Genomic DNA, 57,671 nt, shown 5'->3' with positions numbered 1-57,671 from the left:
ACTTGTGTTTCCATTATTTTTTGCCGTTCATCCTCCGAGGACGTAACTCCTAGAATATCGAGAAGGAACATGAATAATGGAATACCGATAATTAATCCCCATACACCAAGGAAATGCTCTGAGAAGAGGATGACGATGAATGTATAGAAAATTGGAAGATTTGTCTTGGCAGACATCAGCTTTGGATTTAAGAAGTATGCCTCCATAGCATGTAGTACCATAACGATCACCAAAATATAAACAATGTACATTGGTCCACCGATACTATATGCAATTATAGTGAGAGGAATCAAGGACATGATAACCCCTGCAACTGGCACTAATCCTAGTATAAAGAGCATAATTCCCAGTGCAATTAAATGCGGGAAGCCCATAATGTATAAAGCAATAACAGATAAAACACAGTTAACAGCGGCAATAATGAACTGCGCCTCAATAACTTTACCGAAAGAACGAATGAAGATCTTCGAGAAATAATGTAGTTCATCGTACAGGTAGCTCATTTTACTATCTTTAAATTTCGCTGTAAAATCTATAATCCGCTTCTTCTCAAGTAAAATAAACAAGCTTAAAATTAGTGCGATGAATATGTGCAAAATAATTTTACCAATATTCGTGAGATTTTTTAGTGTGAGGTCTACACCCTGCTCTAAATATTTACCTAGTTCAATCTTCTCGAAGGTTGGAGCTAAATACCTTGCAATCTCGTTATCATCTGGATCGAGACTAAAGCTAGCAATGAGGTCAAAGAGCTGTGTAATTTGTTGGGTTACGACAGGCAAATACTTGTAGATAATTGCAACAATACCTGCGACAAGTAAAAGATAAAGGGTAACTGTCACAGCCTTTTCGTTCATTGGTGTGTATTTTCTAATCTTTTTTGTTGTCTTCGTAGTCAGTTGATTCATCAAGTAAGTAATAATGAACGTGAGAAGAATAAGATTGATCATACTTCGCATCAAATATAGTGCAATAGCGATCCCAACAAGAATTATAAAACGTTTAAATCCGTGGCTTCGAAAGAAATTACTCATGTATTCACTCCTTCTACAAAACGGCTTCGCTGCCTTTACTGCCTGGGTTTCGCTATCAAATGAACATAAGCAATTAATAAATTGATGTAAAACATTACGTATCATTCTTATGTATATGCCCCCTTCTTTGGATTATTATTCCCATCATCACTTAGAAAAAGACTTACTGCATGCTGCTTTATAAGTCTTATAAGAAATAACTAAATCCATGGAGCGAAAAGAATTATATGTCTTATCAAATTGTAAATTAATGACCATACTTTTGTACTTTATTGAAAGCTGTATCAGCGTTATAAGCCTTAATTCTATTATTCTATTATAACCCTTTGAACACCATCATAGCCAATGTAACTTCTTTTATGAAGGGAATCAATTATGCTCTGGCATAATAGCATTCATTCCTATTAATCAAGAACAGATTTTAGTATTGCTCCTTAGTTTCAGTATGATATTCTTATTAAAATTTTAAACTGAAAATAATAGAAAAGATGGATTTTGTGAAAGTTCCATAAACATCGAAGGATATTCATAACCAATTGCTCCTTATGAACATCAAGTTGCAGTAACGAGTCCTTAAAATCTCTGGACAAGATGGGATTGTACCGGAAGAGTCTTGAAAGTGCACATATGGAACTTCAAGATATAACGAAGATAGTCTTTTTATTTGTTTGGGGAAATTAATACGGCACAAGAAAAGCAAAAAATTATAAACGACTTTCTTGGCTATGCCTTCTGCGAAATCGACGCATGGGCATATAAGGGAGTTTAACTTATACTATGTTGTTATTCACAAGGATGTGCGCCAGATCCTGCATTAAATTTAGTTAAAAAAACACCTCTTTAGAGCTAAAGAGGTGTTTATCTCATTTATAGATTTTCATTATCAGAGCCCATTTTAGCGTGCTTATATCCATAGCCTATGTAAATGACTAAACCTATCGCTAACCAAATCATAAAGCGTACTATAGTAAATAGTGGCAGACTAAATATTAATACAATACATCCTCCAACCCCTACAGTTGCTACAAGCCATAACGCAGGTACTTTGAATATACGCGGTTGATCTGGTCGTGTATAACGAAGAACAACGACACTAACTGTTGTTAAAGCAAAAGCAGTTAAACCTCCGATGTTAGCAAATTCCGCTAATTCCCCGATTGATAAAAATCCTGATAAGAGAATACCTGTTCCAACTACAATTAAAGTTGATAATACAGGTACCCCTGTTTTTTTATTTGTTTGTGCAATACGTTCTGGCAGAAGCCCATCACGACTCATTGCAAACAACACGCGCGTCGCACTAGTTGTATTTGCAATCATCGTAGCAAGCAATCCAAAAATAACTGATACTGCGATGATAGCACCGCCCCATTGAATACCAACAGATTGTAGTGCAAACACTGTAGGATTTGGGACATCCAATTGAGGGAATGGTACAATACCTGTTAATACTAGCGCAACTAATGCATAAATAAGCGTTAATACACTCAGACCACCAATTAAAGCTTTTGGTATTGTTTTTTGTGGATTTTTTACTTCTTCCATAACAGTTGTTACACCATCAAATCCAGTAAAGGCGAAGAACACTAATGCCGCCCCTGCCATTACACCTGACCAGCCAAACGGTGTAAATGGTGTCCAGTTTATAGGGTTAATGTGAAAAGCCCCGATAGCAAGGAATAAAACAATCGCGCCGACTTTTGCCATTGTAAATAACATATTTGATCGACCAACATTTTTAATCCCGCTCATAGCAATCCAAGCTACAATAAACCAACCAACCACAGCAGGTAGATTGACAACCCCACCATGAGCAATATCTTTTGTTAAAGCTCCCGGTAAGTGAATACCGACAGATTGTAAAAATGAATCGACGTAACCACTCCAACCGACTGCGACCGTGCTAGAAATAACGATGAATTCCAGTAATAGGTCCCAACCGATCATCCAGGCAATAATTTCACCTAGCGCTATATAAGAATAGGTGTAAGCGCTACCTGCGACGGGCGCCATCGCTGCGAATTCGACATAGGCTAATCCGACTGCGATTGTTACAAGACCCCCAATTAAGAAAGAAACAACGACACCTGGGCCTGCATGAAGAGCAGCTGTAGTTCCTGGCAGTACAAAAATTCCAGCTCCTATTGTAGCCCCTAGTACATACAGCAATAACTGCAACGACCCTAATTCACGCTTTAGTTTAAAACGTTCGACTTCAGTTATTTTATTGGCTTGCTCAATTGACTTCCTTCGAAAAAAATTCGCCATAATAACCACTCCATTTCCAATAAACAGCTAATAAATATCATTTTTATGCATTTTTACTAATAATCAGTATATTATATATATTTTTAAATCGAGTCAACAATTAGATTATTATAGCAATTTATCTTTTACTAGAAAACGAGTTAATCGATGCATTCTTTTATATCAAACTTTGTAATACTATTTTACTGGAATGAATGAACGATCCAACCTAGTAAATAAATAGTAAAGATGATATTGTACAAGCTATCTAGAAGCAAGGAGAGGACAAAATGGATTCCTATGAAGTATCGACATTAAAAAAGGGCCTTTTGATTTTAGATATATTACGTCAGAAGCATTCTCTTACATTAACTGAAATTATGGAAGAATTATCAATGAATAAGACGTCCGTTTTTCGCATGCTTTATACGCTAGAAAAAATGAATTATGTTCTTAAATATAATAAGTATTATCAATTAAACCCTCATATTTTTAGGGATGAGCACTTATATTGGCACAAAGATATCCAATGGGCGTCTCTCGTAGCGCCATACCATTTAGCCCGCCAAGAAGAAATAACTACTTATATTGGTATTTTGGAAGATTGTGAGATGGTAATAAAAAATGTGATTAGTGAGCCTTTTGAACAGCCTACTTTTCATGCGATCGATACTCGGACACCTATGCACTCAAGCGCGCTAGGAAAAGTAGTATTAGCTCATCTGTCACCTAAAAAACAACGTGAACTATTAAATAGTATTGAACTTAATACCTTTACAACAAAAACCTTCTATGATTATGGTTTATTGATTCCTCATTTACAGGTCATTAGAGCTCAAGGATATGCTGTTGATAATGAAGAAACGAATGAAGGTAAATGTTGTATTGCCGTTCCTATTTATGTGAATGAAGAAGTCATCGGGGCAATTGCTGTCCACGGTTCGACGAATCAAATTAAGAAAACTGCCATTCGGTCGTTGGCAAAAAAGTTAAGCGAGGCAAGTCAGCAGTTGACGGAAGAAATACATTATCTTTTAGCATAATGTTAAGACCTTTGATTGGTCCTTTTTTGCAATTAAAATGCACTTATTTCTATATATGAAACGATAACGATGAATATTGGTAAAATATTCTTTTTTACTCTATTCTGATTACAGAACAACGAGGAGGTAGGAATATGAAATTTCATACTTTGAAAAAAACGAATATCAAGATTTCCGAAATTGGTCTTGGGACGAATGCTGTAGGTGGGCATAACTTATTTGAAAACTTAAATGAACAAGATGGGCAGGAACTAGTCTCAGCTGCACTTGACTTAGGGATAACTTTTATTGATACAGCAGACATTTACGGAAAAGGGCGTTCAGAAGAACTTGTTGGCGAAGTATTAAAAAATTACTCCAGGGATGAGTTCGTTTTAGCAACAAAAGGAGGTAGACATTGGTTTGAGGATGGTTCAGTAAAAACAGATAATCATCCGCAATATCTACGTGGGGCATTTGAAAATAGCTTGAAACGGCTACAAATGGATTACGTAGATCTTTACTACCTACACTTCCCGGATAACGAAACTCCTCTTGCGGAGTCGATTGGTGAATTGTCACGCTTAAAAGAAGAAGGAAAGATCCGAGCAATAGGCATTTCAAACGTAACATTAGAACAGCTTATAGAGGCAAATGTGCATAATGATATTTCTGTCCTACAATCCCCTTACAATATGTTAAATCGTTCAGGAGAACAGGATTTATTGCCATACTGTATAAAAAATGAAATTTCATTTATTCCTTACGGTCCACTTGCATATGGCCTACTTGGCGGAAAGTATACAAAAGACTTTAAGCTAGGTAAAGGTGACTGGCGAACTTCAGACCCTTTATTCCAAGGCGAATCATTTGAACAAACATTAGTAAAAGTAGAAGCATTAAAAGGAATTGCAGAGGAAAAGCAAACGACATTACCAAATTTAGCGCTTGCTTGGTTATTAGCTCAAGATGGCGTTGATGCAGTTATCCCGGGCGGGAAACATAAAAACCAAGTGGCTAACAATGTGAAGGCAACGGATGTCCTATTAACAAACGAAGATTTAGTGAATATAGGAAAAGTTTTAATATAAACAAAAAAATGCGAGAATGCTGTTATACCAACATTTTCGCATTTTATTTTAATCAGGACGTTCTATCTCAAATATATCTCCAATTTTTGCGTAATTTGAGCCGGCAAGTCTGCTAACTGCTTTTAGTTTTCTTGGATCAATTCGCCCTTCATTATAAATGGTCTCATCTATATGATATTGTACGACTTCACCAATAAACAAATCACCTGTCTGTTCGTCACCATTCATTAAAGGAATCGACTGTACTAAACGGCATTCCATTCGAACTTTCGCCTCTTGAATGCCTGGTATAGATATCAATTGGCTATCGATTAATGTAAATTGTGCTCGATCAATTTCACTTTCAGTCACAGGTAAGGACGCGGCTGTTTCATTCACCTGCTTCACATTATCCTCATCTACAATATGCACAACAAATTGTTGCTGATGATGAATATGGCGAGAGGTATCTTTTAAACGCCCATTTGGTCTTTGAACGGCTAGAGAAATCATCGGCGGATTTGAAGACACGATATTAAAAAAACTAAAAGGCGCGCCATTGATGACCCCTTGCTCTGACTTTGTCGTAACAAAGGCAATCGGTCTCGGAATAATACTGCCAATCAATAACTTATAATTCTCACGCTCTGTATTTTTCTTAGGATCAATTGAAATCAAACGTCCCATCTCCTTTAATCTAGTGCACGCACTTCGATTGGAATTAATGTTCTTTCCAATTGTTCACGATGCTGTTCGTATTGAGATGGCAACATTAATTGGCTACCTATTGTCTCAGGTGTCTCATCATGAGCGAATCCAGGTGGGTCTGTCGCAATTTCAAATAAAATCTCACCAGGTTCACGGAAATAAATCGCATTAAAATAATTACGATCTTTCACTTCGGTTACATGTTGTCCATGATTCATTACATACTCTTGCCATTCTAGGTGATCTACATTATCCTGTGCTCTCCAAGCAATATGATGAACTGTCCCAACGCCCATTTGACCACGCACACCAGGAACAACTTTTAAATCTACTGTATTGCCAATATCTGCGCTGGATTTGTAACGAGTATACTCGCCTTCTGTTGCTACTTTTTCAAGACCCATAACTTCAGTTAATACTTTTGCTGTCTCTTCTGGGTGACTTGAATACAGTGTTGCACCGCCAAATCCTTTAATGGCAACCTCCGGAGTTATTTCACCAAATGTCCATTCATTCAATTCGCCTTCTGCACGTGCCACCAATTCAATATGAAGTCCGTGTGGATCATCAAATTGCACTACTTGTTCACCGAAGCGTTCAGCTTTTTGGAATGGAATAGTGAATTTCGCAAGACGATTAATCCAAAATGGTAGTGCTCCTTCTGGTACAACATAAGTAGTTACGCCTACTTGACCATCACCAATACGTCCTTGATAAGCATTTGCCCATGGAAAGAATGTAATAATTGTACCAGGTTTACCACCTTTGTTACCGAAGTAAAGATGGTATGTGCCAGGATCATCGAAGTTTACTGTTTGTTTAACTAAACGCAAGCCTAGTACACCAGCATAAAAATCAATATTTTCTTGTGGATGCCCTACAATGGCTGTGATATGGTGAATACCCGCAGTATGTTTTTTCATGTTAACAAGCCCCTTCATGACTAAATGTATTTTCTCACCTATACTTTACCCAATACTGTTCTAACTCAATCTATCAATTATGCCTCGACATAATTGCGTCCGAAATCGGCTTTGCGCTTAGGCCTGCAGGATGCAGGTCAGTTAGCGTTATTGCATGGATGCGATGATTATAGGCTAACATCCCCTAAGAACTCCTTTCCGATTCCGTGACATCCGCCGGAGGCTTTGGGCCAACAGATGTTTTTTGTGCGAAAGCGTAGTGCTAACGTAGCGGCAGCAACAAGATGTTGGTCACTCAGTCGTGTGTTGCTGTCGCTACGCTTTCGCACAGATAAATTGCCACAGGACGTGGCGTTCTTAGACTAAGTTCCTCTATTTCAGTGGGTGTTTGGACACTCGCTGAAGTAAGTTGATCCAGATTAACGAATTGTATATAAAGCTTTTGACCAAGGAATTAATTGATCTAACATTTGGTTAACCGAATCTGATTGCACTTCTTTTGGTTTAAACTCAGTACCATTTTCAAAGTCTGTGAATAGTGACAATGCTGGATGTACACGTACATCTGCAATTAAAAGTTCACCCATAATACCACGTAAATGTTCAGCTGCTCGTGCACCACCTACAGAACCATAAGAAACAATACCTGCAGCTTTGTTGTTCCATTCTTCACGTAAATAATCTAGTGCATTTTTTAGAGCACCTGTAATAGAGTGATTGTACTCTTGTACGATGAATACAAATCCATCTTGTTTTGCAATAATTTCTGACCAAGCTTGAGCGCCTGAAGCATCTTGCCCTGGTTCACCTAGTAAAGGTAATTTGTAATCTGCAATATCAATAACTGTATAATTAGCATCGCCTCGTTGATCTGCGATTTCTTTCACCCATTGTGCTACCTGTGGACTTACACGACCTTCACGTGTTGATCCGATAATAATTCCGATATTTAATTCTGCCATTGTTTTTTCCTCCTCTTTTTTTGAAGTAAATAATTTATTTAAAAAACCCATGATCATTACCTCCTTCTGATGAAAAAAGTTAAACTTTACTTTCTATATATGGATTTAAAAGTTCGAATTCGTTTATCTTGAATTAAGTTATCTTGAATTCGAGATAATGATAACACGATGGGTTAATTTACGTCAACATGTTTGTTTATTAAAAAAATAATATGGCTCATCACTTTAGCGTGGGGTTGATTTCCGTTCCGGCTGGGCGCTTTCCTGGGGGCGTCCGATGAGCCGCTTCGCTTCGCTGCAGGGTCTCATCTGTGACGCTGATCCCCAAGGAGTCGCCCAGCCTCCACTACAATCAACATATTATACATCGCATATGCCATCTCCAACTTTTAGTGAATAGCTAAATGCAGAAATGAACAAAGTTGAATTATCATCCCTAAAAAACAATTCCGCTAAAATTCAATTATTCCTTATCACAGGATGAATCACAAAGCTGGAATCAAAAAGTACTATACCTTGCTAAAATATCAAGAAAACCAGACAAATTATCATGGAAGAAGACGAGACTTTGCAGAGGTGTTATGAAAACAACATTTCTGCCTTCAACTCCCTAGCTTTTTCTTAAATACACATAAACCTGCGATTTTAGATAGCTATATTGAATATCATTCGTATCTTGAAAAGCCTCTTCCCTGTTTGAACGAACATCATGATATTCGGGGTTGTATGTAAATTGTTCTTGTGTAAAATCCTTTCTTTCTCCATTTAGGATATTATAGAAATGCCAGCCTTCATCAAGCCATGTTTTATAAATTTTGCCTCCAAGAATATCATTTACAACTAATGTAGTGACTCCGCAATGTCCTCTTGCAGGGTTATCTTTACTCCATTTTGAGCTAGGGTGAATTGACCAGGATTTTTTTAAAGCTCTTAGCACTTCATTTTCTGTATACATTCTCATCATCCTTTTCAACCTATACTTTATTTTAAAAAGGTACATCATCCATCTTAATAGGAGTTGTTCCGCTAATGCCCAATCATCTTTTATTGCACCATATAGGATACTATCAGTTACAGTACCATCTGCATTTCCCCAGGCATTTCTTAAATAGCCCTCTTTCACAAAGCCAGCTTTCGTAAAGCATTTTCTCATACCGATATTATCGATTCTCGTATATCCTTCGATTCGAATCTTATCTTTTTCTCCAAACAGATAGTCTTGTAACCAAAGGAGTGTTTTTACTCCGTATCCATTTCCTCTATAACGTGTACTTAAACGGAGATCGAATAAAGGGATTGTATCGCTTTATTTACAAGGCAAACATTTTAACAAATATTATTCCCAACTTTTATTGATGAGTCGAAAAATGGTGTTTTTAAAGTTACAATGCCAAAGCTAGCAAAAGAGAATACAAATTTCTTTCGAATAGTATACACAACAACTATCATATACTATAAAGAAGTGTATATTTTTGCTAAATATGGATGAAAGATCTTTGCTATGAAATTATGAAGGAAAACTTTTTTGGAGGAAATAGGTGAAAACGACAATGAAAACACCCCCCATATATAAAGCTATATTAGTTTGTTTATTATTAATTCCATTTAATCTATTTCTACCAGTCTCACAAATCTCCGCAGCAGAACAAGACATTAAGAGTACTATAGATAAATATGTTGAAAACTTTTTGGAAGAGCAGCGAATTCCAGGAGCATCTATTGCTATCGTTCATAAAAATAATATCTTTTACTCTAAATCGTGGGGCGTAACAGGAGAATCCGAAGAAGAAATAACTGCTGAAACTCCATTTGTAACCGGCTCTATCAGTAAGTCGTTAACTGGCTTAGCTATCATGAGATTGGTTGATGCAGGCACCATCCAATTAGATGATCCCGTTCAAAAGTATATGTCATGGTTTACACTTAAAGATAAAAAGGCCGCTTCCCAAATAACGATTAAACATTTGCTTACCCAAACAAGTGGGATAAGCACTTATTCTGGCTTATCTATATCGGACAAAGAATCTAATGATTTGAGTGCTATAAAGGAAAATGTAGAAAGCTTATTGAATGTTAAGCTGACTGCTGCTCCTGGAGAAAAGCATCAGTATAGTAATGCTAACTTTTCAATTCTTGGCGCTCTCATCGAAGAAGTGACTAATCAAACCTTTTCTGAGTATATGGAGGAACAAGTTTTTTCTCCATTAGGGATGAAAAATGCAGCAGCTAATAGTAGCAAGGCCTATGATAATGGATACTTATCTGGTTATCAATCATGGCTCGGTCACCCTGTCAAAAGTGCAGTCACCTATGATAATGGAGGTGCACCGTATGGATATATAACGGCAAGTGCAACAGATATGGTGCAATATATTAGACTACTTAGTCAACATAAGCAAAACAATTTTTTAAGTAAAAATGCGATGAACCTTTATATTTCACCGTTTGTTCGAACTAGTAAATCTCGATATTACGGCCTTGGTGTACGAATCTCCTATCCAGAATCTAAAGAAGAAATGATATGGCATTCTGGTTCAAATCCTGACGCACGCTCAGAAGTATTTTATCTACCAGAAACCGATTGGGGCGGTGTGATTCTCACTAACAAAAGTCATATATTAGAGGAAAAGTCCCTTCTTTACTTAAAACAAGGGATTATCAATATTTTAAATGGGAAAGAGCCCGTTGAAGCGCCTAAATATATACCAACATTACAAATCATAGCAATTGCTATAATATGTTTACTTTTTGTGATGTTTATTTATCTTTTAATAAAGGTTAAAGCTAAAAAAGTAAATAAAAGAGGCGTTTTGGGTATATTCGGTTTCATACTTTTGGTTTTAGCCATGATCTCAATCCCATTATTAAGCTATAGTATAGAAACACCTTGGCATACGATTAGATATTTTGCTCCTGATATTGCATTTTTGACTATAATGATGGTTACTCTTTTAACATTGAATGGCTTATTTTCTATATATATATCATTTAAACGACGACAAAAAAGACAACTCCTTTAAATAGGAGTTGTCTTTTTTAGTTATGCTTGTATTATCGAAGAAAAAGTTACATATCTAAAATTGATTATTCATCGCCATGTCCATATCCTGCTTCCGAGGCCTCAGCGTCTGCTTTCGTAACATGTACAGTACCAAATGGATGGTTAGGAGGAGCGTATATCGAATAAAGCTTTAGTGGAACATTCCCTGTATTTGTGACATTATGCCATGTTCCAGCAGGTACTACTATGGCATAATTTTCACGGACCCTTCTTTCATAGTTTAAATTGTTTTTACTAGGGCCCATTTGAGCAAGTCCCTCACCCTGTTCAATATATAAAAATTGCTCAACATTTGGGTGTACTTCCAAACCGATACTATCACCAACATTAATACTCATTAAAGTAATCTGTAAGTTCTTTCCCGTCCACAGAGCCGTACGATACATATCGTTTTGCTTAGTCGCATTTTCAAGATCGATGACAAGTGGCTGAGCTCCATAATCTTTTAATTCAATACTTCCACCATTAGAAAAACGAGAAGGTTCAGCGCTGTTCGCATACCCTATCTGATAAGGAGGTGCCCAATAAACAAGCTGATCTCCATAGTTATACATAGGCATGTTTTCGTAATAAGGAATGTAGTACATTTTCTCAATCCCCTCACACATTATAAGAATATCCTATGCAGCTTGCTAAAAGAATGTACTTCATTTGCAAACATCATCGTCTCAGTCGGAAACTTTGTATATAGACATCGATCATTGAGACAATTCTTTTTTTATGTGCAAACGGAATTCCTCGTCTGTTAAAAATTTTAATAGAAAATTATTCATGTTTTTAGATAGTTTTGCCTGCTCTATCGTAGATAAATTATTTGCAAAGAAGGCGATTTCCGTTTGATTACCATCTTTATCTTTTGCATAGAAAGCTTGTGTCAAAACAAATGCGGTAGACCCACCCTTTTGACCAGCGTGAGTTAGCCATTCGCGATTTTTAGGGTTTTGCATTAACTGTTCCATAACTGGGTCAAGATACTTATGTACATTTTCATTAAAGTATTTTTTACTATTGAGTTTTTTCAAAATAGAAATGTAGTCCGCTGTAGTTGCTTTTACCAAACGATCAGACCATACTTTTTGCATATCCATACTTAGCGTTTTTTGTAACTGTTTTTTCTCCTCATCAGTAAGAGGGTTCTTTAACCATTTATTATGAATACTCAGCGCTCGATCCCGATATTCAGTCATATCCATACTTTGCATAGCTTTTAATGTTTCTTCTTTAGTTAATTTCTTTTCATTCATCAACTGAATAGGTATATACAATGCACTCGTGAATGGATATAAGGGTTCATGATCTAAAACATCTAAACTCTTTAGCACTTCATTAATATTATGAAGCCCTAGCACGTGCATTAAATATTCCGTATTTGCATTAGAACTATAAGCAATCATCCCATTGGCTACTTCACTTAAAGGCACACTATCAATATTTTCGCTTTGATTTAACCCAGATATCCATGCTTCATGTGCCCCACCGTCTGTTTTTGGAATATAAAACGTTTCTAATTCCTTTAAACTGACCTGTTGCTGAGGGTTTATAAGTCCGTCTGCTGCCTGTTGTGCATATTCTATTGCTACAATAATTTTAACTGTGCTTGCTAAAGGAAGTTGTTTATTCGTATTAACCTCTGACCATTTTTCGTTATTGTAATTGATTGCTAAAGATACATTTTCATTACTTATATTTCCCTTGATGAATTGTACAATATATTCAGGATTCTCTTCATTTACTTCTTTCTTAAACATCCAAACTCCAACTCCTATCACTAAAACAGCACAAACTAATAAACCTCCAATAACCCAAAGTACTATTTTCAAATTAATACCTCCATTATTAATATTCTATCTTCACTGCCGAATTTGTTATGTTGCTTTCAACACTTGTTCTCATACGATTCCCCCGATCACGCAGAGATGAAAATAGCATGTCCCTCACTAGTAGTGTAACTTATCCTCCCTTTCCAGAAAACATTTTAAAGATATACCAATATATTCAATAAAATCTAACGTTGCCGTTAACAATTCTTTCTACGCTCATATATTTTTCAATGTTCTCACCGATAAAGGACATACTATCAATTATAGATTTATCAAAAACGAACATTCCAAAAAGTATATAATTTGACTAGAACTTGATATAGTATGTATTTAGGAATAATCAATTTGTTTGGTGGTGTATATATGAAGAAGTTCAGTATGGATTTATTAATGATTACGGTCGGAGCGCTGCTTTTTGCACTAGCTGTAAACTTATTTGTTATACCTAATGATTTAGGTGAAGGTGGCGTTACAGGTGTAACAATCATTGCCTATTATTTGTTCGGATGGTCGCCTAGTATTGTGAGCCTTGTGTTAAACGCAGCTTTATTAGCAGTTGGTTATAAATTTTTAAGTAGACAAACGACTATTTATACAATTATTGCCGTGTCCCTCCATTCACTCTTTTTACATTTAACAGAATCGTGGTCAATTTCTTCAAATGAAATTATCGTGAATACTATTTTTGGCGGGGTGTTCGCTGGAGTTGGTATAGGCTTAATTATAAGAGTTGGTGGAACAACAGCAGGTTCAACAATCTTAGCTAGAATGACCAATAAATATTTAGGCTGGAGTATTAGTTACGGTTTATTGTTTTTTGATTTAATCGTTGCTTTTTCATCTTATTTTATTATTGGGGCAGAAGCATTAATGCTTACTATTATTATGCTTTATGTCGGAACAAAGGTAATGGAGTTTGTTATTGAAGGTGTGAATCCTAAAAAAGCTGTTACGATCATTTCGAAAAAACCTGAAGAGATTGCCAGTCATGTAAATGGTTTTATGAATCGAGGCGTGACGGTCCTTTCAGGTCATGGCTATTATACGAAAGAGCAAAAAGAAATTCTGTATATTGTCATTAGTAAACAAGAAGTTGTAAAGCTGAAGAAAATCGTCAAAGAAATAGACAAGGATGCCTTTATTGCCATTCATGATGTACGAGATGTCTTTGGACATGGATTTATTGAATTATCTAAGGCTTAATAAGATAACTGAGAAAACACCTTTTGTTGAAAATGGGTTTAATCCCCTCTCAACATTAAAGGTGTTTTTTAGCGCTATTCATGCTTAGCTGAACCCTTTATTCTCTTACCTGTAAGGAAGTTTCAATAATCGTATCTAAAAGTTGTGTATAAGACATTCCTGCCGAGGATGCGCTTTTTGGCAGTAAGCTGTTTTTTGTCATTCCTGGCAATGTGTTTACCTCCATGACATATGGGATTCCATCCTTGAGCATCATATCAATTCTGGCATAAACACTACATTTTAATGCGTCATAACTGGCCTTTGCAGCTTTCGCAACTCGGTCATGTATGGCAGACGGAAGTTCTACAACCTCCTCGATCGTTGCGGCATCTTCGTATTTCGCCTTGTAATCAAAAAATGTTGCTGTATGGCGAATCGAAATAATCGGTAAAAGCTTGCCATCTATAATAGAGCATGTTATTTCTTCACCCTTTATATATTTTTCAATAATGATTTCAGCATCCCATTTGAATACGTCCTCAACCGAAGTGAGTAAAGAATCTTTATCATAAACTATTTTTACCCCTACACTGGAGCCACCCGAATTAGGTTTTACTACTAACGGATAGCCCATTTTGTCTAACTCATCCCACTGAAGCTCCTCAATATTCGAAAGATGAAGCCAATTTGGAGTTTCAATTCCTTCATAACGCAAAATTTTTTTCGATATATTTTTATCCATACAAATACCGCTAGATAGCATCCCACTTCCGGTATATGGAACACCTAACGTTTCTAGCACACCTTGAATCGTTCCATCTTCTCCAAATTTCCCGTGAAGCGCTAGCAGGGCAATATCGAGATTTTTCACCTTTTCTATAAGCTCTTTTTTATCATGTAATTCAATTGCTACAACTTCATATTTACTCTTATCTAAATGAGCAATCATTTCCTCCCCTGTCATAATAGAGACCTGCTTTTCAGAGGAAACGCCTCCCATAATAACGCCAACCTTCATATTTTCAACTCCCCATTTCATTTTTCAAGGTATCTCCAATGATCTTAATACCCCGCACAATATCCTCTTCTGTTAGCCGGGAAAATCCTAAGCGAAATGTGTTACTTCCTTCGCCATTACTGTAAAAAACATCTCCAGGATAAAAAACAACTCCCCTTTGATAGCACTTTCCCAATAATGTACGAGCATTCATTCCTTCTTCAAGCTCAATAAAGAGATGCAGTCCACCATCTCCTGTCATTCTCTTAAAGGAGATGTATTGATGGCATGCTTGACGGGCTAATTCATATTTTTTCTTATACACGAACTTAGACTTTTTTAAATATTTTTCAAAATAGCCATCCTGTAAATATTGATAAAGTACAGCCTGATCTAGTGTCGATGTATGAATAGTACGGGCTCTTTTCATACTTTCCAAACAGTTGATGAGCTCCTTATCTGCTAATATCCATCCAACACGTAAGCCAGGAAAAAGAATTTTAGAAAAGCTACTGATATAAATAACATTATTGCCCTCACCGATAAAAGTCATTAACGGTGCTAAATGCGAGCCTGAATAACGTAATTCTTCATTAAAGCCATCCTCTACAATCGGAATTTGATATTGTGAAAAAAGCCTAATAATTTCAGCTCTTTTTTCAGAGGATGTAACAATGCCTGTCGGGTTATGATAAGACGGGATTAAGTAGGCAAAATCAAATTCCTTTTCCGACAAGCTTTTCTCAACTTGTTCAATATCGATACCGTCATCCTTCATGTCGATTCCGTGGATCTCAAATCCATGTAAGCGAAAAAGCTTTAATGCTGCATGATGAGTAGGATTTTCGCAAATAACACATCCAGATTTTTTCGCTAAGGAAGATATTAAAATATCCAATCCCTCGGTAAAGCCATTCGTAATCAAAATATCCTTATTGGAAATATCTACGCCCTTCATTTCCATATAGTGAAGAAGGTACTCGATTAACGGTTTATAACCCTTTGCGTACCCGTAATTCAAAACGATATCACCTTCAAGGGACATTCGAGTCAGAAAGGATCTTTTAAAATTTTCAACATCAAAAAGCTTTTCTTCGGGGGCGATGCTATTAAAGGAAATCATGCCTTTTTCCCAGTGAATATCTTGCTTCATTAAATCTAATTCATCAGCTAATAAGGTAGCTTTATTAAGCCTTTCCTTCCATTTAAGCTCGATGGAGGGTGCTTTCAATGTTGTGACCTTCCCTACAAAGTTTCCTTTTCCTTTTATCGCATAAATAATGCTCTCTTGCTCTAAATCTGCATATGCATTCAGTACCGTATTTCTACTGACCAATAATAATTTACTTAGTTCACGGGTTGATGGAAGCTTCTGATGCTCCAGCAAGTGTCCCTTCATAATCTTTTCCTTCAAATAATCTTTTAACTGAATATAAACCGGACGATCATCGATAAGCTTAAAATCATTAAACATTTCCTTGACCTCCTTGCTTTATTTTTGCATAACCGTATCTAACTCAAAAGGTCCACAGTATATGTATTTTCCCATCCGAGTGGTATGGTTCCAACCTCAAAAGAATGCAATCCTTCAACATGAAGAATTGCACCTATTATATGCTATTTATTATTTTTATTCTTGAACATGAATCGTTGTATATTTAATAAGTTCTAATTGAACACTTCGAAAATATTCATAACTTCATATAGTATCTTAAAGCACTAATCTTACTCATCTCCTGGGAATAAGTAATCATTTTGATATACAGTTCTTTTTTAACAGTCCTCTAAAGAACCCACTTCATTTCCGAAGAGGAATATTTACCCACTTTTAAATGTTATATTATATTTATGGATATTTTCTCTAAATCAATTACACTGAACATAAGATAAAGTGAAAAACAGAAAGGAGTTACAACATGGAAGAAATCTTAACGATTACAAATTTGACGAAAAGTTATGGTAGCAAGGAAATATTAAAAGGAATCGACTTGCACGTCTCGAGGGGTGAAATCATTGGCTATATCGGCCCGAACGGTGCTGGTAAAAGTACGACTGTCAAAATCATTTTAGGAATTGAAGGCGATTACGGTGGAGACATTAAGCTTTTCGGAGAGAATATCGGCAAAGACAGCCTTGAATATAAACGAAGAATTGGCTATGTACCGGAGATAGCAGACGTTTACGATAATTTAACGGGGTATGAGTATTTAACCTTCATCGGGCAGCTTTATGGTCTTGAATTAGAGGTGGCTGCTGATAAATCAAAATCCTTAATGGAATTGTTCGGTGTTGGAGAAGCGTATCATTCCAGAATATCTTCTTATTCAAAAGGGATGCGGCAAAAGCTATTAATTATCGCTAGCCTTATACATAATCCCGACTTGTTATTTTTAGATGAGCCAATCAATGGGTTAGATGCAAATAGTGTGATGATCTTCAAAGAAATTTTGACTCAACTGGCTGCCCAAGGAAAAACAATATTTTATTCCTCTCATATCATGGATGTTGTCGAAAAAATCAGTAGTCGTATCATTTTGTTGAATGATGGGAAAATTGCTGCCGACGGGACATTTGCCCAACTACAGGCAGACAATACTGAAGGAACTCTGGAAAGAATTTTCAACCAATTGACAGGCTTCCATGATCATCAGGAAATTGGCGAGAAATTCGTTTCTATTGTACAAGAGGTATGAACATGAAAGATTTTAAAATCCTACAATTGCTTGATAAAATTCAATTTATCTTTGTGAGAATGGGCATCGATTACGACATCATGAGAAAGATTCTCCATATAAAACTAACAATGGATGAGCGCAAAGTACCGACAATATTTAACCAAGCATCAAATAAAAACAAAGAAGAGCAAAAATACGGCTACATCAAATCTTTATGGATTTATGTATTATTTGGGCTTATGTTAATTCCTTTTATGGGATTTGGTCAAAACTATCTTTTCCAGATGAGTATTGCTTATGCCATGATTATTTTTATCATCATGACAACATTGATTTCTGATTTTTCTTCCGTACTTTTGGATGTACGGGACAGAAGCATTCTCTCGACCAAGCCTATCTCTGCTAGGACGGTCAATGCGGCCAAATTTATGCATATTTTCATCTACTTGACGTATTTAACGATCGCTTTTACTGCCATCTCCTTAGTCGTTGGCCTATTTAGGCAAGGAATTGTATTCTTTATTTTAACGTTGCTCTTACTAGTTTTAATTAATATTTTTATTGTCGTATTAACTGCTGTTTTATATATTGCTATTTTAAGATTCTTTGATGGAGAAAAGCTGAAAGATGTCATCAATTATGTACAAATCGGCTTATCCTTAATGCTGATGATTGGCTATCAAGTTCTTATTAGATCCTTTGAATTCGTCAATTTTGATATGGTCGTAACATTTCATTGGTGGAGTGTTTTTCTCATTCCTATGTGGTTTGCCGCTCCTTATGAATTACTGCTAAACGGTGACGTCTCTTTATTTACAGTGATCTTTAGTATTTTAGCTGTCGTCATGCCGATCATTTCAATATGGCTTTACCTAAAGCTAATTCCAACCTTTGAACGTAATCTGCAAAAACTATTAAACACTAGCAAATCGAAAAAAGAAAAGAACAATCGACTTAAAACGATTTTGTTAACAATCATTTGTAGAACAAATGAAGAAAGAGCTTTTTACCGCTTCGCCTCCCTTATGATGAAACAGGAGCGAGAGTTTAAACTGAAAGTATATCCATCTTTAGGATTTTCATTTGTCATTCCATTTATTTTTATGTTTTCTTTTTCAAGGAACGAAGCTATTGATTATTCCGTTAGCATGGGCTATTTGAACATTTATTTCAGCATGCTAATTATTCCGACAGCTGTGCTTTTGCTTGGGCATTCCGGCAAATATAAAGCCGCTTGGATCTATAAAGTCTTTCCAATGAAAGATTATACAAACTTAAAAAAAGGTAGCTTAAAAGCATTTTTGATTAAATTGTATATTCCATTGTATATTGTTCTGAGCATCATTTTCTGCTTCATTTATGGTACGAGAATTATCCCTGATTTACTGACTGTTTTAGTAGCAAGCTGCATGTACACAGTCATTTGTTACCTCGGAATGGGAAGCAAGATTCCTTTCACAAAGCCTTATAATGAAGTTGGCGATGCTCAGAGTTGGAAAACTCTTTTGTTGTTAATTCCATTAGGTATGCTGGCGGGGCTACACTATTTAATAGCTAGTCAGATTTCCTTTGGGTCAATTATTTATCTAATTGTGCTTATTATCACGAATTTAATTATATGGAAACTAGTTTTTAAACGTACACAGTAATATCTAGTGACCGTAAAAATCTAGCAAGCTATACTAACCATCCCTTTGCTTAGTGGATGCCCCTCCTAGCTACACTTCATGAACTATCATATATAAATAACTTGGTCTAATCAGATCAAGTTATTTTTCATTAGCTTTTTTAACTTTCTCACTAGCTACAACAACAATTAAATGTAATACAGAGATAATTACAGCAATACTCGCACCGATATTATAAGCTTCTAAATTGTATACATTTATAAATGAAATGCCTACATTATCTAAAGTGCTAAATAGATTGTCCGCTCCCCTTACACCAGCTTCAATTTTATCCAATAACCAAAAAACAATAAAAATTCCAAGTAAGGTCACTAATGTAGAAATAAGAGCTTTTACAATAGACTTGCCCATAATTATCCTCCTCCTTTAAAAACATTTCATTAGAAGTGTTTGCAGAACTACACTTAATTAATAGCTAACCAATTAGGATGAAGCTGTTTTTTGGTTGGAGCTTATAAGAAAACCGCTTTAAAAAGCTTTTTTCTCATATATACGAATAGATAGTAGCCATGACCCAATATACAATATAGCAATTGTAAGGATAGCTACAAGATACATTTGCGTTTCTTGTAAAGCTAGGAACTTTCGTGTCAATTCCCTTAATGTTTCATTTAAATTAGGGATTAAAAGCTTAATCGTTGCTAGATAGATGCCAAATAAAGCACCTGCAGCAAACATTAAATATTGCCTTTTAAATTTATAAAACACTGGGAGCAAGAGTGAAATAGCGACCATGACAATACCGATAATTAGCAGTATTGCTTTCCACGAAAACGGTGTTTCTTTTCCATTTAACAGGAAACTCCCTCCGTAAGTAAGCATTATAAATAGTGATGTAAATATTAATACACCTACATACCTTGAAGAAACAATTTCCCTTCTCGTATATGGAAGCGAATTGAGCAGCATATTAGCGTTATCTTTTTCATCATAAGACAAAGCCATATTAATAAAGGTTAGACTACATACAACTGCAATAGGAATTGGAGAAACATCTATCAATAAGTAAATTATTATAGTAGCAATGTAAATTAAGAATACTTTCTTTTGTATTAAAATATCCTTAAATATAAGGTTAAACATACAGTTACCACCCTTTCTTCGTATAATACATAATATCTTCAAGCGTTGGTTTTTCCACAATCACAGAATCCCCAAATATGTTTGCCACACGATTTTTATCAGCTGTTAATGCTTCAAAGCCTGCATTCGTTTTTCTAATCGAAATAAACTCTTGTTCCGTTTCTATATCCAATAAATCTAAATTCCCTTTGACAAGGGCATATTCCTCTTCAATTTTATAAAATTCTTTCGTGAAAATATGTTCTCCGTTATGAATAAAGGTAATATAATCCGCAATACGATCTAAATCTGTTGTAATATGTGTTGAAAAGAAAATTGTTTTTTCACCATCCTGCATTAACTCATGCAAAATGTTTAGTAACTCTCTTCGAAATATCGGATCGAGCCCAGCAGTTGGCTCATCCATAATAATTAATTCTGCATGATGAGCTAGAGCAATGGCTAACGAAGCTTTCATCTTCATTCCCTTCGAAAAGTTCTTCATATTTTTATTCAATGGTAGTTCGAATTTTTCAACATAATGTTGAAAAGTGTTATCATCCCAGTTTTTATAGGCGGGTTTAATAATCTTTTTCATATCCTTTAACGTTACATTTTCATAAAAGACATTTTCATCATAGACAAAACCAATACGTTCTTTTATTTCTTTCCCATGTCCCTTATATTTCATACCAAATAATGAAACAGTACCACTATCTTGCTGTAATAAGTTCATTATCAACTTGATCGTTGTTGATTTACCTGCACCATTTCCCCCAATAAATCCAGTTACATAGCCCTTTTTAACGTTAATAGAAAAATCCTTTACCTGAAATCCATTAAAGACTTTATGAATATTCTGTAATTCAATGACATTTTCCATCATTCATCCTCCGTATACAATAATGTAAGCATTTCTTTAGTGTCCGTTTCTTTCGCGAAATGAACGAACCTTTCCAACAAATAGAATCCATCCGTATTTCTCAAGATCTATAATACAATGTATATACACTTTATATACAATATATACACACTATACTAATTTTGCAAGTAAAGAATTATTATTAGCCCCAAAAAAGAACATGGGACTGTTAAATTACAATCCCATGTTTTCGATTCCGAATTATTTAGTTGATAAACCTTAGCCTAGGTAACTATTTAATTAGTGCATGATTAATTGTTGATAATGCTTCATTCACTTCGAAGATCTTCCCACGAATATCGGTAACATCAAAACTTGTTAACCGTTCTGAATGCATAATTAAATATTGTTCAGCATCTGTTTTGGTTTCAAATAAATAGATCCCACCCGCTTCTTTAGCCGCTGCATTCTCAGTCCAAATCTTCCAAATCACACCTGACTCTTCATTAATACTTTTGGCTAAATCAACGAATGCCTCGGACATTTCTTCACCGAATGGTCCATCCATTGTAAAATCGACTTGTAATAAATATTTCATGATTAAAACCCCCATTTTATAAATAGCGACTCTTTTATTTCATTACAAAATAAGTTTCACCAAGTATTTCTTTCGCATCATAAGCAGTCGTTGAAAGCTCTTTTTCAGCAAATACGTTGATATCTTTTTGCTCAATATCATACATAACTTCAATCTCTTTCGAAAAAAGAAGCTTTTCTTTCTCAAGTAAACTGAAAAGTGCTGGTTGTTGTTTTGGCTGTAGTTCATCTAAATGAAGAACTTGTTTTAGCCCAGCAATATATGATTCTAACGTTCGGCTGCCGACAATTTTCACACCTTTATTTTCTTTGTTCAACATGATAATACTTGGAAATCCTTTTACGCCTAGTTGTGAAGCTAGCGCAAAATCCTCACTTAATAATCGCTGTCCAATCGATAGCTCGGCCTCTTTTATAACCTTCTCCCCATCAAGTCCGATATTATTAACGATTTCAATTAAAACAGATTTCTCTGCAATATTTTGATTAAATACGAAAACTGCTTCTCTTGCGCGGCGTAAAAATATATTTGCTAAATCCTCATTTTGCTGTTGAATCACTTTAAAAACCTTAGATGGAGGATAGGAGGACTGAATGGGATTCTCAAGCCAAAGCGTACCATCAATCGGCATACGACTCTGCTCGCCAACCTCTCTCCAGTGTCCAGCCACATCAGATGGGCGTGATATACCATTAGATACATCAGCAAAGCCGGCCCATTTTTCTAGCAAACCGCCCATTATAGTATGGAAATTTATATAATGACCGTATTGCTCTACAAAGCGACGAAGAATCGGTTCTAATGCCCAACAATGCGAGCAGATTGGATCTGTCACATAATATAAATTAATCGATTTCCTTTTTTGATCGAAATCAATCACCTGCATTTCGTTATCTTCTGAAACACCACATACGCCAGTTTCTAAATCACAGATTAAATTATTGTTCGTCATCATACTCACCACTTTCATTTTAATTGCTTTATAAGCGTAGTTTAGTAAATAATGAAGATCATCTGTACCAATAGTTCTTTAGATTTGTCGTATATACAACACATCGAAGAAATTGTTTAAAAAGTAGGGAGTGATACAAAAATATGACTCAATCAAAGACTGACCCTCGTGTTCTTCGTACTCGCAAATTAATTATGGATTCTTTTATTGAACTTTCAGGTCAAAAAGAGTTTAAGGATATTACTGTGAAGGATATTACGATAGAAGCTATGATTAATCGCGCAACATTCTATTATCACTTTCAAGATGTATATGATTTATTGGATAAGGTATTATCCGAAGTATTATTAGTTAATTTAAATTGTAGTATCTTCGAAAAAAGTGATCTAAATGAAGAATCAATTATTCGTATTTTTATAGCCATCACGAACTTTCAAAAATCTTTATCTAATCGATGTCATAGAGGATACGAAGATACCATTTCCCGTATTATTAGGGAGCATCTCGAAATCGTTTTATACAAGATGTTATTAATACAACATAATACAAAAGAGGATGCGGCACTAAAAACTACCGCTGTCATACTAGGCTGGGGAATTTACGGTGCTTCTGTGGAATGGAGGAAAAATGGTACAGATAAATCCCCGGAGGAATTTATTAAATCGTCAATACCTTATATATTATCTGGGACTACATTAGATTCTAAAAACTAGGAGTTTCCATATCACATAAAAATAGGGCATGTTTTGAAAAGATTGTTCAAAACATGCTCTGAATATTTAACGATTTAAACTCTCTATATATTTTTCTGATTCGTCCGCTATTCGCTTAAATTCAATATCATGAATATAGTGTGAGCAATCCAATTTTATTAATTTGCTTTCTTTATGCTTACTGATGAAATCTCTTTGAAATTCATTCCACGCCTCCTCATTCCAACCTGTCCCTTGACCGTTTGAAGAGAACAAAAGCAGAGGAACATTTGGAATTCTAGCCGCTCCTACCTTTTCAGCATTTTCTTTAATATACTGAACTTCATTTATCATATTTTTAGTTGCCGTTCTGCGGTAAAAAATCACTTTATACATCTCTTTTTCCTCATCTGTTAAAGTCCCATATTTTATAGCATCACTTTCAGACAGACCCGAAATCCATCTAGTAAAACCAATATTTGCAGCAAAGGCACTTAAATGAATTAGAGGCATATTTATATCATACTCTTTATATGCGGCAGGAACGGCCATATCCAATCCTATAATTGCCTTTACTTCATTCGGGTAGACTTGTGCCCAATACAATGCTTCAATGCCAGACATAGAATGAGGAAATAAAATATATGGTCCTTCAACACCTGATTTTAATAAAGCTTCTCTTGTTTCTTGTAGAATAGTATCCATATCACGGTCAGTATCTGAAATGTCACTAAATCCATAGCCTGCCTTTTCAACGACAACAATTTTATATTTATCGCTTAATAATGAATATAATGATTTAAAATCTAAAACAGGTGAGCTTGTGCCTCCTCCAGACATAAATACAAGCGTATCTTCTCCATCTCCTTCTATGTACACATGCATCTGATGACCATTCACTTCTACCATTTTCCCTGTTGACGTAAATAATTGATCTTCCTTCGATAATTGGTTTTGATGAATAATATAACTTGTCACAATGATTAACAAAAATATCGCTGCAATAATTGAAAAAAGTATCAATATTCCTTTAAACACTGTCTTTCAACCGCCCCTCACAAGATTTTTACTATTCATCAAGAACAGATGAAAATTCCCCCAACAACATTTGTATAGCCTTTAGAGTTCCAACATGTAATCGATAAACCGCATCTTTTGGCCATTCATTTCGAACTCATCACCACTTATACACACTTGTTTAAAACCGTTTTTTTCAAGAACCTTTTGAGAGGCAATATTAGTTGTTGTTGTTTTTGCTTTAATCTTTTTTACACTTACTTCTGTTTCTAAAAGTAGTTTTAAGGCTTTTGCCCCTATTCCTTTTCCGCCATATTCTTTACCTACTCTATAACCGACTTCTGCTATATCATTCGTTATATCTATATCGACTAAATTAATTCTCCCAATAATATTGCCTGAGTTATCCCTTATTAAGTAGAATTTCGATTTCTCTTCTTCTTGTTCAGCTAAAAGTTCTCTAAGTTTTATTTTAAAAGTGTCAAACTTATAATAATCTTCCCCACGACTAGGGACCGTTTGTTCAAAAAATAGTCTATTATCCGTTTCAAACTGAAATAATTCTTCTGCGTCACGTTCTTGCAAGCTATTAATTGATATTTCCAAGCTAACTAACCCCCTTAGTTTTTAAAAAAACTACCATATAACTTATATATGCTTCTTCGAAAACTCGGTATTCAACAAGCTATAGATCAACATATCTTTGCATTCTCCTGTAACACTATGGCATTCAAACTGTCTTAAACAGCCCTCTTCCTTAAAGTTGAATTTCGACAATAACTTCTTTGATGCTATATTTTCTTCCGTCACAATTGCCTGTATTCTTACTAAACCTAACTGATTAAATCCTATTGATAATACTTCTTTAACAGCTTCAGACATAATACCACGATGCCAATATTCTTCAGATAATTCATAGCCAATTTCAGCTCGTTTGCCTGCAAATTCACTCAAGAAAATGGTACCAATAATTTCATCCGTTTCTTTGTTAGCAATAGCAAAACGAACAATCCAACCTTTATCATAGCCTTCGTTCCAAAAATGAATTACTTCATAACTTCTTTCTAAAGTCTCTGGTCCGTTCCAATCAAGATAACGATTTACATTTTCATTTGAATAATAGTTGAATAACGCAGGGGCATCCTCCAACTTCAACTTTCTTAATATAATCTGTTCAGTTTGTACTGTTGGAAAAGAGCTTCCTAATAGTTCGGTAAAGTTCATTTTTTTCTCCCCTTTGTTTGAATGACTATCAAAATAGACTAAAGATGAAAATTCAAAAGAAGCTGATTAAATTATACCCTACCTATATTGCCTGAAAAAACCTCATACATATTTCATAAAAGAAAATAAGCCAATGTGGTCAAAAACCACACTGGCTAATTCTATTCTATTCTTCTTCTTTTCTCTTTTAGTACAATTCTTTGGATGCTCTTTGAAGACAAATAATATTTTTCACCTAAAGTAACCCTGTCCGCTCCCGACAGATAATCGTTATAAAAAATCAATTATGCCTCGGCATAATTGCGTCTGGAATTGGAAGGGAATTAAAACGCTCTATAATTCTTTACTTTTTAACTAAAAAGCAACCAACGAAATAAAAGCTGGTTGCCATCTACTAATATAAATTGTAAATGAGAGAATATGTAAAACAACTAACATTGCTTTCTCTCCTAAAATAGGTATTTACGATCCGTTCTAAGTTTTATAATATTACCGAAAAATAAAAGGACTTTTATCCCTATCTTTGACACAATATAAGTAACAAGTCTTACAATATGTCATTGACATTCCTGTTCCATTGCTTAATACTATACTTAAAATTCGAGTTTTTTTAGGTATAAATTTCCAACAAAACTCAGAGGAGGAAACTATTTGAAAATTAAAAGTATGAAGCGACGTTTATTGTTCTTTACATTAAGTTTGCTGCTATTGTCATCTGTAATCAATTCTGTATTAGGTGTTTGGGTTGTTGGTAAAAATAGTAAAGAAGTTTTAATTGAGAAGGCCAATGAACAGGTCTATGAAATCGCAAAGCAAGCAGAAACTATATTAAACTCTGAGCGTGATCCCATTCCAGCTTTACAAGATTTTATGGAGTTAAAAGCACAACAAGAGAATGTGACTTATGCTGTTGTCATTGATACCAATGTAAAAGCTGTAGCGCATAGTGATAAAGATAAACTAGGAAAAACATATACGGATACATACACAATCGATGGTGCTAAACAAGGAAAAAAGCAATTTACAAGATGGTATGCCGAAGTTCAAGGTATATGGACATATGACATCATGGAGCCTATCTATAAAGATGGCGAGCTTTATGGAGTAATTGATATTGGAGTGCCTGAAAGTGGTATTCAATCTATTACAAACTCTGTACTAAGCTATCAGATTATTACAGGTGTAGTGAGCTTTATCATTATAGGTGCTTTAATGTGGTGGATTATCGGTCGCATTGTTGCCGCTATTAAGAATCTCGAAAATATTATTCATCAAACAACAAGCTTAGACTTCACCGCAAATCCAGAATTAGAAAAACTTTTAAATCATCAAGATGAAATTGGTCTTATGGCGAAAGGCATCTCTGGCATGCAATCTTCATTAAAGAATGTTACCGTCAACATACATAATACTAGCACCGAGTTATCAGATTCATCACAAATTCTTATTCAAGTAGCAGAAGATACGGTACGTACAACTGACGAAATTAGCTCAGCTATTAATGAAATAGCAAAAGCTACAGAAGAGCAGGCTCATGATACAGAAAAAAGTGCTGAACAATTAAATCAACTATCCGGAAATATTGATCGTGTTATTGTGCATACAGAAAAAATTGCTTCCATGACAGAGGATATTGAACAATTAAGTAATCAAGGTGTAGAAACGATTAACCAACTTTCTATTTGGTCAGAGAAGAATCGTGATTCTTCTCAACAAGTAAGTAACATCGTTCAAGAAGTAAATAATACTTCATCTGATATATCAAGCATTGTCAATACAATTACAGATATCGCAACTCAAACTAATTTATTGGCTCTAAATGCATCCATTGAATCAGCTCGAGTAGGTGAAGCAGGTAAAGGTTTCGCGGTTGTTGCTGATGAAATTCGAAAATTATCAGAACAGACATCCACTGCCACTGAAGATATTAAAAATAAAATCTCCGCAATTCAAAATATATCTAATAGTGCTGTGGAGGAAATTAGTACAAGCCTTAGCATTGTTGAGCAAAATGCTAAAGCTACAGAGGATACTAGTGAAATCTTCCATACAATAAAGGTAGCTCTAGACCAAACTAGTGAAGTGGCACAAGAGGTGAAACATTTATCTCATGAGATGAATAAGCGCAAAGAGCAAATCGTTAGTGCAGTTCAAAACATATCCGCTTCTGCAGTAGAAACCTCTGCTGGAGCAGAACAAGTCTCAGCATCCGCAACTGAACAGCTTAAAGGCATTGAAACTGTTTCTGAAAAAGCAAAGGATCTTACCGCTATGGTGGATGCTTTAAGAGATGAAATGAAAAAATTCACTATTTAACTGAACGAAGCAAGACTAAATAGTATTGCAAAAAAAGCTGATTCTTAATTGAATCAGCTTTTTTAACATATATTTCTATATCAATTTACTGTCTTTGAGTAAATCATAGATGATCGTGTCTTTTACTTTATGAATACCAAATTTACCTATTTGTTTTAACATAAACGGCGCATCTACATCTGTTAATTTTTTACCATCTAGTAAGCGAGCAGTTGAAGCGAGCAAAGTACGAATATCATAAGTAGATCCAAATACTTCTGGAACGCCTCGATCAATATCTAACAATTGATAAACAGCTTCCATCGCTGTTCTTACTGAATACTCAGTTGTGAATACTGTGTCTCTTTCTGTTTCACTAAAGTTACCAATGAAGGCTAAGTTAGTAGATCCTTTAGGGACAACTAAAGGACGATCTCCCATTGCTCTAGGCATGAAATAAGATGTTATATAAGGCATGTAACATGGAATTGTATTACAAGAATTTTGTGCTAAATCCGGTATTTCGTCTACAGGTACACCCATATGATACAACCACTCTTGCGCTATCTCACTTCCAGAACATTCAGTGATACTCTTTTTAATAAAATCACCAGGTTTATTAGATAGCAAACCATAAATCCAAACTACTAATTGGTCTTTTGGTTGATCTTTAAAATGAGGTTGTCGGTTTAATGTATAGCTTAGCATCCAATTAGAATCTGTAGCAGTTACGATCCCCCCCGTAACTACCTTGCCTGCATATGGATCTCTTTTACTTATCTTTTCAATATATGGAGCAACTTTAGCATCCAATGTAGTTAGTGTTGCTGAAACAAACCAACTTTCTTCTGGAAGATCATCGCAGAATTTTTCTGGTCTACCAAACTCAGAATCTTGAGAAGCGATGTTTTTCCAAAGTGACCAGCTTCCACCTAAATCAGTGCTTATAGGAGCTGGCGTATTATTGTCACCATAAGTTGTACTCTCCGTAATACTGCCATTTGTAACAAACACTAATTCATTTTCTGTTAACTCAATGTTCTTTTTCACACCATTTTGTTTTAACACTAAAGTATGAGCTACTTTTTTGTCTCCAACTTTATCAACTAAAACATTCTCTACAACAGTATTAAATTGGAAATCAACATTATGGCTTTCTAAATATTTAATCATAGGCAGTACTAACGATTCGTACTGGTTATATTTCGTAAATTTTAAAGCAGATAAATCAGGTAGACCCCCAACATGGTGAATGAAACGCATAATATAACGACGCATTTCCATTGCTGAATGCCATTTTTCAAAAGCAAACATCGTTGACCAATATAGCCAGAAGTTTGATTCAAAGAACTCTTCAGAGAAAACATCTGTAATTTTTACATCCTCTAACTTCTCTTCAGGAGTAAAGAATAATCTAATCATTTCTTCAGAAGCTTTATCAGATAATGTAAACTTGCCATCATCCTCAAGTCTTTGCCCTCTATTTTCAATCAATCTACATTTAGAATAGTTAGGATCCTCTTTGTTTAACCAATAAAATTCATCTAAAACAGAAGCGTTTTCTACTTCTAAAGATGGGATTGAACGGAATAAATCCCATAAGCACTCAAAATGATCTTCCATTTCCCGACCACCACGGATAATAAAACCTCTTGTCGGATTTAGAATACCATCAAGGCTACCTCCTGAGATATCTAGCTCTTCTAGAATATGAATATTCTCTCCCTTCATTTGACCATCACGAATTAAAAAACATGCGGCTGACAGTGAAGCTAGCCCCGAACCAACAAGATACGCTGACTTCTCATCAACACCCTCAGGTTTTTTAGGACGTGCGAAAGCCTCATAATTACCATTACTGTAATACATAATACCGCCTCCATAAACTATTATCGTGATATAGCATACCACCAATTCGCATGATAATGGTAAAATGAGAGAGAAATTAACAAAAAATTCAATTTTGAAGTTGAACATTAAATATACATATACCCTATTATTTGACATAACAATTCATTGCATTTTTATAAATTGTTTATCAATGTCTTTTATATCAACGATTTTATGCAACACCTAAAATTAGTTTGTCATTGTAGTGGTTAAACTTTAAGGAACTTGGATTTATTGAATGATCTCCTTCTATACTATTAACCATAAGACTGTCCTAAGTGGTTAAAGTACACAACCTTTCAAGTGCTGCCTCACATAATTACTATAGTAAGAAAACAAAAAAATACTAATTCAACTTTTTAAATCCGTTTTATTCAAATTTGTAAAATCTACTTTTTATAAAACTATTTAAGCTTCTATGCGAATTTATTATCCTTTGAATAATTTTACTTTCTCCACTCTTTTTGATAAACCGCTTAATGTAAGCGCTGTAAACGAATTTTTAAACGTATAAAAATAAACAAAATTAATATATTTTTAAAAATAATGTTTGACACCTAAAAGGGCGGTATGTAGAATAGGACGAGTGATTATGAGAATCATTATCAGTTAGGATGAGAATTATATTTTTTATTTCTGATTGAGAATGAATCTCATTCAAAAGAATATAAGTTGTTAGTTAGGATGGTTAACGAATGGAAGCAAGCGCAAGGAGCGTAGAACAACAAGAAGCGAATATGAAAAAGATTAAGAGCAGACCGCTTATAGCTTCTATTATTTTAATAGCAGGTACGATTTTATTAGCTTTCAGTATGAGCACGTCCATTTCATTTGGAGCAGCAGATATTAGTTTAAAGACTGTCTGGCAAGCTGTTTTTCAGTTTGATGTTTCAAATACACATCATAATGTCATTTGGGAGCTTCGCATTCCAAGAGCAATTGGAGGAGTGGTCGCTGGTGCGTTTCTAGCGGTATCTGGAGCAATTATGCAAGGTATGACACGTAACCCTCTTGCCTCACCTTCTTTAATGGGGATTACAGACGGTGCGGTATTTGGAATTGCCATTACATATGCTTTTTTCCCTAATTCCCCATACATAATGTTTGTTATTGCTTCATTTATTGGTGCTGCATTTGGCGCAAGTATTGTATATGGTGTAGGTTCGTTCTCACCAGGAGGGCTAACACCTGTTAAATTAGCGTTAGCTGGTGCAGCGATTAGTGCACTGCTTGGGGCCATTTCGTCTAGTATCGCACTTTATTTCAATCTTGCTCAAGAAGTAAGCATGTGGAATGCAGGAGGCGTTTCAGGTGTGAAATGGGTAAGTATTGAAATGTTGCTACCAATTGGACTACTTTGTCTTGTTATTGCAATTTTATTGTCAAGATACATTACTATTTTAAGTTTCGGTGAAGAAATTGCAATTGGACTTGGGCAAAATACAACCTTCATTAAATTTATTGGTACTGTACTTGTGCTTGTTTTAACTGGATCAGCTGTATCTATGGCAGGCTCTGTCGGATTTGTTGGGCTTATTATCCCACATATGACGCGTTTTCTTGTCGGATCCGATTATAGATGGGTCATTCCATGTTCAGCAGTACTAGGTGGGTTATTAATAGAATGTGCAGATATGTTATCGCGTGTGATCAATCCTCCATTTGAAACGCCAATTGGTGCAATTACAGCTTTAATTGGCGTTCCATTCTTCCTTTATTTAGCTCGTAATGAAGGGAGAGGGAAAATATGAGGCAACGTATCTTAACAACAAAGAATATTTCAGTTTTAGCTATTTTAGCTTGCCTAATTGTGGCAGTATTTTTAATTAGCTTAAATACAGGAACGTTTAAAATACCGCCAATAGAAGTATTGAAATCGTTAATTGGTTTAGGTTCTGAAGAACAATCTGTCATTTTATTCGAGTTTCGTATGCCTCGAATGGTTATTGCTATTTTAGTTGGCTCAGCGCTAGCGATATCAGGGGCTATCATGCAAGGTTTATCTCGAAATCCACTTGCTGACCCAGGAATCATCGGTATAAATGCTGGTGCCGGATTAACAGTTGTAGTTTTCGTCTATTTTTTCTTCGGGAAAGTTGGAACCGGTACGCTACTATCTGTATTCATTCTTCCGTTATTTGCGTTAGTTGGTGCCTTATTAGCAGCGGTTATTATTTATACTCTAGCTTGGAAGAACGGTGTTTCATCCACTCGTTTAATTCTTGTTGGTATTGCAGTTGCAGCAGGATTCGGTGCTGTTAGTTTAATCTTCTCGATGAAAATGACTTCAAATGATTTTCGTTTTGCAACTATTTGGTTGGCAGGGAGTTTATGGGGAACAGATTGGAAATTTGTATTAAGTGCACTTCCTTGGATGCTCATATTTATACCAATCGCATTTTGCAAGGCACATGTATTGAATGTCATGAATTTAGGAGATGCAGCGGCGGTAGGCCTTGGTCTAAATGTAGAGAAGGAAAGACGTAAGTTATTATTTATCGCCGTTTGCTTGGCCGGTGCATCGGTAGCTGTTGCTGGTGGAATTGGATTTATCGGATTAATGGCACCCCATTTGGCAAGACGCCTTGTTGGGGGGAAACATCAAATTATGTTACCGACAGCAGCATTAATCGGCACGCTTCTATTACTATTTGCAGATTTAATTTCAAGAAGTGTACTAACAACCTCAGAGATACCAGTCGGTTTTGTTATTTCTATTATTGGTGCACCCTATTTTATTTATTTACTTATGAGGACAAAATAAAAGGAGTCTTTTTTAATGGTAACTTTAGCAGTTGATTCGATATCCGTTGGCTATAATGAAGGATTAATTATAGATGGACTATCAGTGGAAATCCCGGAAGGAAAGATCACAACGATTATTGGGCCAAATGGATGTGGGAAATCTACATTGTTAAAAGCAGCTTCTCGCATCTTAAAGGCAAAACGCGGATCTGTTTATCTGGATGGAAAAGCAATTGAGAAACAGTCAACGAAAGAAATTGCAAAGAAAATGGCAATTTTACCGCAGACTGCAGAAGTGCCGACAGGTCTTACTGTGTTTGAGCTTGTTTCATATGGTCGTTTTCCACACCAAAATGGATTTGGAACGCTGAAGGAAGAAGATTATCGCTATATTCATTGGGCACTTGAAGTGACAGGGATGACAGAATTTGCAAATCGTTCAGCAGAAGCTTTATCAGGTGGCCAACGCCAACGAGTTTGGATTGCGATGGCGCTTGCTCAAGGAACGGATTTACTTGTATTAGATGAGCCGACAACTTACTTAGATATGGCTCACCAGTTAGAAATATTAAAGTTATTGAAAAAATTAAATCAGGAAGAAGGCCGTACAATCGTTATGGTCATTCATGATTTAAACCATGCTTCTCGCTTTTCTGATCATATGGTTGCTTTAAAAGCTGGTAAACTGATGCATCAAGGAACTCCAGACGAAGTAATGACAAGTGACACACTTCGAAATGTGTTTGAAATTGAAGCACTAATCGTTTCGTGTCCTGTAAACAGTAAACCTATTTGTTTAACTTACGATTTAACGTTGGTTAATAATCTAGAACAGGAAAAAGCATACTAGGAAATCCCTCTCTCTCTTTTAAATAGATAGAGATGAAGCATTCTAATGGGTGCTGAGCTCCTCACTTAGCCTGAGAGGCTGAACACCCATTAGAATGAAATGGGTCGTAGACAAATTATCCGGGAGGAACAAAAATATGAAGAAATTTAAACTATCGTTACTAGCAATGGTATTAGTTATTACATCTATACTATTTGCAGCTTGTTCTTCAGATAAGAAAGAAGAAGAAAAGACCGACACAAAAGCAGAAGAGCGTACGGTAGAACACGCTAAAGGGGAAATTAAAATCCCTGCTAATCCAAAGAAAATTGCTGACCTTAGTGGTTCAACAGAAGAATTATTAATCTTTGGCATGAAACCAATCATTACTGCAAATACGTCTCAAGAAGAGATTGATCCACATATTGCAGATAAATTAAAAGATGTAAAACCAGTCGGCTCAGCATGGGGTGACAAAATTAATATCGAAGCAGTAGCTGCTGCAAAACCGGATTTAATTCTTATCAATGATCGTCAAGAAAAAATCTATGATCAACTATCTAAGATTGCACCGACTGTTATGTTAAAAACTCCATTAGATCAATGGCGTCCAAAGTTCGAGGAATTAGGCAAAATCTTCGATAAAGAAAAAGAGACAGAAGAATGGTTCAAACAGTATGACGAAAAAGCGAGCAAGTTACACGATAAAATCGTTGCTAAAACTGGTGATGCAAAGTTCATGAAAATGGCTGCATATCCAAATGCATTCCGTGTATACGGTGACTATGGTTACGGTAGCGTACTCTTTAAAGATTTAAAATTACCAGCAGTTCCAGGTACACCATTGGATAAAGCATTAGTACAAGTACAAAAAGAAGCTTTAATTGACTACAATCCAGATTACCTATTCGTATTTACAACAGGTGACGGTTCTGAACGTTTGAAAGAATTCCAAGAAGAAACAATTTGGAAAAACATGAACGCAGTTAAGAACAACCACGTATTTATTATTAAAAATGATGCAGTCAATAAAGGATACTTCCCTCTTGGTAAAGAAATGATTTTAGATGAAATTGCTGAATTTGTTTTAGGGAAATAATAATAATGAGAAGAGGCTGGGACATAACTAATTTATCTGTATCCAAAGCCGAATGATAAATTTACTTTTTATTTATTGAAATACAAAAAGCCGAACTATTGTAGAATGCTGTGTCAGCACTGTTATAATAGTTCGGCTTTTCAAGTTACTTAAAACCTTCTGTCCCAACCTCTTTTTTTAATAAAAACCTCGCTTAAGAAGCATGATATAGTTGTTTAGTTATCGATTGCAAATAGTTCAACTTAATCCCCTATTTTATAAACCGTATAAATCTTTCCTTCCCAATTTGCAAAATCTCATCATTCATTAATATTATATCCGTATCCTCTTCTTCAAGTTTTTCCCCATTTAAAGAAACACCCTTTTGTTTAATTAAACGCATAAATTCTCTTTTACTTTTAATATATCCTTCGGTAATTAATGATGGAATAATATCTAATACAGATTCTTTTCCTATTTCAATTAACATAGTGGGGATGATATCAGGCAAAACCTCTCCCTCATTAACGGTCCTACCTATACCATTTTCAATCTCCCCTAATTGTTCTTCAAGTTTTAAAAACATACAATACAACTCCTTCAATATGAATTAATATTGCAAGTTCTATAAGAGTAAAAATCAATTTCGCCTTGGCATAATTGTAGCGGACGCCTTGCTTTCGCTACAGATAAATTATCACAAGACATAACGTAGACTGGGTTCCTCTATAAAGTTGTTTGGACACCTACTGAAAAGGAATCACATCGCATTCATCTTATCATCCACTTCTGCTGAATGAAGATAAAAAAAACGCCCTTTAGGAATAAACCTAAAGGACGTGTTATGAACGTGTTACCACCTTAATTTAAGAGCTACTCACATAACTCTTCTCAATAGGTACGGCTATATGCGATACCTTTGCATTGATTACGGATGCAAACCCGTCGTAGCCTACTAAAGTTCGGTACGCAGCTCCAAGATGAATTCATTTTAACTTTCCTTGCGCCTCTCATCGACCGGCTACTTTCTGTAAGTTCCATTAAAACTACTAGTTCTCTTCAACACTTTTACTCTTATACTCCAAATTGTTAACAACAATTTTTCGTTATGCAAATCTTGTTAATTATTATAGCGCCTTTTTTTGAATTGTCAATAAATTAAGTTGGTACTGTTTTCACAAAGACCATAGGAACACTAAATTATGTTGTTTCTATACATTACCTTACTAACATTATGCCTTACGGTCTTATGGCCGGCTTTAGTACCTTTACCAATGGCTATAAGCATAACGTCTAAATACCTTTCAGAAATATTTAAGATATCTTTTAATTCCTTAGAATCATAGCCTGACATAGTAATTGTGTCAAAAACCAGCTTCATTTGCTAAAATCGAAAACAATATGAAGTTACTAGAATATACATATAAAAAAGAGGACAAGCTTGTCCTCTTTTTTATTGCTCCCTAGTTTGTGTGTTTGGCTTTAATAAGAACCAAACAATTACTAAAGTTCCTAGTGCTAATATAAAAGTACCCATATAAATAAAATGTACACTTGAGGCTAATGCTTCTTGCGATTCGGTTACTACGTTTGCTGTAGTTCCTTCATGACCACCAGAAGTTACAAGATCAAGGTTTTTAATACCGCGTGCATGAATCATCGTGTTGAACATCGCCCCGAAAACTGCAGCTCCTAATGTTTGGCTAAACGTATTGATAAATGTGTTTAAGCCAATTGCCGTCCCGCGCGTATGATTTGGAACAGCTGCTTGAATTGTTACCATATAGATAGGTGTAATAAGCCCCATCCCTAAGCCGAATAGTCCAACTGCAACATAAATTAGGAATGCTGGTGAATCTGTCGACAATGTAAATAATGAAAAGGCAGCAACCGAAAGAACGCTAGCTCCAAGTAAAATAATTTGTCTCGTATTTAGACTACCAACTAATTTACCTGAAAAAATAGTGCCGAATGTCCACATTACAGGTAGTGGCATTAATATGAGTCCAGCGTCTGTCGCGTTTTTTCCTAATACACCTTGGCTCCAAATCGGAAGATACATTGTAATACTAATAATCATTGCACCCGACATAAGTGTTAGTATATTAATAATAGATAATGTACGGTTAGAGAAAAGTGCTAGCGGAATTAATGGTTCCGGAGATTTTTTCTCAATGAATAAGAAAATAATAAATGAAACAGCTGCAAAGATTAAGAGACCAACAATTGTCATATCACCCCAGTTTTGCTGACTGCTACCTGTTAATAATGCGTATAGTAAAGCGATTGTACTTAAAGAGAAGACTGTTGCACCAAGATAGTCGATATGATGCTTAGCAGGCTTAATAGATTCTTTATAATAAATGACAATCATTATGCAAGCGATAATTCCAAATGGAACGTTTAAGAAGAAGATATAGCGCCAAGAAAGAGAATCCACTAAAAATCCGCCAACTAATGGTCCGATCACACCAGAGATACCCCAAACAGCACTAATCCATCCCTGTGCTTTTGCACGATCCTTCACTTCGCTATATAAGTCACCAATGATTGTCATTGTTATTGGCATAATAGCGCCAGCACCTAGACCTTGAAGGGCACGAAAGACGATGAGCTGTTCCATCGATGTAACGATACCGCAAAGTGCAGAGCCAACTAAAAATATTGTAGCTCCGATCAGTAAAACTTTTTTACGACCGAATAAATCAGCCAGTTTCCCGTAGATTGGAGTCGAAACAGCTGTGGCAAGCATATAAATTGCATAAACCCAACTAACAAGTTCGACACCTGACAAATCATTCGTTATACGGGGGATTGCTGTACTAATAATTGTTCCTTCTACAGCAGATAGAAATGTCATTAACATTAATGATAAAATAACTTTTTTTCTCATATTTTTCCCTTTCACTTCCATCTAGTTAAATAACCCAATATATAGCTAAGTTTTTTTATTATATATCAATTAATAACTATGTATCTTCTAAAACGTCAATTTGAATATCTCCACCATTGAAACGGATATCAATAAAACAATTATCGTCAGTCACCATTAATTTCTGCCTCATTAACATTATGTACTTCAACTGATTTGCCTAGGTTAGCACAAAAAGCGATTGCTCTAATAGAATAATCGCTCGTTAATGGAACAAGAAAAGTTATTCATTAACCTTCTTAATAATTGCTCATTCTATAATTCACAAGACAATCATTAATTTTAACACAAATATCCATAAAAAAACCACCTCAAAGAATAGCTAAAGAGGTGATTGATGTGCAGAGATAATAAAGTTGTTAATTGAGAAAGTAGAATAAAGGAGCGTTATAGTTAATCTCATTTAAAAGAGCTTGTTACTTTAATTAAAAGGCCCAACTTCTCTGCAAATTAAATTAATATAGAGAAGCTGGGTTTTTTCGTTACTTCATTTAGTTATATGAATAGGACTATCTATAGTAGGTTAGATTTTCAATTAAAAATATATCTCTTCAAGTTCTGTTAACCCCCCACTGGGCTTTCTGACATTCATAATGCAGGTCATTTTCCAGACTTAAGTGGAATACGAAGCTCTTCGTTTGGCTTATTGATTCCATAACTATAAATGTAAATATCTAGCTCTTTCTTGTCGAAATTTTCATAAACGTCCATAGATTTATTACTTTCATCATAAGATTCCGGTTCCCCTAAGATCTGTTCTTTACCGTCCAGATAATAAGTTCTATCGACTCCCTCAAACATCGGGTCTGAGCTCAAGGTTTCCACATAGAGGTTATTGTCCTTCAAATAATAAGTCCATGAGATTGGATACCCCGCAATGCTAGACGTTGTAGTTTGATGTTTTTCTGATATGTCAGTCAAACGGATTGGTTTGTCGTTCTCGTCTCCGTAAAAACTATCGATACGGTGCTTCGCGACGAGGGTTATAGGCTTATTAGCCAGAGAAGCTGCATCTAGCCCTACCACTTCAAAGCGTAGATCTTGTCCGTTACCCATAGAATAGCCTTTTAACAGAGTTCCACCTACATCTAGTTGATACTCTCTAAAAGGAAGAGTGTAGTAGTCTTCTTGAGTAATGTTCAAACGAACTTGGGTTGGTGTAACCTTCATTTCATGGATTTTCGTGTTAGGGACATTACCCATAGGGATATCTAGCACTTGCTTGAAAGACGCATTTTCCAACTGTTTTTTGGAAAGATTCATATTTATGTTCCAAGTACTTTCTTTTGTTTCTAGTATGTGCTCATAAGAAAGCTGGAATTTAGTCCCTTCTTCACGTAAGTTGTTAGACTTGAATATTTGACTTATGTTTGCTCCTCCGTCACGGTATGAAGAAGAAGTACCTGTCACTTGTTTAACAGATTCATCCACATCATTAATTGCCTCGAATTCTACACGTTTGTACGGCATTTCAGTATCCGTAAACGTAACGTCTGATTTTAGGAGAACATTACCTTCAGCCTGTTCAAAAGACTGTAAGGTCACGCTACCCACTCCATCCTTTTGAATTGGGAACACTTGCGTAGTAGCGTCATTAGGATTATAGCTGATGGACTGCTTCTTATTGCCGATGAACTGGATATTCTCCATTATAAACTCAACATCGGTCGTCTGCCCTTCACCAACCCAGTCCGTCTCAAAATATCCCTGGAATTCACCTAGCTCCTCATTCCACTTACCCCTATAATTCCCTTCAACAAAGTTGCCCTTCGAATCTTTTAGCCCGATAAGTTTAAAATCTATATCCGTTACATCTTGGGATGTTTCAGGTTTCAAACTATACAGCAATACGGTTCTGTTCTCATCTATAAACGCCGTATGTACGGTTAACGTAACACCCTCCTTTGTAACGGATTGCTCAATCGTTTGACCTAAGCCCTGCTCTAATGCGGACTGAATACCTTCCCTATATGAAAGCATGCTGGACCAGTCATAATTCAGAGCTGCATAAACTGGTGTAGCCATCAAAGCTACAGATAGCCCTGCGACCAATGCAAAGCGCTTTCGTTTTCGAGGACGGAGCACAACTGGTTCACCCCCAGCAACCTTTAGCTCGTCCTGCTGGATACTGTTCCACATCTGATCAAAGTTAGGATAATCGATGTTATTTGATGCCTTCATTTGGTTTTTAACCTTGTTTTCAATGCGTTCCAAATTGGTTCTCTCCCTTCAACCATAAGTTGTTTTTGTGTTCAAGCTTTTTGCGCATGATTTTCAATGCCTTATGGAGTCTCGACTTCACTGTACCCACAGGAATCTGCAGAGTTTCAGCGATCTCTGCCATGGATAGCTCACCGATATAGCGGAGGGTAACAACTGCCACCAATTTGTCTGGTAGTTGCTTCAGTAGTTCCTCCCATTCTTCCTGAGCTGTTTTTTCTACTACAATGGTGTCTACGGATTTAATTGAAAATGTTTCCTGCTCATGAAGCCATTGCACCTGACCCTGTTTATCCCTCTGAGTCTGATTCCGTTTTAGCAAGTTTAAGCAATGGTTCATTGCGATGCGCATGATCCAGGCACGCGTATGCTCAACGTTTTGCCAATCCTGACGAAAAACGGTGATAAATACGTCATGGCATAGATCTTCCGCATCTTGTGCGTTTCGCAGCATGTAATAACATGTGCGGTATACATCCTTGTTATAAGAATCGAATAATTCACGCTCTGTCAATCCAAGGCACTCCTTTCTTTGCGTTATACTTTATAAACAAATGACTATTGGAAAAGGTTCATCTTTTTTAGTAAAATTATTCTTTAATTATACTTAATTACTTTTTCACACTTTATTATTCATTACTAAGATAGCTACAACAGAAATGAAAGCTTTTATCCTAAAGAAACCCCGCATTTTGAAATAATGTCAAAGCGCGGGGTTCAAATTTGAGCTATTTTAAATATGATAAATCAGATTATCGCCTTCATATATGTATTTTTTCTGCCATACTAATCCACTAACTATTTTTAGCTATTAAAAATCTAATGTGGTAATCTTCTTCCGGAATTTCCTCAGTATATTTTAGCCCATTCCTTGTATAAGCACTTTTAACTCGTAAGTCCAAATAGGAAGTCTTCCAATTTGTGTTGAAATCCACGTTCTAAAAAGAGATATAATAAGTCATTTACAATCTCATAATAAAAGCAGACGGCGATATAGAAGCTCATTATAGAACTTCTAAGCCATCTGCTTTTTTTTGGGAAATACTTTTAAGTTGGAGAAAAGGTAGTTCCTCATCCTAAGTCTCCAATTCTACACTTCTCCTTTTTTACGTGCTGCCATTTCATCTTGCATTTCTTCTTTTAATCCTTCAATTGACTTTTGACGTCGCTTATTTTTTTCTTTAATCATTTCACTTTGCATAGGGTCTGCAAATTCCAAACTAATCTCCGCTTCATGGAGTTTTTCTTCAGTATTCTTAACGATATCACGAATTCGTTCAACGTTATTGGATCTATCGTCTGGTTTTGAGTGTCTTGAATTAGCCATGGTAACCTCCTAAAATTTCGACGTTACAATTAGTTTGTATGTTTTTTATGTTTATATGTACACTAATTTTTACTAAGAAAAGTGCTTTTGCGATTTTGGCACGACAAGCACTGAAGAAAGGCTTACAGCTTTCTTGCCGCGTGAGGTGACAAAAAGCCCTTAAGGAAATAGATCCCTTAAAGGCTTTTTAACTAAATTAAGGTACAACTTACCCTTAATCCCCGTGCTCTTTGGTTTTTCTTTATTGATAAAATGGCTTCACTTTGTACCCGTCTTTCTCCAAATGATAGCGAATGCTTTTCTCACCTAAGAAGTGACCTGAACCAACAACAACAAAGTACGTACCTTTTTTCTCTTTAAGTACATTCGTGATTTTCTTTGCCATTTGTTCATCTCGTAAACCAAATAGCATTTCATTGTACTCTGACGGTCCGCCTTCCATCGATTGGAAGCTTTTTGCAAACTCTTCAACGTTCCCTTGCTTCCAGCTTGTAAACCACTCTTGAAGAATGTTAGATTGATTTTCTTCAGATGGATTGATTATGTTATCCAACACAGCGACTAAAGACTGCTCCTGTGCTTCTGGTGATAACGCGTCAAACATATCAACTTGTGCTTTCATACCTTCTAATTCAATCACTGGCTTTTTCTGCAGATCTGCATTTAATAAAAAGTACATATCAATACCGTGCTTCGCCATTTCTTGTGGCGTCATACCAAAGGAATTATCTGTTGACAGCATTGCTAAAGTGCTTGACAGCGTCCAAGGTTTTTGCAAATTCAGTTGTTCCATAGGGAGATTATATAGCTTTGCAACTTTTTCAAGCTTCGCATATGTTTCTGGCGCAACAGCATCTTTCAGTGTTGTGCCATCTGAATACATTGCCTTTTTCGCATAATAATCAAGCCCTTTCGTATCCAGAATATTTGCCTCTACTAATAGCGCATCCGCTTTATCGAACGCGTTCACTAGTTTTTGATCAAATGGGTATAAGTCAGGTGTACCTAGGTGAATGGAGCCTAATAAATACACAGTCGTATCCTCATCCTCTACTACCCAGGCTACCCCCTTCGCTCCTTGCTCTGCAAGTTCATAGGTAATCTTAATCAATCGAGAAGCTAGTAAAACAGCCTGTTGCGTCGTTGCCTTTTGCTCTAAGTGCAGTTCGTTTGAATAACCTTGTAATATGTTATGATCTTTCATAAATTTAACGGCATCCGTGCCGACAGGTAAATCATAGCGTGCGACGATATTATACAAGCGATTCACAATATCACCGCGTGTATTATCGTTCTTCACGTTCAATGGCTTATACTTTTTATTTTCCGCTAAGCCCAGTGAGGCAACTTTCTTTTCCGTTAATGCCAGCAGTTCATTTACCTTGTCCACAGAAATTTCTTTATGAAAGTCTTTATCATACCATGTAGTTGGGTAAATTCCGTATTTTTCACCTTCAACTAAGGTTTCAATAACCTGATTACTTATCGATGGTGATAGGGGCGGTGATTGCTCCTTCGCATGAATCACTGGCACAACCGATGTCAGCATCAATGAAGCGCCAAGCAACGCAGCACTCGTACGTTTCAGTATTTTTTTCATCATATTGTCTTCTCTCCCTTGATACTTATTCTATGAATATAGTACCATATAATTGTAAACTATTTTATGTTAAATATGAGAATAATTATAATTTCATATTAATCTATTTTCTAACCTCAAATACAAAAAAACCGTCCTGATTTTTAGGACGGGATTAAAATAAAGTTGTTTAATTTTTGATGTAAAATAATATAATCGTTTAATTCTAAGTGTTGCTTTACAATAGGGATCTTAGTGAAATAGATCAACATTTAAGAATGTCGATCTATTTCATCATCTGCCTTTTTCAAAGCTCTTTGAAGTTGATAAATTTTCATCATACTAATTAATCCAACTAATAGAGCTCCCAATAGGACTGACCCAATAATAACGAGGATTAATGGCCACTCAGCTTTACCAAATAAATAATTAACCGTTACCTTGTCAACATTGATAACTGAAAATACCGCGATAATTAAGACTACAATTATTGCTAATATTAAGTTCCACTGCTTTTTCATATGCCACCTCTTTCATTGTTATCTACATTCTATAATTACTATTATAAAATCTGGAATAGATTGGGACAGTCACTATTTCGCAGCAAGAGTATTACCCTAATATTATTAGTTACATAACTTTTATAAAAAAGTTTGATCCCTTTTTATTTGTGACGTTCAACAATCACGTCCATTTTTGGCAGATTGTTTCAATAGAAAACTTTTCTTATTTCTTTTTTCATAGTAGTGTTTAAAAAATGACGTTTTTTTATGTTTAGACAGCTTTTCATGCTTATGCTTGTAACGCCTCAATTGTTTGTGCTACTTGCTCTTCTGTTAAATTGTGACGCACGATGTAGCGGTTGCGCGCATGCTTTGTACATTCGATTGTACAGCCCCCTAAATGCTTTGCTTCATTTTCTTCTGATGCAATGATTTGCTTGTTACATTCAGGGTTTGCACAGTTAATGTAACGTTCACAAGGTACGCCGTCATAGTGATCACGACCAATAATAACATGCTCTACTTGATTGATCGGCACCGTTAAGCGCTCATCAAATACGTACATTTGACCGTCCCATAATTGGCCTTTCGCAACAGTGTCTTTTCCGTATGTTGCAACACCGCCGTGTAATTGACCAACATCGCCAAAGCCTTCACGTTTCATCCAGCCCGAAAACTTCTCACAACGAATCCCGCCCGTGCAGTATGTTAAAACATTTTTCCCGTCGAATAGCTCGCGGTTTGCACGTACCCATTCCGGTGTATCGCGGAAGTTTTGTACATCTGGTCGAATCGCACCACGAAAATGGCCGACATCGTATTCATACGTGTTACGCACATCTAATACTACTGTATTTTCATCTTGCATTTCAGCAAGGAATTGTTCTGGTGACAGGTATCGACCTGTTAATTCATGTGGGTTTACGTCTTCTTCTAAGCCTAGGTTTACTAACTCAGGACGTGGGCGTACATGCATTTTTTTGAATGTATGCCCATCTGCCGCATCAATTTTGAAGACAATGCCTTCAAATAATGGGTCTGCTTGCATGTTTGCCATGTATTGCTCTGCTTGCTCAATCGTACCTGAAACAGTACCGTTAATGCCCTCATTAGCTACTAAAATACGACCTTTTAAACCGATTTCTTTACACATTGCTAAGTGCGTTGCTGAAAACGCAGCTGGATCTTCGATTTTCGTATAATGGTAATATAATAAAACTTGATAATTCATTGTATCCACCTATCATTTCATATATTTGCAGGATATACCTGATAGTGTCTTTTACGACCTATTAAACATAAAGGATAATCATTTAATATGCTATCGGTAATTAGGCTGAAATGGGTATACAATAATGTTTTTAAAGAACTTGTGAAGTGGCCAACGGATTTGAACTAATAAGAAATAGCCGATCCAGTTAATGAGATCAATAAAGTAAAGGACCGTAAGTAAATAAATTAACCATCTCGTTTCAAATTCAACATCAGAAGTTTTTAACCTTATTTGTAATGTAGTTTACTCTGAAAAATAATGTGAAAAAAATATAAACCTTGATACAGCAACAACTACTCTGTACCAAGGTTTATTTTAGTGTCACATCATCCTATATTAATATGACAAATATAATTATAAAATGTGACAGTATTATTTATAACTAACAAGCCTGTAGCTACATAAAATTACTCAACCGTCACTGATTTAGCCAAGTTACGTGGTTTATCTACATCACAGCGGCGGTGTAGTGCTGCGTAATAGCTAATTAACTGTAATGGCACTACAGATACAAGTGGTGTTAGGTATTCGTGAACTTGAGGGATTACTAAACGGTCACCGTCTTCGTCTACGCCAGCCATGGCAATAATGCATGGGTATGCTCCACGTGCAGCTACCTCTTTAACATTACCACGAATATTTAATGATACTGCTTCTTGTGTGACAAGGGCAAATACTGGTGTACCTTCTTCGATTAAGGCAATTGTTCCGTGTTTTAGCTCGCCACCTGCGAAGCCTTCTGCTTGAATGTAAGAGATTTCTTTTAGCTTCAAGGCACCCTCAAGGCTCACATAGAAGTCGATGTTACGACCGATGAAGAATGCGTTGCGTGCGATTTTTAAGTAGTCCTCTGCGATATCCTCTAATACATCTTTTGAATCGATAATTGTTTGGATACCATTTGCTGCAATCGCAAGTTCTTGTTTTAAATCGAATTCTAAGCCTTTGCCATTAGCTTTCGCCGTTACATATGCTGTTACAGCAAGTACAGCTACTTGCGCTACATATGCTTTTGTAGAAGCTACTGCAATTTCTGGGCCTGCATGTAATAAAAGCGTATGATCCGCCTCACGTGATAGTGTAGAGCCAGGTACATTTGTAATTGTTAATGTTGGATAACCAAGCTCTTTAATTTTCACAAGTACTTGACGGCTATCTGCTGTTTCACCTGATTGTGTAATAAAGATAAACAATGGTTTTTCTGAAAGTAATGGCATATTGTAGCCAAATTCACTTGAAATATGAACTTCCACTGGAATGCCAGCCATTTTCTCGAAATATTGCTTACCAATTAGACCTGCATGATAGCTTGTGCCAGCTGCAATAATATATAGACGGTCTGCTGATCGTAATGCTTCTAAAATATTTGCGTCAATTGTTAAATCGCCATTCTCGCCTTCGTATGCTTGAATGATTTTACGAATAACTGTTGGCTGCTCATCCATTTCTTTTAACATATAGTGAGGGTACGTACCTTTTTCAATATCGCTCATATCAAGCTCTGCTGTGTATGGTGCACGCTCTACTAATGAACCGTCTAATTTTGTAATTTCAACGCTAGCTTTGTGTACGATTACGACTTCTTTATCGTGTAGCTCCACATATTGATCTGTTACCTGTAGCATCGCCATTGCATCTGAAGCTACTACATTGAAGCCTTCACCAACACCTACTAAAAGTGGTGATTTGTTTTTCGCAACGAAAATTGTATCAGCCGCTTCTGCATCTAAAAGAGCTAATGCGTATGAGCCGTGTAATAAAGATAAAGTTTTACGGAACGCCTCAGTTGTACTTAAACCTTCTTTTACAAATAGCTCTACTAATTGCACGATGACTTCTGTGTCTGTATCAGATTTCATCGGGATACCTTTTAAATATGTTTTTTGTAATAAATGATAGTTTTCAATAACTCCGTTGTGTACTAAAGTAAAACGTCCTGATGCACTCTGATGAGGATGTGCATTCAGACGGTTTGGCACACCGTGAGTTGCCCAACGTGTATGACCAATACCAACTTTTGCAGCAACGTCCTCGTCTACTGCATCACGTAAATCAGCAATACGTCCCTTTTCTTTGAAGACTGTTACCCCATCTTCATTACGTACTGCAATACCTGCTGAGTCATAACCACGGTACTCTAGTTTCTCTAAACCTTTTAATAAGATTTCCTTTGCATCTGTTTCACCAATATATCCTACAATTCCACACATAAATTTCTTGTCCTCCGATATCGTCAATTTGACGCAATGACAAATTAGACCCCAACCTATCGAATTTTTTTATGAATGTAAAAGCTATGCTTATTTATCAATTATGCCTCGGCATAATTGCGTCCGGAATCGGCTTTGTGCTTAGGCCTGCACGATGCAGGTCAGTTAGCCGTTATCGCATGGATGCGATGATTTTAGGCTAACATCCTATATTGAACTCCTTTCCGATCTCCGTGACATCCGCCGGAGGCTTTACCTTCTTTTAGCTGGTGTTTGGACACCTGTTGAAAGAAGGTAAATAAAATATGCATACTCATACATACATAAACTTACACTCATTCAGCCATCTGAATAGTAATTATTCGATACGTGAGATTTTCTATTTATCTATTGCTTTAACTATACCTTCTCCATTTTCTGTACATTCAATCACTCAAATGCTTTCAAAATGAAAAGTGACAATCGGGTATGTCGATCGGGAGGCATCCGCCGAATTTTCGATAAACCTCCACCTCGTCTGCTGAAGTTAGCTTCGTCCAATTTCTTCAGCTCAGGCGCTATAATTGTTTTCCGATTTTGCGCGTTCTTCCCTCCTTATGCGCTCTCGTTAAATGATAAGGTCGGACCTCATATTCAACTTCTCCATCATACTCAATCATATGCTATACGTCAAATTTTCGTTATAAAAAACACCTATTTATCCTACTTTTTAGTGACAAAGTGTAGACAAACAATCTGCTATAAAGCATTATTTTGAAATTCCTATTAAATATATGATGTTTTTTCCATGCCCGGTTGCTAGCCTAAACAAAAAGAACTCCTTTCCGATTTCGTGACATCCGCCGGAGGCTTTGGGCCAACAAATGTTTTCTGTGCGAAAGCGTAGTGCAACGTAGCGGCAGCAACATGATGTTGGTCGCTCAGTCGTGTGTTGCTATCGCTTCGCTTTCGCACAGATAAATTGCCACAGGACGTGGCGTTCTTAGACTGAGTTCCTCTATTTTAGCAGGTGTTTGGACGCCCGCTGAAGAGTAACTTTAATTCGCATTAATTCCACCACTATAGAGGTGGGAGAATTCTGTACCTGTCGCTACGCTTTCGGTACAAAAGACATTTGCTGAAAGAAATTAAAACATAAAAGGCACAAGCAGATTCACTTGTGCCTTTTAAGCTTAGCCTTCTTCACTCTCTAATAATTTCACAATTTCTCGATTAAATGCTGGTAGATCCTCCGGTGTGCGGCTTGTGACTAATTGTTTTTGGCAAACAAACACTTCCTCGTCATGGAAAATTGCACCTGCATTTTCTAAGTCTACTCGAATGGATTTGTAGCCAGTTGCGTCACGACCACTTAATGTTTTTGCTGTAATGAGTAATTGAGGTCCATGACAAATAGCAAAGGTTGGTTTCATATCGTCCATAAACTCCTTTACAAATGCCACAACACGATCATCTACACGTAATATATCAGGAGAAAATCCACCTGGAATGAACAATGCATCAAATTCAGAAGCCGTTACCTCATCGATGCCCCTATCAATTTTTACTTTCTCTCCGTGCTTACCTTCTACCTCAATGCCCGCTGTCGTATCGATCGTTATTAGTTCATGACCTGCCGCTTCTAACGCTCCTTTAGGACTCGTAAATTCGGCGTCCTCGAACATATTAGTAATTACCGTAGCAATTTTAGCCATTGCAATACAACACTCCCTGTAATTGTGACTCTGTACTACTGTTCCCATTCTTTTTGAAAACATTCATTTCGTCGGAAGGCTTTCAATACCTGAAGCACAAAATAGTTCTATCCACACCTCTTACCTTTCTATCCATCACTTCTCTGAGCCTAATAAAAAAACCCGACCTCCTTTGAAAGGAAATCGAGTTGTTGATAAATTTCGCCTTGGTGTAATTTCGTCTGGATTTTGAATTGTGCATGCACAATTCAAAATCCGTGACATCCGCCGGAGGCTTTATCTTCATTCAGTGGGTATTTACCACCTACTGAATGAAGATAAACTATTTATTCCGTTAAGCCCATTTCAGTACGTACAACATCTGCTATACGCTCTACGTAACGCTCGCAATCTTCTTCTGTCGCAGCTTCTACCATTACTCGTACAAGTGGCTCAGTACCAGAAGGACGCACTAGCACGCGACCGTTACCAGCCATATCTGCTTCTACCTCAGCGATTACTGCAGCAACTTTTGCATTTTCCGTCACAGCATGCTTGTCTGTTACACGTACGTTGACTAAACGCTGTGGAAAAATTTTCATTTCAGAAGCAAGCTCTGATAGTTTTTTACCTGTAGATTTCATAATGTTAACAAGCTGAATACCCGTTAATAAGCCATCACCAGTTGTATTATAGTCTAGGAAAACAATATGACCAGATTGCTCGCCACCTAAATTATAATCATTAGCGCGCATTTCTTCTACGACATAACGATCACCTACAGCTGTTTGTACACTGTGCATATCGTTATCTTCAACAGCTTTGTAGAAGCCCATGTTACTCATAACCGTTGACACGATTGTTTGCTTTTTCAAGCGACCAACTGTATTTAAATGCTTACCAATGATGAACATAATTTGATCACCATCAACAATTTTACCGTTTTCATCTACTGCGATTAAACGGTCACCATCGCCATCGAATGCTAAACCAACGTCAGCATTTTTTTCTGTGACAAATTTAGCTAATCCTTCTGGATGTGTTGAACCGACACCTTCATTAATATTTAAGCCTGTTGGTGAGGCACCCATTGTTGAGATATCCGCTTCTAAATCTGCAAATAGGTGTGTAGCTAGTGAAGACGTAGCGCCATGTGCACAATCTAATGCTACATGGATGCCCTCAAATTCTTCAGTCACTGTTTGCTTTAAATATTGAATATATTTTTGTCCACCCTCGAAGTAGTCACTTACTGAACCTAAATCTGCCCCGATCGGACGTGGCAATGTATCTTCTTGTGCATCTAATATTGCTTCGATTTCGGCCTCTTGCGCATCTGTTAGTTTAAAACCATCAGGACCGAAAAATTTAATACCATTATCAGCAACTGGGTTATGTGAAGCTGAAATCATAACGCCTGCATTTGCGCTCATAATTCGAGTAAGGTAAGCCACACCTGGTGTTGAAATAACACCAAGACGCATTACCTCCACGCCGATTGATAAAAGACCAGCTACAAGTGCACCTTCAAGCATTTCACCTGAAATACGCGTGTCACGACCGATTAAAACCTTTGGACGGTCCGTTGCATCCTTCGTTAAAACGTAGCCACCTACGCGGCCAAGCTTAAATGCAAACTCCGGTGTTAATTCACTATTCGCGACGCCACGGACGCCATCTGTTCCAAAATATTTACCCATTTTGATTATTCTCTCCTTCAATGCAAGACGGTGGTCACGCTTGTCTACACTGACAACTAGATCACTCGTCTGCTTACTTTTGGAAAAGTCTATTTTCGTTCATTTTCTGGTAACTATTCATTTTACCCCTATGCCCATTTATTCGGACTTGTAAATCAGCGAAGATAAATTGAGCATAAAGTATTTTGATTTTAGCCCGAGTAACTTTTTTCGTTAATGTTTCAAAACCGAAAATGACACCCTACCGATAGAGAACGAAATCTCTACTGAATCAAAATAAAATTATAGTCAGTTATTGTTTAAGAATCAACATCTTCTGTTTTTTCTGTTGGTGGCGTTTTGTCCTCAGAAGGAGTGTCCGGTTCCTCCTTATTAGGTGGAGGAGTAGGTGTAGGTGTAGGCGGTGGAGTAGGTGTAGGAGCAGGAGGGTTAGTAGTTGTTGTTGTCGTAGTTGTTGTTTTCTCCTGCTCTACCTTCGTAACGTCCGCTTTCACTTTAATCCTTGATTCAGATATTTTTGTCACACCTTCTGGTAATTTCACATCAAATTCATAAGTTTTTGATTCTGTAATTTTTGATAAGTCCACCTCTATTGGTATGACAGTTAAACTATCTAGGATAGATTTTCTACCGTATACCCTCACCATTGTAGGGTTAAATGTTAATTGGTTAACGGAAATACCGTTTGCCACTTTCCCTATTTCCTTAAGCACTACAGGCAACTCCCTGCTGTATGCCCCAATATCTACTTGTACCTTCACAGTTTCTGGTTCAATCGTAACGTCTAGCTTATTTAAATCACGATCTAGCACTTGAACTGCCGCTACCTGTGAGAACGATTCTTTCAAGCCTTGTTCACCCGTTACAGTAGCTTTTACATAGCTAATGCTTTCAATTGCACTTTTGGCACCTGTTACATACACCGTAGCTGGATTAGCAGTCATGCCATTTAAAATATACCCTTCTTCAAGTAAACGATTACTCATCTCAGGGTCAACACGAAACTCCTGTGTTACTTTTTCCTCAATGTTTACCTTTACAGTCTCAGGGTCAAATGTAACTTGCAACTTATCAGAAATGTTTTCGTATTGTAGGTTAACATTATGTTCACCTATAAGTAATTTACTTAAATCCACAAAAACAGAAAAATCCTTCGTTGTCTTTGTTTTCATTACAAGTGGCATTGGGCCTTTTATCGTAACATCCACCGTCTTAGGTATACCTGTTACAATGAGGTTCTTATCATCATAAAAAACATCTACAGGTACATCTCGAATTACCTCTGTTTGCTCACTACTCGAAATTGTTTTATTTTTAGGAGATAATTCGGCACGAACGGAGAAAAATAACAAAAAGGCTAAAAATAGTGCGACGATTCGTAATACCCAAGGGCTATCCATCATTTTATCCATTCTTTTTCCCCCTCCAAGTTAACTTAGAGGCTGCATTTGACTCCTGTGCTAATCCGAACCACATTTTACGTAACAGTCCTTCGAATTCCTCTAGAGAAAGATTTCGATGTAGATTACCATTCATTGTAAGACTAATGGCACCGGTTTCTTCTGATACGACAATAGTAATGGCATCTGTCACTTCACTTAAGCCAAGTGCAGCTCGGTGGCGTGTCCCAAGCTCTTTAGAGATAAATGGACTCTCAGAAAGCGGTAAATAACAAGCTGCTGCCGATATTTTATCTTTCTGCATAATCACTGCTCCATCATGAAGCGGTGTATTAGGTATAAAAATGTTAATAAGTAACTCCGATGAAATTTCGGAATTTAGTCCTATGCCCGTTTCTATATATTCATTTAGACCAGTTTCTTTTTCAATAGAAATTAACGCCCCTATACGACGTTTGGCCATATAACTAACAGATTTCTTCATCGCCTCAATAAGCCTAGTTTGTTCTTCTTCAACTTGACTAATTGAACGTTGAAATAGCTTCCCTCTACCAATTTGTTCAAGACCACGTCTTATTTCAGGTTGGAAAATGATAATAATCGCCAAGAAACCGAACTCGATAACTTGTTGTAACATCCATCCTAACGTTTCTAACCCAAAAAAGTCTGTAGCAAGGCGCGCAATAATAATTACGAATATCCCTTTTAATAATTGGACAGCCTTCGTACCTTTAATGAGGGTTAAAATTTTATAAATAACGTACCATACGAGCAGTACATCTAATAAGTTAATAACAATATTCACAGGTGTTAAATTAGCGAAATGTTCGATAATTTGCACGTGGCATCCCCCACTTTTCATTGCGAATCCATACACATTTAAGTATAGCACACTCTTAACAAATGTAACTTTTTTCAAATAAAAAGTCTACTCAAAAGAGTAGACCTTTCAGCCTCTCACGTGCACTATCTATTAGGACGTATAGAGTGTTATTTAGTTGCTTGGTTCCCCTCGAATGTTACAGCAGACTTTACTGAATTTTTAATCGTATACCAAAGCCATTCAAATACTTCGTCGATTTCTTCTATTTTTCCTGAAACAACTGCCGAAGATGCCATATACTGTCCGTTAATAACGGTAACATTGCCATCCACTTCACCTTCAACAATTAAATCACCATTTTTAACAACAATGTCGCCTCTTACAACTTCTCCCTCCGGTACAATAACCGTTTGACCATCAACAACAAGGTTTGGCTGTTTAGTCACAGAGAAATGTTGGTCATCCATGAAACTACCTAGTAAAGTTGCACTCATGAATAAACAAAAAACTGCTGCTGCCACAAAGAATGGATGCCGGCGAATCCATTTTTGCATGCCTACACGACTTTTGGGTTTCGGTAAACGAGCCATAACGGCTTCTTCAAAATGCGGAGGTGCTGTAATATGGGAAGCACTCTTCACAAAGGCGATTGTTTCACTTAATTCCTGCATCAATAGTTTACAATCATTGCATGTATGCAAATGGCGTTTCAACTCTTGCTCATGCTCACGACTAATGTCACCATCTAAATAATCATGGATATAGTCTATAATATGCTCTGGACAAGTATTCATGACGCTCCCCCTCCTACAGATTGTTTAATTGCTTACGTAATGCTTCACGTCCGCGGTGAATCCTCGTTTTCACCGTTCCAAGAGGCATATCTAAAATCTCGCTAATTTCCTGTAATGATAATTCTTCAATATATTTCAATACTATAACTGAACGGTATTTATCCGGCAAACGTCCAATCTCATATTGAATACGATCTTGCAGTTCCATTTGCTCGATCTGTTCCTCTGGTAGCTGGTCACCTGCTGCGATCTGCGAATACATATCAAGCCCTTCTGTACCAGCTACTTCCGCATCTAAATAGTAATCCGGTTTTTTCTTCCGGATTCGGTCTATACAAAGGTTTGTCGCTATGCGATAAAGCCACGTTGAAAATTTTCTTTTCTGATCAAAAGTATGCAAATTCATATAAGCACGAACAAACGCTTCTTGTGTAATATCCTCAGATTCTTGCTTGTTCCCTAACATCCTATAGCATACTTGATACAGTTTGTGCTGATAGAGACTCACAATATCTGCAAATGCGTTTTGATCACCTTTAAGCACTTGTTTTATTCTCTTGTTTACTAACGCATCCATTGTGTTGATTTCTCCACCTTTACAACTGTCTTATACTATACGACCCATCGATAAGAAAAGTTTCATTTTATTATTAATTATAGCAAAAGATTTTTATACATTGTGGCAATAGGCAATTTTTTGTCAAATATCTTTAAACTAAGGTTTCACCAAATAAGGAACCCATCAATGCTACTGCAACATCAGCTGTTCTGTTCTTTTCATCTAGTATCGGATTAACCTCAACAAATTCAGCAGATGTTAACATACCTGATTCCTGAAGCATTTCCATCGCCAAATGGCTTTCTCGATACGTAATCCCACCAGGTACAGGCGTCCCAACCCCAGGAGTATAAAGTGGATCTAACCCATCTAAATCAAGTGATAAATGCAAGCCATCTATATCACGCGCTCTTAAATAGGCAAGCGCATCTTCCATTACACGCGTCATTCCAAGACGGTCTACCTCATGCATTGTATACACCTTGATTCCTTGCTGACTAATTAATTCACGTTCTCCTGGATCTACGGAACGTGCTCCAATAATAATGACATTTTCAGGTTTAATTTTTGGTATATTATTACGAATTTTCACTAAGCGTTCATGACCAAGCCCTATGCTAACAGCTAACGGCATGCCATGTATATTACCAGAAGGTGTCGTTTCAGGCGTGTTAAGGTCAGCATGCGCATCAAACCAAATAACACCTAAATTTTTATAATGCTCACCAAGCCCAGCGAGTGTACCTATAGCAATGCTATGATCACCACCAAGTACAAGTGGAAACTCCTTTTGTTCCAATGCCCTACTCACACTATTTGCCAAAGATGTACTCACATCGATAACTTCCTCTAAATTTAATAGCTGTTTATCAACAATTGTACCTTCTTGTTTTTGACTAACACGTATATCCCCTTGATCATGTACTTCATGCCCAACCGCTTCTAAGCGCTCTACAACACCTGCGTAACGGATGGCACTCGGCCCCATATCTACTCCTCTACGAGTTTGTCCATAATCTGTCGGCACTCCAATAATAGAAATATTTAGTTTATTCATTTTTTTATACCCCCTTTAACTTGTAAGTCTATTGTATAGCCTATATCCTACATGGCTCAACCTAACAATTGTATGAATATTTATACAACTAATTATACTTCGGCGCCTGGAATCGGTAAGGAGTTAAAAAGAGCATAAAAAAATCTCCTGCTGTTTTCAGCAAGAGATTAGTATCTGTAGTCAATGTTACACTTTTGAATATGTTTTATTCTATAAAAGTGAGCCATGAAGGACTCGAACCTTCGACCCTCTGATTAAAAGTCAGATGCTCTACCAACTGAGCTAATGGCTCAAAAGAATATAAATGGCTGGGGTACTAGGATTCGAACCTAGGCATGACGGAATCAAAATCCGTTGCCTTACCGCTTGGCTATACCCCAATCATATATAAAAAAACTGGTGGAGGGGGACGGATTCGAACCGCCGAACCCTAAGGAGCGGATTTACAGTCCGCCGCGTTTAGCCACTTCGCTACCCCTCCGAAATAACACATTATGGTGGAGGATGACGGGCTCGAACCGCCGACCCTCTGCTTGTAAGGCAGATGCTCTCCCAGCTGAGCTAATCCTCCATAGAATCAGGTGTTTATTTCTTCACAGTTAATTTTCTTTTTAAGCCTTCGCATTACTACAAAGCTTTAAAAATGGTGACCCCTACGGGATTCGAACCCGTGTTACCGCCGTGAAAGGGCGGTGTCTTAACCACTTGACCAAGGGGCCATTTCAGATGTCTCAAACAAGACAAGAATTATGATAACATTTTTTTACGTTCGATGCAATACTTTTAAAAACTTTTTTTACTTTTTTTATGTATAACATCATCATTATAAATGGGCAAAAAAATGGCTCCGAAGGCAGGACTCGAACCTGCGACAACCTGATTAACAGTCAGGTGCTACTACCAACTGAGCTACTTCGGAACAATACTATTCAATTCGGTTTTTAAAAACCTCTCAAGTACATTTATTATTATATCAGGCATTATAAATTATGCAATACATATTGTGAAAATTTTTATATTTTTTGTCGAAGTATTCCTGTACCTTAACTAAAAACCTAATAGTTCTCTATTAAATCTAATATTTCTATTTTATGTATAGAATATTCTTGCTGTATATTATTGTAATTGATAAAATAAAGATAGTTTTAAGAATTTTCTATTAAATTTGTTTGGGGGAGGAATGTTCACATGGTAACAAACGATTTAATTGCACCAGAATTCTATAATATTACAGAGGAATTGGAGAAATTTTCTCAAGATAGTGATCGTCAAGCAATACGATGGCTAAATACTCAACAGGAGCGACGAACGGTTTCCTATGTCGAACTTGTTCAAAAAATGAATCAATACGCGAATGTCTTAACGAAGAAGGGGCTTCAAAAAGGCGATCGCGTATTAGTCATTATTCCACGTCTGCCTGAAGCTTATTTTGTCTTTCTTGGATGTCTAAAGGCTGGAATTGTTCCTATTTCATGCTCAGAAATGTTACGTGCAAGTGATTTAGAGTATCGTATGGAGCACTCTTCTGCAAAGGCAGTAATTGCCTATGAAGTGTTTACTAGTGAAGTAGATCGTATTACTTCTTCAGTAGAGGCTTTAAATAATAAATTAGTTATAGGTTCTGCTACAGGTAATTGGACGTCTTTAAATGAATTGGCTAGTACACAGCCAGATACATTTAAAGCAGCTGCGACGAAAAGAGATGATATGGCATTTCTTTCTTATACATCAGGCACGACTGGTAAACCAAAAGGAGCTGTTCATTCGCACGGTTGGGGATATGCCCATATTAGAACAGCGGCTTCGGGGTGGCTTGGTGTACGTGAAGGTGATCTAGTTTGGGCTACAGCAGCACCAGGGTGGCAAAAATGGATTTGGAGTCCATTTTTATCGACTATTATGCTGGGCGCAACTGCATTTGTATACCATGGAGGATTTGATGCAAAAACATACCTTCAACTGCTTCAGGATGAAAAAGTCAATGTATTATGCTGTACTCCAACAGAATATCGCATTATGGCGAAGCTTGATAATTTAAAAGACTACAATCTATCTTCACTACGTAGCGCTGTTTCTGCTGGTGAACCGTTAAATCGACCAGTCATCGAAACATTTATGAACAACTTTGATCTTAAAGTGCGCGATGGCTATGGCCAAACGGAAAATACTTTATTAATCGGCACACTCGAAAATTCTGAATTACGTCCTGGTTCAATGGGTGTTCCTACTCCAGGCAATATTGTTCGTATCATTGATCATGAGGGTAACGAGGTACCAATTGGCGAAGTTGGAGATATTGCGGTACATAAATCATCTCCTGCTCTATTTAAAGAGTACTATCGTGAGCCTGAACGTACACAAGCTGCCTTCCGTGGAGATTGGTATATTACTGGTGACCAAGCTAAATGCGATGAAGACGGCTACTTCTGGTTTGAAGGCCGAGGAGATGACATCATTATTTCATCAGGCTATACAATTGGGCCATTTGAGGTAGAGGATGCTTTAAATAAACATGAAGCTGTACAAGAATGTGCTGTAGTCGCAGCACCAGATGAAATTAGAGGACATATTGTTAAAGCCTTTGTCATCTTGCGAGAAAGCTTCAAAGATCATGATGAGGTCGAATTAACAAAAGAACTACAGGAGCATGTTAAAGCTTTAACAGCACCTTATAAATATCCTCGAAGCATTGTCTTTATCGATGAGCTACCAAAAACAACTTCTGGGAAAATTCGTCGTATAGAGCTACGAGCAGCAACTGTATAAAATAAAAAAGGAGACATTTTAACCAAGTGATTGGTGAAATGTCTCCTTTATATATTGCTTTTATTTAATATTCTTCAGGGTATAAAAAAAGCCACTACTGAGATTATCAGCAGCGACTTTTTGCGCCTAGCGACGTCCTACTCTCACAGGGGGAAGCCCCCAACTACCATCGGCGCTAAAGAGCTTAACTTCCGTGTTCGGTATGGGAACGGGTGTGAC

48 protein-coding genes, 6 tRNA genes, 1 rRNA gene and 1 other annotated feature (1 of these 56 running past the window's edge) are annotated in these 57,671 nt (G+C 36.5%); of the genes, 13 read left to right on the top strand and 42 right to left on the bottom strand.

The annotated features are described in order from the left end of the window. Positions 1–1,034 carry the 5' portion of an AI-2E family transporter gene (locus ACQKN4_RS08455; RefSeq protein ID WP_079562228.1) on the bottom strand. It extends 10 nt beyond the left edge of the window, so 1,034 of the gene's 1,044 nt are visible here — the first part of the coding sequence; it begins with the start codon at positions 1,032–1,034; its stop codon lies beyond the left edge, outside the window. An 867-nt stretch (positions 1,035–1,901) separates the two neighbouring features. Then, the gene (locus ACQKN4_RS08450; RefSeq protein ID WP_427483316.1) at positions 1,902–3,302 is read right to left on the bottom strand and encodes an amino acid permease; all 1,401 of its coding nucleotides are present in this window, start codon (positions 3,300–3,302) and stop codon (positions 1,902–1,904) included. A gap of 269 nt (positions 3,303–3,571) precedes the next feature. Between ACQKN4_RS08450 and ACQKN4_RS08445 the strand changes: the two genes are divergently transcribed. Together ACQKN4_RS08445 and ACQKN4_RS08440 are read left to right on the top strand one after the other, a co-directional pair. Further along, positions 3,572–4,324 (top strand): IclR family transcriptional regulator, encoded by a 753-nt coding sequence (locus ACQKN4_RS08445; RefSeq protein WP_427483314.1) that lies wholly within the window; start codon positions 3,572–3,574, stop codon positions 4,322–4,324. 134 nt (positions 4,325–4,458) lie between these two features. Then, entirely contained in the window at positions 4,459–5,394 is a 936-nt protein-coding gene (locus tag ACQKN4_RS08440) for an aldo/keto reductase (RefSeq protein WP_427483312.1), read from the top strand. A gap of 48 nt (positions 5,395–5,442) precedes the next feature. Here the strand turns inward: ACQKN4_RS08440 and ACQKN4_RS08435 are convergent, their stop codons facing one another. The 4 genes from ACQKN4_RS08435 to ACQKN4_RS08420 form a co-directional block, all read right to left on the bottom strand. Continuing rightward, on the bottom strand, positions 5,443–6,051 hold the full coding sequence (locus tag ACQKN4_RS08435; RefSeq protein ID WP_427483310.1) for a flavin reductase family protein: 609 nt from the start codon (positions 6,049–6,051) through the stop codon (positions 5,443–5,445). Positions 6,052–6,065: 14 nt separating this feature from the next. Next, positions 6,066–7,004 carry a ring-cleaving dioxygenase gene (locus ACQKN4_RS08430; protein WP_427483308.1) on the bottom strand — a complete coding sequence of 313 codons (939 nt, stop codon included), beginning with the start codon at positions 7,002–7,004 and terminating at the stop codon, positions 6,066–6,068. 419 nt (positions 7,005–7,423) lie between these two features. Beyond that, positions 7,424–8,017, bottom strand: a complete 594-nt coding sequence (locus ACQKN4_RS08425; protein WP_079562135.1) for an NADPH-dependent FMN reductase — start codon at positions 8,015–8,017, stop codon at positions 7,424–7,426. 559 nt (positions 8,018–8,576) lie between these two features. Then, positions 8,577–8,930, bottom strand: coding sequence for a YunG family protein (locus ACQKN4_RS08420; RefSeq protein ID WP_427483501.1), 354 nt, complete (start codon positions 8,928–8,930; stop codon positions 8,577–8,579). Positions 8,931–9,516: 586 nt separating this feature from the next. Here ACQKN4_RS08420 and ACQKN4_RS08415 point away from each other — a divergent pair. Then, positions 9,517–10,986, top strand: coding sequence for a serine hydrolase domain-containing protein (locus tag ACQKN4_RS08415; RefSeq protein WP_427483500.1), 1,470 nt, complete (start codon positions 9,517–9,519; stop codon positions 10,984–10,986). A gap of 64 nt (positions 10,987–11,050) precedes the next feature. Here ACQKN4_RS08415 and ACQKN4_RS08410 read toward each other — a convergent pair whose 3' ends face one another. Both ACQKN4_RS08410 and ACQKN4_RS08405 read right to left on the bottom strand, forming a co-directional pair. Then, a complete protein-coding gene (locus ACQKN4_RS08410; RefSeq protein WP_079562134.1) occupies positions 11,051–11,614 on the bottom strand; it encodes a cupin domain-containing protein in 564 nt (187 codons plus the stop codon). Positions 11,615–11,725: 111 nt separating this feature from the next. Further along, positions 11,726–12,847: a serine hydrolase gene (locus ACQKN4_RS08405; protein WP_079562133.1), complete on the bottom strand. Its 1,122-nt coding sequence runs from the start codon at positions 12,845–12,847 to the stop codon at positions 11,726–11,728. A 363-nt stretch (positions 12,848–13,210) separates the two neighbouring features. Between ACQKN4_RS08405 and ACQKN4_RS08400 the strand changes: the two genes are divergently transcribed. Then, positions 13,211–14,050, top strand: a complete 840-nt coding sequence (locus ACQKN4_RS08400) for a YitT family protein (protein ID WP_079562132.1) — start codon at positions 13,211–13,213, stop codon at positions 14,048–14,050. Between the two features lie 97 nt (positions 14,051–14,147). Here the strand turns inward: ACQKN4_RS08400 and ACQKN4_RS08395 are convergent, their stop codons facing one another. Together ACQKN4_RS08395 and ACQKN4_RS08390 are read right to left on the bottom strand one after the other, a co-directional pair. Beyond that, complete coding sequence (locus ACQKN4_RS08395; RefSeq protein ID WP_276207761.1) at positions 14,148–15,071, bottom strand: D-alanine--D-alanine ligase; 924 nt, start codon at positions 15,069–15,071, stop codon at positions 14,148–14,150. After that, entirely contained in the window at positions 15,055–16,503 is a 1,449-nt protein-coding gene (locus tag ACQKN4_RS08390) for a PLP-dependent aminotransferase family protein (protein WP_427483305.1), read from the bottom strand. Before ACQKN4_RS08390 ends, ACQKN4_RS08395 begins: the two co-directional genes overlap by 17 nt. A 442-nt stretch (positions 16,504–16,945) precedes the next feature. Here ACQKN4_RS08390 and ACQKN4_RS08385 point away from each other — a divergent pair, with 442 nt between their 5' ends. Both ACQKN4_RS08385 and ACQKN4_RS08380 read left to right on the top strand, forming a co-directional pair. Continuing rightward, positions 16,946–17,722, top strand: coding sequence for an ABC transporter ATP-binding protein (locus ACQKN4_RS08385; RefSeq protein ID WP_079562130.1), 777 nt, complete (start codon positions 16,946–16,948; stop codon positions 17,720–17,722). Positions 17,723–17,724: 2 nt separating this feature from the next. Continuing rightward, positions 17,725–19,353 carry a hypothetical protein gene (locus tag ACQKN4_RS08380; RefSeq protein ID WP_427483304.1) on the top strand — a complete coding sequence of 543 codons (1,629 nt, stop codon included), beginning with the start codon at positions 17,725–17,727 and terminating at the stop codon, positions 19,351–19,353. Positions 19,354–19,473: 120 nt separating this feature from the next. Here the strand turns inward: ACQKN4_RS08380 and ACQKN4_RS08375 are convergent, their stop codons facing one another. The 5 genes from ACQKN4_RS08375 to ACQKN4_RS08355 all read right to left on the bottom strand — a co-directional run bounded on the left by ACQKN4_RS08375 (position 19,474) and on the right by ACQKN4_RS08355 (position 22,866). Beyond that, complete coding sequence (locus ACQKN4_RS08375; RefSeq protein WP_427483302.1) at positions 19,474–19,743, bottom strand: hypothetical protein; 270 nt, start codon at positions 19,741–19,743, stop codon at positions 19,474–19,476. A gap of 117 nt (positions 19,744–19,860) precedes the next feature. Then, the gene (locus tag ACQKN4_RS08370) at positions 19,861–20,475 is read right to left on the bottom strand and encodes an ABC-2 transporter permease (RefSeq protein WP_427483300.1); all 615 of its coding nucleotides are present in this window, start codon (positions 20,473–20,475) and stop codon (positions 19,861–19,863) included. A gap of 4 nt (positions 20,476–20,479) precedes the next feature. Further along, the gene (locus ACQKN4_RS08365) at positions 20,480–21,337 is read right to left on the bottom strand and encodes an ABC transporter ATP-binding protein (RefSeq protein ID WP_427483498.1); all 858 of its coding nucleotides are present in this window, start codon (positions 21,335–21,337) and stop codon (positions 20,480–20,482) included. 271 nt (positions 21,338–21,608) lie between these two features. After that, complete coding sequence (locus ACQKN4_RS08360) at positions 21,609–21,914, bottom strand: monooxygenase (protein WP_427483298.1); 306 nt, start codon at positions 21,912–21,914, stop codon at positions 21,609–21,611. 34 nt (positions 21,915–21,948) lie between these two features. Next, positions 21,949–22,866 carry a DsbA family protein gene (locus ACQKN4_RS08355; protein ID WP_427483496.1) on the bottom strand — a complete coding sequence of 306 codons (918 nt, stop codon included), beginning with the start codon at positions 22,864–22,866 and terminating at the stop codon, positions 21,949–21,951. 143 nt (positions 22,867–23,009) lie between these two features. On the opposite strand from ACQKN4_RS08355, the gene ACQKN4_RS08350 reads away from it, so the two are divergent. Continuing rightward, entirely contained in the window at positions 23,010–23,579 is a 570-nt protein-coding gene (locus ACQKN4_RS08350; protein WP_427483296.1) for a TetR/AcrR family transcriptional regulator, read from the top strand. Between the two features lie 66 nt (positions 23,580–23,645). On the opposite strand, the gene ACQKN4_RS08345 is transcribed toward ACQKN4_RS08350, so the two are convergent. The 3 genes from ACQKN4_RS08345 to ACQKN4_RS08335 all read right to left on the bottom strand — a co-directional run bounded on the left by ACQKN4_RS08345 (position 23,646) and on the right by ACQKN4_RS08335 (position 25,799). Continuing rightward, positions 23,646–24,581, bottom strand: a complete 936-nt coding sequence (locus ACQKN4_RS08345; RefSeq protein WP_427483294.1) for an alpha/beta fold hydrolase — start codon at positions 24,579–24,581, stop codon at positions 23,646–23,648. A 96-nt stretch (positions 24,582–24,677) separates the two neighbouring features. Beyond that, positions 24,678–25,181 carry a GNAT family N-acetyltransferase gene (locus ACQKN4_RS08340; RefSeq protein ID WP_079562122.1) on the bottom strand — a complete coding sequence of 168 codons (504 nt, stop codon included), beginning with the start codon at positions 25,179–25,181 and terminating at the stop codon, positions 24,678–24,680. A 42-nt stretch (positions 25,182–25,223) separates the two neighbouring features. Then, on the bottom strand, positions 25,224–25,799 hold the full coding sequence (locus ACQKN4_RS08335) for a GNAT family N-acetyltransferase (protein ID WP_427483291.1): 576 nt from the start codon (positions 25,797–25,799) through the stop codon (positions 25,224–25,226). A gap of 651 nt (positions 25,800–26,450) precedes the next feature. Here ACQKN4_RS08335 and ACQKN4_RS08330 point away from each other — a divergent pair. Further along, complete coding sequence (locus tag ACQKN4_RS08330; protein WP_427483289.1) at positions 26,451–28,115, top strand: methyl-accepting chemotaxis protein; 1,665 nt, start codon at positions 26,451–26,453, stop codon at positions 28,113–28,115. Between the two features lie 75 nt (positions 28,116–28,190). Here the strand turns inward: ACQKN4_RS08330 and ACQKN4_RS08325 are convergent, their stop codons facing one another. After that, entirely contained in the window at positions 28,191–29,963 is a 1,773-nt protein-coding gene (locus ACQKN4_RS08325) for an oleate hydratase (RefSeq protein ID WP_427483287.1), read from the bottom strand. Positions 29,964–30,679: 716 nt separating this feature from the next. On the opposite strand from ACQKN4_RS08325, the gene ACQKN4_RS08320 reads away from it, so the two are divergent. From ACQKN4_RS08320 to ACQKN4_RS08305, 4 genes are all read left to right on the top strand, one after another. Further along, positions 30,680–31,735 (top strand): FecCD family ABC transporter permease, encoded by a 1,056-nt coding sequence (locus ACQKN4_RS08320; RefSeq protein ID WP_427483285.1) that lies wholly within the window; start codon positions 30,680–30,682, stop codon positions 31,733–31,735. Further along, a complete protein-coding gene (locus ACQKN4_RS08315) occupies positions 31,732–32,748 on the top strand; it encodes a FecCD family ABC transporter permease (RefSeq protein ID WP_079562118.1) in 1,017 nt (338 codons plus the stop codon). Before ACQKN4_RS08320 ends, ACQKN4_RS08315 begins: the two co-directional genes overlap by 4 nt. Before the next feature lie 15 nt (positions 32,749–32,763). Continuing rightward, positions 32,764–33,579, top strand: a complete 816-nt coding sequence (locus tag ACQKN4_RS08310; protein WP_427483283.1) for an ABC transporter ATP-binding protein — start codon at positions 32,764–32,766, stop codon at positions 33,577–33,579. A gap of 136 nt (positions 33,580–33,715) precedes the next feature. Further along, on the top strand, positions 33,716–34,657 hold the full coding sequence (locus ACQKN4_RS08305) for an ABC transporter substrate-binding protein (RefSeq protein ID WP_427483281.1): 942 nt from the start codon (positions 33,716–33,718) through the stop codon (positions 34,655–34,657). 250 nt (positions 34,658–34,907) lie between these two features. Here the strand turns inward: ACQKN4_RS08305 and ACQKN4_RS08300 are convergent, their stop codons facing one another. From ACQKN4_RS08300 to ACQKN4_RS08195, 22 genes are all read right to left on the bottom strand, one after another. Further along, positions 34,908–35,222, bottom strand: coding sequence for a hypothetical protein (locus ACQKN4_RS08300; protein WP_079562115.1), 315 nt, complete (start codon positions 35,220–35,222; stop codon positions 34,908–34,910). Positions 35,223–35,466: 244 nt separating this feature from the next. After that, positions 35,467–35,708: a binding site (T-box leader), on the bottom strand. Positions 35,709–36,089: 381 nt separating this feature from the next. Beyond that, a complete protein-coding gene (locus ACQKN4_RS08295) occupies positions 36,090–37,529 on the bottom strand; it encodes an MDR family MFS transporter (protein ID WP_079562222.1) in 1,440 nt (479 codons plus the stop codon). A gap of 639 nt (positions 37,530–38,168) precedes the next feature. Then, positions 38,169–39,782, bottom strand: coding sequence for a DUF4179 domain-containing protein (locus tag ACQKN4_RS08290; RefSeq protein WP_427483278.1), 1,614 nt, complete (start codon positions 39,780–39,782; stop codon positions 38,169–38,171). Beyond that, positions 39,769–40,302, bottom strand: coding sequence for an RNA polymerase sigma factor (locus ACQKN4_RS08285; RefSeq protein ID WP_427483276.1), 534 nt, complete (start codon positions 40,300–40,302; stop codon positions 39,769–39,771). Before ACQKN4_RS08285 ends, ACQKN4_RS08290 begins: the two co-directional genes overlap by 14 nt. 576 nt (positions 40,303–40,878) lie before the next feature. Further along, positions 40,879–41,115, bottom strand: a complete 237-nt coding sequence (gene tlp, locus ACQKN4_RS08280; protein ID WP_079562112.1) for a small acid-soluble spore protein Tlp — start codon at positions 41,113–41,115, stop codon at positions 40,879–40,881. 241 nt (positions 41,116–41,356) lie between these two features. Continuing rightward, a complete protein-coding gene (locus ACQKN4_RS08275) occupies positions 41,357–42,718 on the bottom strand; it encodes a TraB/GumN family protein (protein ID WP_427483274.1) in 1,362 nt (453 codons plus the stop codon). A gap of 248 nt (positions 42,719–42,966) precedes the next feature. Then, positions 42,967–43,215, bottom strand: a complete 249-nt coding sequence (locus tag ACQKN4_RS08270; RefSeq protein WP_427483272.1) for a LapA family protein — start codon at positions 43,213–43,215, stop codon at positions 42,967–42,969. A gap of 271 nt (positions 43,216–43,486) precedes the next feature. Next, the gene (locus ACQKN4_RS08265) at positions 43,487–44,428 is read right to left on the bottom strand and encodes a rhodanese-related sulfurtransferase (RefSeq protein WP_427483271.1); all 942 of its coding nucleotides are present in this window, start codon (positions 44,426–44,428) and stop codon (positions 43,487–43,489) included. A 449-nt stretch (positions 44,429–44,877) separates the two neighbouring features. Further along, entirely contained in the window at positions 44,878–46,680 is a 1,803-nt protein-coding gene (gene glmS / locus ACQKN4_RS08260; protein WP_079562108.1) for a glutamine--fructose-6-phosphate transaminase (isomerizing), read from the bottom strand. 1,172 nt (positions 46,681–47,852) lie between these two features. After that, entirely contained in the window at positions 47,853–48,374 is a 522-nt protein-coding gene (locus ACQKN4_RS08255; RefSeq protein ID WP_079562107.1) for a type 1 glutamine amidotransferase domain-containing protein, read from the bottom strand. Between the two features lie 326 nt (positions 48,375–48,700). Then, on the bottom strand, positions 48,701–50,053 hold the full coding sequence (gene glmM / locus ACQKN4_RS08250) for a phosphoglucosamine mutase (RefSeq protein WP_079562106.1): 1,353 nt from the start codon (positions 50,051–50,053) through the stop codon (positions 48,701–48,703). 299 nt (positions 50,054–50,352) lie between these two features. Beyond that, the gene (locus ACQKN4_RS08245) at positions 50,353–51,465 is read right to left on the bottom strand and encodes a CdaR family protein (RefSeq protein WP_079562105.1); all 1,113 of its coding nucleotides are present in this window, start codon (positions 51,463–51,465) and stop codon (positions 50,353–50,355) included. Then, positions 51,458–52,294, bottom strand: a complete 837-nt coding sequence (cdaA, locus tag ACQKN4_RS08240) for a diadenylate cyclase CdaA (RefSeq protein ID WP_170938987.1) — start codon at positions 52,292–52,294, stop codon at positions 51,458–51,460. Before cdaA ends, ACQKN4_RS08245 begins: the two co-directional genes overlap by 8 nt. A 149-nt stretch (positions 52,295–52,443) precedes the next feature. Then, the gene (locus tag ACQKN4_RS08235) at positions 52,444–53,070 is read right to left on the bottom strand and encodes an anti-sigma factor family protein (RefSeq protein WP_079562104.1); all 627 of its coding nucleotides are present in this window, start codon (positions 53,068–53,070) and stop codon (positions 52,444–52,446) included. A gap of 13 nt (positions 53,071–53,083) precedes the next feature. Next, positions 53,084–53,647: an RNA polymerase sigma factor SigW gene (sigW, locus tag ACQKN4_RS08230; protein WP_079562103.1), complete on the bottom strand. Its 564-nt coding sequence runs from the start codon at positions 53,645–53,647 to the stop codon at positions 53,084–53,086. Between the two features lie 133 nt (positions 53,648–53,780). After that, on the bottom strand, positions 53,781–54,686 hold the full coding sequence (gene rocF, locus ACQKN4_RS08225) for an arginase (RefSeq protein ID WP_427483267.1): 906 nt from the start codon (positions 54,684–54,686) through the stop codon (positions 53,781–53,783). Between the two features lie 219 nt (positions 54,687–54,905). After that, positions 54,906–54,978, bottom strand: a tRNA-Lys gene (locus tag ACQKN4_RS08220). 13 nt (positions 54,979–54,991) lie between these two features. Continuing rightward, positions 54,992–55,066, bottom strand: a tRNA-Gln gene (locus tag ACQKN4_RS08215). A 17-nt stretch (positions 55,067–55,083) separates the two neighbouring features. Continuing rightward, positions 55,084–55,167, bottom strand: a tRNA-Tyr gene (locus tag ACQKN4_RS08210). A 14-nt stretch (positions 55,168–55,181) separates the two neighbouring features. After that, positions 55,182–55,257: transfer RNA gene (locus ACQKN4_RS08205), tRNA-Val, on the bottom strand. 73 nt (positions 55,258–55,330) lie between these two features. Further along, positions 55,331–55,405: transfer RNA gene (locus ACQKN4_RS08200), tRNA-Glu, on the bottom strand. Positions 55,406–55,528: 123 nt separating this feature from the next. Beyond that, a tRNA-Asn gene (locus tag ACQKN4_RS08195) sits at positions 55,529–55,605 on the bottom strand. A 269-nt stretch (positions 55,606–55,874) separates the two neighbouring features. Here ACQKN4_RS08195 and mbcS point away from each other — a divergent pair. Further along, a complete protein-coding gene (gene mbcS / locus ACQKN4_RS08190) occupies positions 55,875–57,452 on the top strand; it encodes an acyl-CoA synthetase MbcS (protein WP_427483265.1) in 1,578 nt (525 codons plus the stop codon). A 124-nt stretch (positions 57,453–57,576) separates the two neighbouring features. On the opposite strand, the gene rrf is transcribed toward mbcS, so the two are convergent. Beyond that, positions 57,577–57,671, bottom strand: a 5S ribosomal RNA gene (gene rrf, locus ACQKN4_RS08185); the annotation flags it as partial.

Origin of the sequence: Lysinibacillus sp. NPDC093692 (genome assembly GCF_050280125.1) — a bacterium.
GTDB lineage: Bacteria > Bacillota > Bacilli > Bacillales_A > Planococcaceae > Lysinibacillus.
Note: the sequence above shows the minus strand (reverse complement) of the source record. Positions and strands in the feature narration are given on the sequence as shown.

Bases quoted from the DNA above. Each gene is read 5' to 3' on its own strand.
- ACQKN4_RS08450 (WP_427483316.1), bottom strand. From the start codon at position 3,302: ATGGCGAATTTTTTTCGAAGGAAGTCAATTGAGCAAGCCAATAAAATA.
- ACQKN4_RS08445 (WP_427483314.1), top strand. From the start codon at position 3,572: ATGGATTCCTATGAAGTATCGACATTAAAAAAGGGCCTTTTGATTTTA.
- ACQKN4_RS08440 (WP_427483312.1), top strand. From the start codon at position 4,459: ATGAAATTTCATACTTTGAAAAAAACGAATATCAAGATTTCCGAAATT.
- ACQKN4_RS08430 (WP_427483308.1), bottom strand. From the start codon at position 7,004: ATGAAAAAACATACTGCGGGTATTCACCATATCACAGCCATTGTAGGG.
- ACQKN4_RS08425 (WP_079562135.1), bottom strand. From the start codon at position 8,017: ATGGGTTTTTTAAATAAATTATTTACTTCAAAAAAAGAGGAGGAAAAA.
- ACQKN4_RS08420 (WP_427483501.1), bottom strand. From the start codon at position 8,930: ATGATGAGAATGTATACAGAAAATGAAGTGCTAAGAGCTTTAAAAAAA.
- ACQKN4_RS08415 (WP_427483500.1), top strand. From the start codon at position 9,517: ATGAAAACACCCCCCATATATAAAGCTATATTAGTTTGTTTATTATTA.
- ACQKN4_RS08410 (WP_079562134.1), bottom strand. From the start codon at position 11,614: ATGTACTACATTCCTTATTACGAAAACATGCCTATGTATAACTATGGA.
- ACQKN4_RS08400 (WP_079562132.1), top strand. From the start codon at position 13,211: ATGAAGAAGTTCAGTATGGATTTATTAATGATTACGGTCGGAGCGCTG.
- ACQKN4_RS08395 (WP_276207761.1), bottom strand. From the start codon at position 15,071: ATGAAATGGGGAGTTGAAAATATGAAGGTTGGCGTTATTATGGGAGGC.
- ACQKN4_RS08390 (WP_427483305.1), bottom strand. From the start codon at position 16,503: ATGTTTAATGATTTTAAGCTTATCGATGATCGTCCGGTTTATATTCAG.
- ACQKN4_RS08385 (WP_079562130.1), top strand. From the start codon at position 16,946: ATGGAAGAAATCTTAACGATTACAAATTTGACGAAAAGTTATGGTAGC.
- ACQKN4_RS08380 (WP_427483304.1), top strand. From the start codon at position 17,725: ATGAAAGATTTTAAAATCCTACAATTGCTTGATAAAATTCAATTTATC.
- ACQKN4_RS08375 (WP_427483302.1), bottom strand. From the start codon at position 19,743: ATGGGCAAGTCTATTGTAAAAGCTCTTATTTCTACATTAGTGACCTTA.
- ACQKN4_RS08370 (WP_427483300.1), bottom strand. From the start codon at position 20,475: ATGTTTAACCTTATATTTAAGGATATTTTAATACAAAAGAAAGTATTC.
- ACQKN4_RS08365 (WP_427483498.1), bottom strand. From the start codon at position 21,337: ATGGAAAATGTCATTGAATTACAGAATATTCATAAAGTCTTTAATGGA.
- ACQKN4_RS08360 (WP_427483298.1), bottom strand. From the start codon at position 21,914: ATGAAATATTTATTACAAGTCGATTTTACAATGGATGGACCATTCGGT.
- ACQKN4_RS08355 (WP_427483496.1), bottom strand. From the start codon at position 22,866: ATGACGAACAATAATTTAATCTGTGATTTAGAAACTGGCGTATGTGGT.
- ACQKN4_RS08350 (WP_427483296.1), top strand. From the start codon at position 23,010: ATGACTCAATCAAAGACTGACCCTCGTGTTCTTCGTACTCGCAAATTA.
- ACQKN4_RS08335 (WP_427483291.1), bottom strand. From the start codon at position 25,799: ATGAACTTTACCGAACTATTAGGAAGCTCTTTTCCAACAGTACAAACT.
- ACQKN4_RS08325 (WP_427483287.1), bottom strand. From the start codon at position 29,963: ATGTATTACAGTAATGGTAATTATGAGGCTTTCGCACGTCCTAAAAAA.
- ACQKN4_RS08320 (WP_427483285.1), top strand. From the start codon at position 30,680: ATGGAAGCAAGCGCAAGGAGCGTAGAACAACAAGAAGCGAATATGAAA.
- ACQKN4_RS08315 (WP_079562118.1), top strand. From the start codon at position 31,732: ATGAGGCAACGTATCTTAACAACAAAGAATATTTCAGTTTTAGCTATT.
- ACQKN4_RS08310 (WP_427483283.1), top strand. From the start codon at position 32,764: ATGGTAACTTTAGCAGTTGATTCGATATCCGTTGGCTATAATGAAGGA.
- ACQKN4_RS08305 (WP_427483281.1), top strand. From the start codon at position 33,716: ATGAAGAAATTTAAACTATCGTTACTAGCAATGGTATTAGTTATTACA.
- ACQKN4_RS08300 (WP_079562115.1), bottom strand. From the start codon at position 35,222: ATGTTTTTAAAACTTGAAGAACAATTAGGGGAGATTGAAAATGGTATA.
- ACQKN4_RS08295 (WP_079562222.1), bottom strand. From the start codon at position 37,529: ATGAGAAAAAAAGTTATTTTATCATTAATGTTAATGACATTTCTATCT.
- tlp (WP_079562112.1), bottom strand. From the start codon at position 41,115: ATGGCTAATTCAAGACACTCAAAACCAGACGATAGATCCAATAACGTT.
- ACQKN4_RS08275 (WP_427483274.1), bottom strand. From the start codon at position 42,718: ATGATGAAAAAAATACTGAAACGTACGAGTGCTGCGTTGCTTGGCGCT.
- ACQKN4_RS08270 (WP_427483272.1), bottom strand. From the start codon at position 43,215: ATGAAAAAGCAGTGGAACTTAATATTAGCAATAATTGTAGTCTTAATT.
- ACQKN4_RS08265 (WP_427483271.1), bottom strand. From the start codon at position 44,428: ATGAATTATCAAGTTTTATTATATTACCATTATACGAAAATCGAAGAT.
- glmS (WP_079562108.1), bottom strand. From the start codon at position 46,680: ATGTGTGGAATTGTAGGATATATTGGTGAAACAGATGCAAAGGAAATC.
- ACQKN4_RS08255 (WP_079562107.1), bottom strand. From the start codon at position 48,374: ATGGCTAAAATTGCTACGGTAATTACTAATATGTTCGAGGACGCCGAA.
- glmM (WP_079562106.1), bottom strand. From the start codon at position 50,053: ATGGGTAAATATTTTGGAACAGATGGCGTCCGTGGCGTCGCGAATAGT.
- ACQKN4_RS08245 (WP_079562105.1), bottom strand. From the start codon at position 51,465: ATGGATAAAATGATGGATAGCCCTTGGGTATTACGAATCGTCGCACTA.
- ACQKN4_RS08235 (WP_079562104.1), bottom strand. From the start codon at position 53,070: ATGAATACTTGTCCAGAGCATATTATAGACTATATCCATGATTATTTA.
- sigW (WP_079562103.1), bottom strand. From the start codon at position 53,647: ATGGATGCGTTAGTAAACAAGAGAATAAAACAAGTGCTTAAAGGTGAT.
- rocF (WP_427483267.1), bottom strand. From the start codon at position 54,686: ATGAATAAACTAAATATTTCTATTATTGGAGTGCCGACAGATTATGGA.
- mbcS (WP_427483265.1), top strand. From the start codon at position 55,875: ATGGTAACAAACGATTTAATTGCACCAGAATTCTATAATATTACAGAG.